Origin of the sequence: Brucella pseudogrignonensis (assembly GCF_031454375.1) — a bacterium.
GTDB lineage: Bacteria > Pseudomonadota > Alphaproteobacteria > Rhizobiales > Rhizobiaceae > Brucella > Brucella pseudogrignonensis_A.
Window position 1 is genome coordinate 1,370,374 of the sequence record NZ_JAVDQT010000001.1, and the last position, 57,671, is coordinate 1,428,044.

Here is a 57,671-nt window from a genome sequence, read left to right on the forward strand (position 1 = left end):
TGCCAAAGACGACGCCATGCGTATCAATGCAGTTCGGCAAATTGCAGCGGGTGTTGATCGCACCAGCCGTCTCGTCAATCAGTTGCTGGATCTTGCAGCCCTTGAAACGGGCGATGAAATGGAGCCACCGGCACCAGAACCCGCCTGTCAGCTGTTGGTTTCGATCTCAACCGACATGCGTATGCTTGCAGCGCATCGTGGCGTAAAAATCGAACTGCCAAACAATCTACCGCTTGTGACGATGCAATATCCGCATCTTTTCACGCTCGCCATGCGCAACCTGATCGAGAATGCGGTCAACCATTCACCTGAAGGCGGCTCGGTGCGATGCAGCCTCGAAAAGGCGGGCGATCAGGTCGTTTTCACAGTCGAAGATGACGGTCCCGGCATTCCGCCACAAGATATGGCACACGTAACCGAGCGCTTTTATCGCGGTGCCAACAGAAGTGAAAATGGCAGCGGTCTTGGCCTTGCAATCGTCAAAATGGCCGCAATCAGGATGGGTGGCGAAGTTCAGCTTCAGAATCGCCCGGAAGGTGGCTTGCGCGCCATGGTCATTATCTCCGCGCAGGCCGCGGAATAAGTAGCTGATCGCAGCACAGCAGCCTGTTGGTTTCCCCAAAACTCCCAATTCGTCGCAGGCCCGATTAGCGTTGTTTGATTTAGATCAATGACGCTCGCGCACAAAGAGCCGATAGAGACCCTATCGCTATAGTTGTCTTTTTTGGGACAGCTTCTGACTTTGCTGCGAGGGGATTAGATGAACTACGCCGCTGGAACAGTCCTGTCTGGTCTGGGAGCACTTTTTGCCGTGCTTCTGGCCGGATTTTCTCATGATGAGTTGTTCAGAATCCATATGTGGATTTTGTTCGCCGTACTCGCCATTTTCACCATTCTGCTGATGCGCAATGCAGATTACAGCCTGTCTCCCAAAAAGGTCGACACATCGACCTATATGGACGGGCCAATCCGCTATGGCGTCATTGCAACCGTGTTTTGGGGTGTCGTTGGCTTTCTGGTCGGCGTGTTGATCGCAGCACAGCTCGCCTTCCCTGATTTGAACTTTGAGCCATATCTCAACTTCGGTCGCCTGCGTCCCTTGCACACATCGGGCGTTGTGTTTGCATTTGGCGGAAACATCTTGCTGGCCTCGTCGTTTTACGTCGTGCAGCGCACCTGCCGCGCGCGTCTGTTTGGCGGCGATCTCGCATGGTTTGTGTTCTGGGGCTACAACCTCTTCATCGTGATGGCTGCAACCGGCTACTTGCTCGGCATTACGCAGAGCCGCGAATATGCTGAACCAGAATGGTATGTCGATATCTGGCTGACCATCGTCTGGGTCGCCTATCTTGCCGTGTTCCTTGGCACCGTCCTGCGGCGCAAGGAGCCACATATCTATGTGGCAAACTGGTTCTACCTGTCCTTCATCGTCACCATTGCGATGCTGCACATCATTAACAATCTGGCGATCCCGGTCTCGTTCCTGGGCGTGAAGAGCTATTCGGCTTTCGCAGGCGTTCAGGATGCGGTGACGCAGTGGTGGTATGGTCATAACGCGGTGGCGTTCTTCCTGACCGTGCCGTTCCTCGCCATGATGTACTACTTCGTACCGAAGCAGGCGAACCGTCCGGTTTACTCCTACCGTCTGTCGATCGTGCACTTCTGGTCGATCATCTTTCTCTATATCTGGGCTGGTCCGCACCACCTGCATTATACCGCTGTTCCCGATTGGGCGCAGACACTCGGCATGGTGTTCTCGATCATGCTGTGGATGCCTTCATGGGGTGGCATGATCAACGGTCTGATGACGCTTTCAGGTGCCTGGGACAAGGTTCGTACCGATCCGATCATCCGTCTGATGGTTGCTGCTATCGCCTTCTACGGCATGGCGACCTTTGAAGGTCCGATGCTGTCAATCAAAGCGGTTAACTCGCTGTCACATTACACCGACTGGACCATTGGTCACGTTCATGCGGGTGCGCTTGGCTGGAACGGCATGATCACCTTTGCTGCGGTCTATTACCTGACGCCAAAGCTGTGGAACCGTGAACGTCTCTATTCGATCCGCATGGTCAACTGGCACTTCTGGTTAGCTACACTCGGCATTGTGCTCTACGCCGCCGCTATGTGGGTTGCCGGTATCCAGCAGGGTCTGATGTGGCGCGAATACGACAGCCAGGGCTTCCTCGTTTACTCGTTCGTCGAAACCGTTGCTGCCATGTTCCCTTACTACGTCATTCGTACGCTGGGCGGCGTTCTCTACCTCGCCGGTGGACTGGTTATGGCCTGGAACGTCTATCAGACCATTCGCGGCAATCTGCGCAAGGAAGCCCCTATGGGCGGTGCGCAGCCTGTGGTTGGCGCAGCTGTTCAGCCAGCCGAATAAGGAGTGTGATTTATGTCTTTTCTGAAAAAACACTCCACACTGGAGAAAAACGCAACGCTGTTGCTGATCGCCTCGCTGGCTGTTGTAACCGTTGGCGGTATCGTGGAAATCGCCCCGCTATTCTATCTCGAAAACACCATCGAGAAGGTGGAAGGGATGCGTCCCTATTCACCGCTGGAACTCGCAGGCCGCGACATCTATGTGCGTGAAGGCTGCTACCTCTGCCACAGCCAGATGATCCGTCCGTTCCGCGATGAAGTGGAGCGTTACGGCCATTACTCTCTGGCAGCGGAATCCATGTATGACCATTCGTTCCAGTGGGGATCGAAGCGCACGGGGCCAGACCTCGCGCGCGTCGGTGGCCGCTATTCGAACGAATGGCATGTGCAGCATCTGGTACGCCCGCGTGACGTGGTGCCGGAATCGGTCATGCCGAATTACGGCTTCCTGCTCAACAACCCGCTGAAAATCAGTGATATTTCGGCCAATCTCAAAGCCAATGTTGCTGTTGGCGTGCCTTATAGCCAAGAGATGGTCGATAACGCGCTCGCTGATTTGAAAGCACAGGCCGAGCCAGACGCCGACACGACTGCTCTTCTCGAACGCTACCCCAAGGCGAAAGTTGGCGACTTTGACGGCAACCCGCAGGTCATTTCGGAGATGGATGCATTGATTGCCTATCTCCAGATGCTCGGCACGCTCGTCGACTTCTCGACCTACGACCAGTCCCCCAAAGCACGATAACGCGGAGAATTAGCCATGGATTACAACACCCTGCGCACTTTCGCCGATAGTTGGGGCCTGCTTGCGATGGCTCTGTTCTTTGTCTTCGTGGTGCTTTTTGCTTTCCGTCCTGGAAGCAAAAAGAAAGCCGATGAAGCGAAGGAAATACCGTTCAAGGACGACAAAAATGACTGACAAACAAGTTGATGACGTCAGTGGCGTACCCACAACCGGCCATGAATGGGACGGTATTCAGGAACTCGATAACCCAATGCCACGCTGGTGGCTGTGGACCTTCTATGCGACCATCGTTTGGGCCGCAGCCTATGTGATTGCCTATCCGGCATGGCCGCTGATCTCAAGCTCAACGGCTGGTCTTTATGAATGGTCGAGCCGTGGCGATTTCTGGAAAGAAAACGCACAGATCGCAGCCGATCGTCAGGGCATTATGGACCAGATCAATGCCAAGGATGTGCATGAGATCATCGCGGATGAAAACCTGCGCCAATATGCGATTGCTGGCGGTGCGGCTGCGTTCCGCGTGAACTGTGTGCAGTGCCATGGCACCGGCGCACAAGGCGCTCCGGGTTATCCAAACCTCAACGATGATGACTGGCTGTGGGGTGGTTCGGTTGACGACATTCTCACCACCATCCGTCATGGTGTGCGTTCGCCCGATGATGCGGATACCCGCGTTTCAGAAATGCCAGCCTTTGTCGATGTGCTTGAACCAGAACAGGTTCGCGATGTTGCGGCCTATGTGGTCAGCCTTTCCGGCACCCCGCATAACCCGGACATGATCCCAGCTGGCAAGCAGGTTTTCGCTGAAAACTGTGCTGTCTGCCACGGCCCGGATGCCAAGGGCTTGCGCGAATTCGGCGCTCCGAACCTCACAGATGCGATCTGGTTCTATGGTTCGGGTGAAGACGCAATCGCCAAGCAGGTTGCGCGTCCAAAACATGGCGTGATGCCTGCATGGGAAGCCCGCCTTGGCGATGCAACCGTCAAGCAGCTCGCAATCTTCGTCCACTCGCTCGGCGGTGGTGAATAATACCCAAGCTTCAGCTGGCCCCGGCGTGACGGCAATTCGGGGCCAGCCAAACGAGAAATGCATCAGAACGGACGGCGAATAATCACCCCGCTCTCAATCAAGACAAGTGCGAAACAACCGGCAAGCCAGCTTCTGTCTGTCCGGCGTCACACTTGAGGAGCAAGGCAAATGTCAGACGATGTCGAACGGATAGACGTTCAGGCAGTCAATTCCCCCAAGACCCGTCTCCCCAAAAGTGGGAAGTCGCTCTATGCGGCACGGGTAAAGATTTTTCCGAAGCGTGTGACGGGCAATTTCCGCCGCTTCAAATGGATCATCATGTTCATCACGTTGGGTATTTACTACCTAACACCATTTTTGCGCTGGGATCGCGGCCCCTATGCGCCCGATCAGGCCGTGCTGATCGACCTTGCCAATCGCCGCTTCTATTTCTTCTTTGTCGAAATCTGGCCGCAGGAATTTTATTACGTCGCGGGTCTGCTCATTATGGCGGGCCTTGGCTTGTTTCTGGTGACATCGGCGGCGGGCCGCGCATGGTGTGGCTATACCTGCCCGCAGACTGTATGGGTTGACCTTTATCTCGTTGTCGAGCGCGCCATTGAAGGCGACCGCAACGCCCGCATGAAGCTCGACAAAGCGCCATGGAGCTTCGACAAAGTCTGGAAGCGTGTCACAAAGCATTCAATCTGGTTGCTGATTGGTGTGCTGACGGGTGGCGCGTGGATTTTCTACTTTGCTGATGCGCCCACGCTGCTGGTCGATTTTGTCACCGGCCAAGCAGCCTCTGTCGCCTATATAACTGTCGCTATCCTCACAGCCACAACTTACGTTTTCGGCGGGCTGATGCGCGAGCAGGTCTGCACCTATATGTGCCCATGGCCGCGCATTCAGGCAGCGATGCTTGATGAAAACTCGCTGACTGTAACCTATAATGACTGGCGTGGCGAACCCCGTTCACGCCATTCCAAGAAGGCAATAGCCGCTGGTGAAACAGTCGGCGATTGCGTGGATTGCAATGCCTGCGTTGCCGCCTGCCCAATGGGAATTGATATTCGCGATGGTCAGCAGCTTGAATGCATCACCTGCGCGCTCTGCATCGATGCCTGCGACAATGTGATGGACAAGGTCGGCAAAGAGCGCGGTCTGATCTCCTATGCAACACTTGCCGACTACGACTGGAACATGGCGCTTGCCACCAACAATGGTACAGAACCAATCAACCCGGCGCGGGTTTATGAAGCACCGAACAAGCTATCTTCTACCGTTGAACATCTGTCGTGGAAGAAGATCCTGCGTCCGCGCATCCTGTTCTACTTCATCGTCTGGGCGCTGATTGGCCTCACGCTGGTGATTTCGCTGTCGATGCGTCAGCGCATTGGCATCAATGTGTTGCATGACCGCACACCGCAATATGTGCTGCTGTCGGATGGTTCGATCCGCAACGGCTACACGGTCAAGCTTCTCAACATGATCCCGGTTCCGCGCACTTTCCGTCTTTCGATTGAAGGGCTACCCGGTGCGAAACTGACTGTGCAGGATGAAAACCTCAACGCAGACGGCGATTATGATGTGCCGGTTGAACCGGACAGGCTGAAAACGCTGCGCGTTTTCGTCACCCTGCCGCATGATGCCATTACGGAGCCCCGCTCCGACTATGAAATCGAAGTGCGTGACGCGGACGGCGCGGAACATGCACGCTACAAAGCAACCTTCATGGCTCCAGAAACGATCGGGGAGAAGCGATAATGTCAGTGAAATCAAAGACCACCAATGGCTTCACCGGATGGCACATGCTGGGCATTATGTTCGCCTTCTTCGGTGTCATCATCGCGGTTAACATGACCATGGCTTATAAGGCTGTGAGCAGCTGGAGCGGACTGGTTGTCAAGAACACCTATGTCGCCAGTCAGGAATTCAACGACAAGGCCGAAACCGGCAAAGAGCAGGCAGCCCTTGGCTGGCAGTCGCAGCCAGCGCTCGAAGAAGGTGTCTTCTCATGGCGCCTGAATGATCGCGACGGCAAAGCCGTTGTGATGATTGGCGGCACAGTTGAATTTAAGCGCCCTGTCGGCGATGCACATGACACCAAAGTGGATCTCGCTGTTGCAGAAGACGGCTTGCTCAGCGCTCCGCTGACGCTTGATGAAGGCGCGTGGATCATGGAAGTCAACGCCGTCGCTAGCGACGATTACAAACTTGAAGACCCTTATCGCCACATCATCCGCGTTCTGGTGAAGGACGGGAGGATTTTATGAGTTGCTGCGTTGAAAATGCACAAATAGCCACTGTCATTCAGTCGGTGTCACCGGATGAAATGCAGGTTGCAAGCCGCGCACTCGGCGACGGCCTGCGCCAGCTTGATCTCTCGGTTCCCGGCGTTCATTGCGGGCTTTGCATCAAAACGATTGAAGATGCGCTCGGCAAGATCAGTGGCGTTACCTATGTGCGCGTTAATCTCACGGCACGCCGCGTTACCATTCGCTGGAAGGACGGTGAAACCCCGCCAGATGTCGTCGATCCGCTGCGCCGCCTTGGTTATGAAGCGCATATTTTCGATATGGTGCAGGACAAAGACCCGACCTTCACGCGGCTCTTGATTGCGCTGGGCGTTGCAGCCTTTGCATCGAGCAATGTGATGCTGTTGTCGGTTGCCGTCTGGTCGGGTGCGGATGCTGCCACCCGCGATATGTTTCACTGGATTTCCGGTCTGATCGCTTTACCGACATTGATTTATTCGGGCCGGATTTTCTATGTTTCCGCCTGGAATGCGCTGCGCACGCGCCGCGTCAACATGGATGTGCCGATTGCGCTCGCTATTTCGCTCGCCTTTGGCATGAGCGTTTATGAGACGATGAACCATGGCCAGCACGCCTATTTCGACGCTTCGGTTTCGCTGTTGTTCTTCCTGCTGATTGGCCGCACACTCGACTATTTAATGCGTGCGCGCGCACGTTCTGCGGTGCGCGGTCTCGCGCAACTAAGCCCGCGCGGTGCCGTGGTGATCGGCGAGAATGACGAGCGCAACTATCTGCCAGTCAATGAAATCCGCCCCGGAATGCGCATTATTCTTGCCGCCGGTGAACGCGTGCCGGTGGATGCCAAGGTCGAAGACGGTCGTTCAGAACTTGATTGCGCGATTGCATCGGGCGAAAGTGATGCGGTGCCCGTCGGTCCCGGCTCGGATATTCGCGCGGGAACCATGAACCTCTCCGCACCGCTTGTCATTCGTGCAACCGCTGAAGCAAAGGATTCGTTCCTTGCTGAAATGGTGCGCCTTATGGACGTGGCTGAGGGTGGCCGCGCGTTTTATCGCCGTCTCGCTGATCGCGCATCGGAGCTTTATGTACCGATGGTGCATACGATTGCCTTTGCGGCTTTTGTCGGCTGGATGATTTATACCGGCGGCGACTGGTACCGCTCGATCTATATTGCGATCTGCACACTCATTATCACCTGCCCTTGCGCGCTGGCGCTGGCGGTGCCGATTGTTCAGGTGGTTGCGGCGCGCCGCCTGTTTGAAAACGGTATCATGATCAAGGACGGCTCGGCCATGGAACGCATGGCGGAGGTCGATACTGCCGTCTTCGACAAGACCGGCACACTGACGCTCGGCCAGCCGCGCCTGATTGATCTCGATGCGATTAATCCAAGCCATCTTGAAATTGCATCCGAGCTTTCGCTTTATTCGCGCCATCCGTTGTCACGGGCGCTCGCGCTGTTTTCCGGTGCCAAGCCGATGACTGCCTTCACGCGCATTGAGGAAATTCCGGGCGCTGGTATTGAAGCCGAACTGAACGGCACGATCTATCGGCTTGGCAAGCGCGAATGGGCGGACAGCCATGCAAATGCTGGTCTTTCAGATGGGCCGGAAACCTGCCTGTCCATCGATGGTACGCTTGTTGAAACTTTCCGCTTTGAAGATCAGCCGCGTGAAGATGCAGCCGCCGCGATTGGTACGCTGAAGCGTAATGGTTTGAAGCTTGAGATTATCTCTGGCGATAAACTGCCTGCGGTGAAGAAGCTTGCTGGCTATCTTGGTGTTGACCAATATCGCGGCGAAGTTCTGCCTGCTGACAAATCACAGCTTGTGCAGGGACTGGCCGCTGATGGCCGCAAGGTGCTGATGGTCGGCGATGGGCTCAACGATGCACCAGCGCTTGTGGCGGCCCACGTTTCGATGGCTCCAGCAACGGCAGCCGATATTGGCCGCAACGCTGCCGATTTCGTGTTCCTGCGCGAAAGCCTGTCGGCCGTGCCGCTGGCATTTGCGGTGTCAAAAGAAGCGGGCCGGTTGATCAGCCAGAACTTTGCGCTTTCCATCGGCTATAATATCATTGCTGTGCCGATTGCAATTTTCGGCTATGTCACGCCGCTGGTGGCCGCACTTTCGATGTCGCTGTCATCGATTGTGGTTGTGAGCAACGCCATGCGGCTCAGAGCCGGAAAGCAAAAACAGCCGGTACAAAACACTGTCGCACCTGCTGTTGTTCTTAAGGAAGCGCACAAATGAGCGGACTGCTTTTCCTTATTCCTATTGCGCTTGGCCTGGGTGTTCTGGGCCTTGCGGGCTTTCTATGGTCGCTGAAAAATGGTCAGTATGAAGATCTGGATGGCGCCGCCAACCGCATCCTGATTGATGACGACCGCTTTCCCGCAAAGAAGGATGAATCGTTATAACAGAATCCCGATTGCGGATTCTGAGTCGTTATAACTTAACGCCGCTCCCCTTTGCTTGAGCGCTAAGCGACTATGAGAATAGCTCTGAGATCGTTGACATTGGTGCCGGTCGGCCCCGGCATGAAAAGATCATCGAGTGCATCAAATGCGCTCCATGCATCATTGGCGTTCAGCCGTGCAGCACCATCCTCACCCGCATCGCGCAAACGCGACGCGGTCGTGCCATCGGCAAAGGCACCGGCATTTTCTTCGGAGCCATCAATGCCATCCGTATCCGCAGCCAGCGCGTGAATATTGCTGTAGCCATCAATATCGAGCGCGAAAGCCAGCAGAAACTCGCTGTTGCGACCACCTTTGCCGCCTTTGGCGCGGATGGTGACGGTGGTTTCACCACCTGACAGCAGCACAATCGGTTTTTTGAACGGGCGGTCACGATCCCCAACTTCGCGCGCGATTGCCGCATGAACATGCGCCACTTCGCGTGCTTCACCTTCCATTGAATCGGACAGGATCACCGCCTCGACCCCATGACGCTCGGCTTCCTTTACGGCTGCTTCCAGCGACACGGCGGCTGATGCAATCACCCGCACTTCGTTGTCAGCAAAGACCTTGTCGTCAGGCTTCGGCGCATGAGATTTCTCGCTTTTGATATGCGCAAGCACGGCATCGGGCAGTTCAAGTCTGTATCGTTCAATGATTTTAAGCGCATCATCGCGAGATGTTGCATCAGGCACGGTTGGGCCGGACGCGACAAAGGCCGGGTTGTCGCCGGGAATATCGGAAACCACCAGCGAGAAGACTTTTGCCGGATGTGCGTGCGCTGCCAGCCTGCCGCCTTTAATGGTCGACAGGTGTTTTCGCACAGCATTCATGGCCGAGATCGGCGCACCGGAAGCCAGCAAAGCCTTGTTGACAGCGGTCTCGTCGGCAAGTGTCAGACCGTCTGGCGGCGAAGGCAGCAAAGCCGAGCCACCACCTGAAATAAGTGCAACGACCAGATCATCTTCGGTGAGATTGGACACGGCATCGAACAGCCGTTTTGAGGCCGTAAGCCCGGCATCATCGGGCACCGGATGTGATGCTTCGATGATCTCAATCGTGTTGCAAGGCGCGCCATAACCATAACGCGTGACGACAACACCTTCGATCGGTGCGTCCTCGCCCTCCTGCCGCTCGGCCCATGCACGCTCGAATGCGGCTGCCATCTGCGCCGAACCCTTGCCTGCACCGATCACAATCGTCCGGCCCTTGGGCTTGGCAGGCAGGTTGGCGCGGATAACCAGTTCAGGATCAGCAGCCGCAACCGCTGCATCAAACAGGCTGGTCAGAAACTTCTTCGGATCGGTGATGGCAGTCATGAGATTCCCGATATTGATTATTGTTTCACAACACTATTTCGTGCTGCGCTTATAAAAGCAATGGAGCCAGCCATCTCCCTCCAGATCGCCAGCTCCATCTTCTCCCCTCCAGAGAAATCAAATTCGAGGATTAAGCCACATCGTGATTGGCCATGCGTTCGAGCGCACGCACGAGCCCGGAATGATCGAGACCATCATCGCCGTGTGCAGCGCAGGAGTTGAACAATTCCTGTGCCATTGACGTGTTGGGCAGCGAAACGCCCAGCGCTTTTGCGCCCTGCAAAGCCAGATTCAAATCCTTCTGGTGCAACGCAATGCGGAAACCCGGATTGAATGTTCGCTTGATCATACGCTCGCCGTGCACTTCGAGAATACGCGAGGACGCAAAGCCGCCCATCAGCGCTTCACGCACCTTTGCCGGATCGGCTCCCGCTTTCGATGCGAAGACCAGCGCTTCGGCCACCGCTTCAATATTGAGTGCAACGATGATCTGGTTTGCAACCTTTGTGGTCTGGCCGTCGCCGCAATCGCCCACCAGCGTGATGTTTTTGCCCATCAGCTTTAACAGTGGCAGCGCCTTGTCAAAGGCATCCTGCACACCGCCTGCCATGATGGAAAGGCTGGCATTCTTCGCACCGACTTCGCCGCCCGACACCGGCGCGTCGATATATTCCGCACCCGTCGCGCGAACCTTTTTCGCAAATTCTTTCGTCTCAATCGGGGAAATCGAACTCATATCTATGAGCGTTTTGCCTTTGCCCAAACCTTCGGCAACGCCGCCTTCGCTGAACAGAACATCCGCAACCTGCGGCGTATCCGGCAGCATAAGAATGATGGTTTCGCATTCCGCTGCCACTGCCTTTGGGGTGTCGAGTACGCTCAGCCCAGCATCGAGCAAATCTTTATCGGGTGCTTTCGAGTGTTTAGAGGTAAAAAGCTTATAGCCCGCATTTTGCAAATGCTGCGCCATTGGCTTGCCCATAATGCCAAGCCCGATAAAACCAATATTTGTCATGACCGTTCCCCCTATGCGGTAAGCCGTTCGGCTTCATCCTGTTTGAACCATCCAAGCCCCTCTTCGGTGGTGGTCTTTGGCTTATATTCGCAACCGATCCAGCCCTTGTATCCAGCATTTTTCAGCGCTTCAAACACATATGGATAATTGATTTCGCCCGTTCCAGGCTCGTTACGGCCCGGATTATCGGCAAGCTGAATATGTGCAATCAGCGGCTTGTAGCGCTCATAAGTGGCGATCAGTTCGCCCCGCGTGCGCTGCTGGTGATAAAGATCATATTGGATGAACAGGTTGTTGCTGCCGACTTCATCGATAATCGACACCGCCTGCTCAACCGTGTTGAGATAAAAGCCCGGCATGTCGTAATGGTTGATTGGCTCGATCAGCAGGCGGATGCCATGCTTGCCAAATTCGCGCGCGGCAAGCCGCAAATTGCTGACAAATGTTGCGCGCAATGCGTCCGGGTCGACGCCCTGCGGCGCAAGTCCTGCAAGGCAATTGACCTGCGAACAATTGAGCGCAGTCGCGTAATCAATCGCGTCCGCAACACCACGGCGAAACTCGTCAATCCGACCCGGCAGAACCGCAATACCCCGCTCGCCGACAGCCCAATTGCCTGCGGGAAGATTGTGCAACACCTGTGCCAGATTATGACGGTCAAGTGCTGCCTTCAGCTCGTGACGGTTGAAGTCATATGGAAAGAGATATTCGACCCCTTTAAAACCCGCTTTCGCTGCCAGTGCAAAGCGCTCCATAAACGGCACTTCATTGAAAAGCATAGTCAGATTGGCTGCAAATCTTGGCATTTCCGCCTCCCTCTTAATCTAGTCTAACAATACGGCAATGGCAGTTGGCGCATCTTCGCCACGCTCGGCCAGTTCCTCAAACTCGACAACCTGATCGATGTCAGCTCCCATGGAGATATTGGTGACACGTTCGAGAATGAATTCAAGCACAACCGGCACCTGATGTTCTGCCATCAACGCCTTTGCGTGTTCAAAACTCTCGGCAAACTGGTTCGGGCTTCGCACCCGGATTGCCTTGCAGCCTAAGCCTTCGGCGACCGCGACATGATCGACGCCATAGCCCTTTTCCGCGTCACCCGATGCGTTGATGTTATCAAACGCTAAGCTGACCTCGAAATCCATGTTGAAGCCGCGCTGCGCCTGACGAATGAGGCCGAGATAAGAATTGTTCACGACCACATGAATATAAGGCAGCTTGTGCTGTGCGCCGACCGCCAGTTCCTCAATCATGAACTGGAAATCATAATCGCCGGACAGTGCAACAATCGGGCGATCAGGGTCGGCTGCGCGGACGCCAAGCGCTGCTGGCAATGTCCAGCCCAAGGGACCAGCCTGACCGCAATTAATCCAATTGCGCGGGCGATAGACATGCAGGAACTGCGCACCAGCAATCTGGCTCAGACCAATGGTCGTGACATAGCAAGTATCGCGGCCAAAGGCCCGGTTCATCTCTTCATAAACGCGCTGAGGTTTGAGCGGTGTCTGATCAAAATGGGTCTTGCGCAGCATGGTTTTCTTGCGCTCGGCGCATTCCAGCGCCCAGCTGGACCAGTCGCGCAGCTTACCAGCCGTCTTCCATTCGGTCGCAACATCCAGTAACAGTTTGAGCGCTTTGGCAGCATCTGAAACAATGCCGAAATCGGGTGCGAACACACGGCCAATTTGCGTGGGTTCAATATCGATATGGATGAACTTACGGTCTTTTTTATAGGTTTCGACATTGCCGGTATGACGGTTGGCCCAACGATTGCCGATGCCGATCACCATATCGGAGGCTAACAAAGTGGCATTGCCATAACGATGCGAGGTCTGCAAACCGCACATGCCCGCCATCAGGCGATGATCATCAGGAATAACGCCCCAGCCCATCAGGGTTGGGATAACCGGAATGCCGGTGATTTCAGCAAACTCGACCAGAAGATCAGACGCATCGGCGTTGATGATGCCACCGCCTGCAACGATCAGCGGATGTTCCGCATCGTTCAACATCGCAATTGCCTTTTCGGCCTGCGCGCGGGTGGCTGATGGCTTGTAAGCCTCCATCGGCTGATAAGTATCGATGTCAAACTCGATTTCGGCGAGCTGGACATCGATGGGCAAATCGATCAACACCGGGCCGGGGCGACCCGACTTCATGATGTGAAATGCCTTTTGGAAAACAAAAGGCACCAGTGCAGGCTCCATAACCGTGACCGCCCATTTGGTAACAGGGGCCGCGATCTTGGCGATATCGACTGCCTGAAAGTCCTCTTTGTCGAGACGCGCGCGGGGAGCTTGGCCTGTAACGCAGAGGATTGGAATTGAATCGGCGGATGCCGAATAAAGCCCGGTGATCATATCGGTGCCAGCAGGGCCGGACGTGCCGATGCACAAGCCAATATTGCCGTGCTTTGCGCGCGTATAACCTTCGGCCATATGCGAAGCGCCTTCAACATGACGCGCCAGAATATGACGGATCGAACCCCGTGCCCGCATGGCCGAATAAAACGGATTGATCGCAGCACCCGGCACACCAAAGGCGCAATCGATCCCTTCCTTCTCCAGCACAAGTATGGCTGCATCCACTGCACGCATTCTGGCCATGTTGATCTCCTCCAACGGAAAAATAATCCATATTCAAAAACTATTCTATAAAAATGGAAATGCATACCATTATGCGGAAATAAGGATTTTCAACGAAATGGAGATAATCAGCATGCACTTTCGGATGGAACGTTGATGCGGTAGTGATGAGTGAGCAGGGAATCGGAGGCGGCGTATGGAACAGACAAAAGCAAAGCGGGGTCGCAAGGCTGCGGAAAATGCAGCACCCTCATCTGTTCAGGTTCTGGATCGTAGCCTCAAGCTTCTGGCGCTCATTGCTGAAAATGATGGTTCGACGCTGACCGATCTTGCCGACGCAAGCCAGATGGCACCATCCACGGTGCATAGGCTTCTGACCTCGCTTGCCAATCACGGCATGGTTTCGCACGATCTGGAAAGCGGCGACTGGACCATCGGCGTCAAGGCATTTGAAATCGGCAATGCATTTCGGCGTTTCCGCAAGCTCGGCACACTGGCGCGGCCCTATCTCAAATCATTGATGGAGGCGAGCGGCGAGACCGCCAATATCGGCATCGAAGATGGTGGCGACGTGGTTTTCATCTCGCAGGTCGAAAGCCATGCACCGATGCGCGCTTTCTTTCGTCCGGGTCGTCGCGGACCTATTCACGCATCCGGCATTGGCAAGGCCGTGCTCTCCACATGGTCGGATACTGAGATTGCGCGCACGCTTTCGGGTAAAGTGCTGGAGCATTTTACTGAGCATACGCTCGATACATTGCCTCTACTGCTCAAAGATATTCAGGCAATCCGCACTCGCGGCTGGTCGATTGACGATGAAGAGCACACGCTTAGCATGCGCTGCATTGCAGCGCCTATTTTCAACGAGCATGGCGAAGCAATTGCAGGGATTTCCGTGTCCGGGCCTGCGGTGCGTCTGCCACGGCAAAAACTTGAACAGCTTGGGCCGCTCATTCGTTCAACGGCGGATGATCTGACCCATGCGATGGGCGGCAAACGACCGGAGGAAATGTAACAAAAAAGAAGACCCGCAGCAGATTTCTCCGCCGCAGGTCCTCCCTCTCCCTCCTCCAGAGATTTTTTAGGCCAACTCAGCCTTTAGCGGCTTGCCCGCCACATAGGTTTCGACAATCGCGCGATCATCGCCGAGCGTTTGCAGCAAGAACAATTCCTGCTCAAGATTGGCGCCAGCGGCCATACGCAGGCGCATGGCTGATGTGGCGGATGAATCCAGCACCACAATATCGGCCTCTGTGCCCTCTTCCAACGTGCCGATCTTGTCTTCCATCGACAGCGCACGGGCATTGCCGAGCGTCATCATATAAAATGACTGGAACGGATTGAGACGGTTGCCGCGCAATTGCAGAACCTTGTAACCCTCATCCAGCGTGCGCAGCATCGAGAAGCTGGTGCCGCCGCCGACATCGGTTGCGACTGCCATGCGCACGCCCGATGCTTTGAGGCGATCACGGTCGAACAGGCCGGAACCGAGAAACAGGTTCGAGGTCGGGCAGAAGACCGCGACCGAACCGGTCTCTGTCATTACTTTCACTTCGCGCTCTTCAAGATGAATGGAGTGCCCCAGCAAAGTCTTTTCGCCGAGAAGTCCATAATGCTCATAGATACCAAGATAGTCAGGCGCATTCGGATAGAGCGATTTCGTGAATTCGATCTCTTCGTGATTTTCCGACAGATGCGTCTGGATGAAACATTCAGGATGTTCGCGGGCAAGCGCCTGACTTGCTTCCAGCTGTCCTGGCGTTGACGTGATCGCAAAACGTGGCGTGATCACATAATCAAGGCGGTCCTTGCCGTTCCAGCGGGCAATCAACTGCTTGCTGTCATCATAACCCGATTGTGCCGTATCGCAGAGTGCTGGCGGCGCGTTACGGTCCATCATGACTTTACCGCCAAGCATACGCATGTTGCGATGCTGCGACGCACGGAAATAGGCATCGACGCTCTGTGGATGCACCGAGCAATAGGCGACAGCGGTGGTTGTGCCATGGCGGATTAACTCGTCCAGAAAGCGCTCAGCGATAAATTCCGCGTGCTGCTCATCGGCAAATTTCTGCTCTGCCACGAATGTATAGGTGTTGAGCCACTCAAGAAGATTAGCCGCATAGGACGCGATAACCTGCGTCTGCGGATAGTGAATATGTGTATCGATGAAACCCGGCAAAATAAGATGCGGGCGATGGTCTGCAACCGCAACATCATGCCCCACTTCGGCGCTCACATCTGCATAGTCGCCAAGGCGCGCGATGCGGCCATTTTCAACCAGCACGGCACCATCTTCGATATAGCGATAGGATTGCGCATCATCCAGAGCTTGCGGTTCTTCACGAAAACTCAGCACACGGCCACGGATGAGAAGTTTGGTCATTATTGCTTTGCTCCAGCAGTCGCAGATTCATACCAGGAAGCGAGAAGCTTGCGCTCCTCATTGCTCACGCCAGTCACATTGGCAGGCGGCATGGCATGGGAACGACCAGCCTGCAAATAGATTTCGCGGGCATGGGCCGCGATCTCCCGATCATTTTCAAGCACTACACCCTTGGGTGGCGCGATGATGCCTTCCCAGCCGGGTTCCTTAGCATGACACATTGCGCAACGTCCGAGAACGGTATCCCGCACTTTATCAAAGTGCGGGTCCGAAATGAAACTCTGTTGCAGCGATGAAATCTTCTGCTCTTCCGGTTCACCCGTCAGAATTTTAGGCACAGTGGACAGCCACATGATCACGATGAACAGCAGCACCGTCACAAGCCATGTCCAAGTCGGGTTGCCTTTGCGGGCATGGCGCGTGTTGAACCAGTGGCGGATTGTGACGCCCATCAGGAACACCAGCGAAGCGATGATCCAGTTGAACTCGGTGCCAAATGCCAGCGGGTAATGGTTCGAGAGCATCAGGAACAGAACCGGCAGCGTCAAATAGTTGTTATGCGTTGAGCGCTGTTTGGCGATCTTACCGTATTTCGGATCAGGCTTGCGACCGGCAATCAGATCAGCCACCACGATTTTCTGGTTCGGAATAATGACCATAAACACGTTGGCAGACATGATGGTCGCGGTGAAAGCACCCAAATGCAGGAACGCTGCACGACCCGTGAACAGATGCGTATAGCCCCAGGCCATGAACACCAGAATGACGTAGAGAATGATCATCAGCAGCGTATCGCTCTTGCCGAGCATCAGCTTACAGATGGTGTTATAGGCGATCCAGCCAAAGGCCAGCGACGCAATCGAGATGGCAATCGCAGTGGTTGCAGAGACATCGAGCACATTCGGATCGACCAGATAAAGATCAGCGCCCGCATAATAGACGATGCAGAGAAGCGTGAAGCCCGACAGCCATGTGGCGTAGGATTCCCATTTGAACCATGTCAGGTGTTCAGGCATCTCGGCAGGCGCGACCAGATATTTCTGGATGTGATAGAAGCCACCGCCATGGACCTGCCACTCCTCGCCATGCGCACCGACGGGCAAGCCGGGACGCTGGCGCAGACCGAGGTCGAGCGCGATAAAATAGAAAGACGAGCCGATCCACGCGATTGCAGTGACGACGTGTAGCCACCGCGCAGCGAAGCCCAGCCAGTCCCAGGCCACGGCAAGATCATACATGCGGCACTCCCATTCTTAGTTCCCATATTTTGTTAGTTTAGTATTTGCCAAAGCTTTGCGCCTGTGTGAACGTCGCATCAAGACCATCACTTTCAAAAAAAACTATACAATGGTGGAACGTACGCATGTCTTACCTTGATAATCTGCGTGTATTTGTGCGCGTCGTCGAATTGGGAAATCTATCGGCGGCGGGTCGCGACCAGCGCGCCTCCCCAGCCGTTGCAAGCAATCGAATCAAGGAGTTGGAGAAGCATTTGGGTGTGCGGCTCTTCAACAGAACGACACGCAAATTGACCCCAACCGAGCATGGCCGCATCTTTTATGACGGTGCGATAAAGATCCTTGAAGCGGTCGATGAAGCGGAAGCAGCGGTGGCAGAATTGGCCAAAAATCCGAAGGGATCGATTCGGATTACCGCCCCTCTTGGGCTGGGTCGAAGGCTGATTGCATCGGGGATTCCGGAGTTTCACGACAAATATCCGGATATAGAAGTGCGCCTGCGACTATCTGACCACGACATCGATATTATGAGCGAAAGCGTCGATGTGGCCTTCAAGCTGGGCGTTCTGGAAAACTCAAATCTGCGCATGCGCGGCATTTTAAACTGCGAACGCGTTATCTGCGCTGCCCCCGAATATCTTGCAAAACGCGGCACGCCGCAATCGCCCGATGAGCTTCTCAGCGAGCAACACGATTGCCTGCTTTTACGCTTTCCCGGCTCGAAAGAGTTCTACTGGTCGCTGCAAACAGCCGAGGGCCTGCGGAAGTTTGAGATCACCGGACCTTACGACTCCGATGACGGCGACGTATTGACGCAATGGGCGCTTGGCGGGCGCGGAATCATCAACAAACCGCTGTTTGAGGTGAAGGAATATATCCGAGACGGGCGGCTGGTTCCGATTCTTGAAAGCACACCGCCAGCGTCGATCCAGCTTGCCGCGATCTATCCGCACAAGCGTTTTCAGGACCCGAAAGTGCGTTTGATCATCGACTTTATGACGGAGCGCTGCCAGCGGCAGATCAAGGAATTGCTGGCTTAGACCAATTGCACGACTTTGCTCGACGTCAGCACAGTAGTCAGAACCTCTGCTGCAGCCAGTGCGGCAATAACTTCCGGGCGCTTGTCTTTGACGAGCGCACCGCCAACCGGACAGACGAGCTTTTCAAACAAATCAGCGTCGCCGAATTCGTTTTTCAACCAATTCTTGAAAGTGGCTTTTTTGGTTTTTGAGCCAATCATGCCGACATAGACGGCATCGCGGCGCTGCAAAGCCTCCGCCACGATCAGAAAATCAAGCGCATGGTCGTGGGTCAGCACGATAAATGCGCTTGCCGGTGGAGCGGAACGCACCACATGTTCGGGCATGGCTGCAAGGCAGGTTTCAACGCCCGGCGCATCGACGGCCATAAGCTCCACTTCGCGCGTATCGACCAGAATAACGCGCACAGGTGTAAGCGACAGCGCATAAGCCAAAGCATCGCCGACATGGCCTGCGCCAAAGACATAGACGTGTGGGCGAGTGGCGATTTCTGCATCAACTTTAATGACCAGTTCTTCTGCAAGGCCACGGTTTACGCGTTTGAAGCCCAAAGCCACGCGACCGCCGCAGCATTGGCCAATCTCGGGGCCAAGAGGAACATCCATCGGGGAATCTTTGCCGCCCGCTAAAATCTTCCGGGCATGATCGATTGCCATATATTCGAGCTGCCCGCCGCCAATGGTGCGAAAAATCATATCGCGGGCGACAAGCATCCACGCCCCCGCATCGCGCGGGGCAGAGCCTCGGACATCGGTGACTTCGATCAGAACACTATCGGGCCGCTTATTCAGAAACGCCCTTATGTCGTCCCGCCTGCCCAGCATCGCATCAGCCTTTCTGACTTCGCAGCCGCTCGATAGCCATCAGCACGCGCTCCGGCGTGGCAGGCGCATCAAGGCGCGGACTGATCTTGTAATCGGCAACACTCGCCACTGCATCCGACAGCGCATAAAGCACCGACATGCCGTGTGGCAGCGGCGGCTCACCCACAGCCTTGGAGCGATGGATCGTCGGCTCATAAGCCTCCGACCAGTCGGTCAGTGCTACATTGAAAATCTTGGGGCGGTCCGAGGCCAGAGGGATCTTATAGGTCGATGGTGCATGCGTGCGCAGCCTGCCCTTGTCGTCCCAGACAAGCTCTTCCGTGGTCAGCCAGCCCATGCCCTGCACGAAACCGCCTTCAATCTGGCCGAGATCAATGACGCGGTTGAGCGATCGCCCGGTATCATGAAGAATATCGGTGCGTTCCACCACATATTCGCCTGTCAGCGTATCAACAGAAACTTCCGAGCAGGCAGCACCATAGGCATAATAATAAAAAGCGTGGCCTTTGCCCTTGGCGCGATCCCAATGGATTTTCGGTGTCTTATAATGACCCGATGCGGAAAGCTGCACGCGTCCGATGTAGGCTTGTTTGACTAAATCGTTGAAGCTGACTTCCTGATTGCCGACGCGGATACGGTTTGGCAGGAAGACCACCTGATCTTCCGGCACCTGATATTGCTGCGCTGCAAAATGAATGAGGCGTTTCTTGATCTGACGCGCTGCATCCTGTGCCGCCATACCGTTCAGATCCGCCCCGGATGATGCGGCGGTCGGCGCGGTGTTCGGCACTTTTGCGGTGGTTGTTGCGGTGATTTTTACGCGATCAAGATCAATCTGAAACTCTTCGGCCACAACCTGCGCCACTTTGAGATGAAGCCCCTGCCCCATCTCGGTGCCGCCATGGTTCATATGCACAGAGCCGTCATTATAGACATGTACCAGCGCGCCTGCCTGATTGGATTCCGTCTTGGTGAAGGAGATGCCAAATTTGACCGGCGTCAGTGACATGCCGCGTTTGACATAACGGCTTTTCGCGTTGAATTCGCGGATTGCCTCACGGCGTTTCGCATAATCAGCGCTTTCCTCAAGCTCGGCCACAATGCGCTGAATGATGCAGTCTTCCACCTTCTGGTGATAAGGCGTGACATTGCGCGTGCCGTCTGTTCCCATCGCATCGTAGAAGTTGAGCTTGCGGATTTCGAGCGGATCTTTGCCGACAGCAAAAGCCACCTCCTCAATCACACGCTCAGCACCGACCATGCCCTGCGGACCGCCAAAACCACGAAATGCCGTGTTGGAAACGGTATTGGTGTAAAGCGGCGCGGATTGCGCATGAACGGCGGGAAAGAAATAGGCATTGTCGCAGTGAAACAGCGCGCGGTCGCCAACCGGACCGGACAGATCGGCAGAGAAACCGGCGTTCAGCGCAAAGAGATAATCGACGCCGAGGATATTGCCCTCGTCGTCAAAGCCCACTTCGTAATCGACCACAAAATCATGGCGCTTGCCGGTTGAGGTCATGTCCTCATCGCGGTCGAGCCGGACTTTCACGGCGCGCTTGTGCTTCTTGGCTGCGATTGCGGCCATCGCTGCCCATTGATTGGCCTGGGTTTCCTTGCCGCCAAAACCGCCACCCATGCGCCGCACTTCCACCGTCACCGAATGGCTCGGCACACCAAGAGCATGAGCAACCAGATGCTGTGTTTCGCTTGGCCCTTGTGTGGAGCAATAGATGGTTACGTCTTCATCTTCGCCGGGGATGGCTAGTGAAGCCTGCCCTTCGAGATAGAAATGATCCTGCCCGCCAATTGTCATGCGGGCTTTGACCTTGCGCGGGGCTTCATCAATGGCTTTGCGAGCATCACCACGATTGAGCGTCAGAGGCGTGAAAACCAGCTTATCCTTGTAACCATCGAGATTGGAAATCGAGAACAGGCCCGGCATTTCTTCATATTCGACCTTGGCAAGGCGGGCTGCGCGGCGCGCCTGATCACGAGTGCGGGCGACAACCGCGAAGATCGGCTGACCGTGAAACTGTACGCTATCGACCGCGAAAATCGGATCGTCATGCATGCCCGATGGCGACACATCGTTTTCGCCCGGCACATCCTTATAGGTCAGCACATCGACCACACCGGGGGCCACGCGCACGGCGGACAAATCAATGGCAGTGATTTTGGCATGGGCCACAGTCGAGAAGCCAACGCCGATATGCAGCGTGCCTTCGGATTCCGGAATATCGTCGATATAGACCGCTTCGCCCGTCACGTGCTTATGCGCTGAATCATGCCGCTGATCGGTAGCGACGCCACCTTTAATGCGTGCCGCTTTGATTTCATTTGCAGGATGCTTGTTCATGTCATCCTCCCTATGCAGCTACAACGCGCAACGGCTCGGCTTCGCCTTGGGTTTCAGCATAGAAACGGCGGAGCAAATTCTTCGCAACCAGCAAACGATAATCGGCTGTTGCGCGCATGTCGCTCAAAGGCTGGTAGTCGAGACCATAGGCTTCGAGTACTGCTTCGACAGTTGCTTCATTCCACGGCTTGCCAAGAAGGGCTGCTTCAACATTCAACGCGCGCTTTGGCGTTGCCGCCATACCGCCATAGGCGATGCGGATGGATGCGACATTGCCCTGAGCATCAAGCGTGAGATGGAATGCGCCAAGCGTTGCGGTAATATCTTCCTCGAAACGTTTGGAGATCTTGTGAATGGCGAACTGGCTGCGCTCATCAGGCACTGGCACATGGACGGCTTCCACAAACTCACCGCGCTGACGATCCTGCTTGCCATAGGCGATGAAGAACTCTTGCAGAGGAATGGTGCGACGCTCAGCACCTTTGCGCAGCGTCAGCTTTGCATCGAGCGCGATCAATGGCGGTGGCGTGTCGCCAATCGGCGAACCGTTGGCGATGTTACCGCCGATGGTGCCCATGTTGCGTACCTGCTCGCCGCCAATGCGATTGATCAAGCTTCCCAGCGCCGGAATGCGCTTTGCCAAAAATGAGAAGGCTTCGGTATAGGTGGCGCCCGCACCAATGCTGATAACACCATCTTTTTCGCTAATGGTGCGCAGTTCATTGAGATGGCCGATGAACACCACCGGCGAAATATCGCGCATCATCTTGGTGACCCACAGGCCAACATCAGTTGAACCGGCAACGATGGTCGCCTTGGCTTCGGCTGCATAGATAGTGGCAAAGTCATCAAGGTCGGCAGGTACAACAAGACGGTCTTTGCCGCTGCCGATTTCAACCCGTGCGCCATCGCGCAAGGCGTTAAGTTGGCTGATGACATAGGCGCGTTCGCTTGCGAGCGGATCATCGGTCAACGTGCCGTAATCGGAGATTGCGCGCGCCGCGCGCATGATCGCTTCATAGCCGGTGCAGCGGCAGAGATTGCCTTGCAGCGCCTTCTCAATCTGAGCATCGGCAGGCTTTGGATTGCGCATCCAGAGACCATAAAGCGACATAACGAATCCCGGCGTGCAGAAGCCGCATTGCGAACCGTGGAAGTCGATCATCGCCTTTTGCACCGGATGCAGACCGCCGTCTGATCCGCGCAGATGCTCGATGGTTACGACATGACAACTATCCAGCGAGCCCACGAAGCGGATGCAGGCATTCACGCTTTCATAGACGAGTTCGTCACCAACGATCTTGCCAACCAGTACGGTGCAGGCACCACAATCGCCCTCGCCGCAGCCTTCCTTACTACCGCGCAATTTGCAGGAAAGGCGCAGATAATCGAGCAGGGTTTCGGTTGGCGAAACGCGGTCGAGTTCAACCGTCTCGCCATTCAGCAGAAAGCGGAGTGTGTTTCTGACGGCCTGACCCATATCGCTTAACTCCCGCGATAGGTTGAATAGGAAAATGGCGAAACAAGCAGCGGCACATGATAATGCGCCTTTTCGTCGGAAATGCCAAAGCGCAATGGCACCACATCCAGAAACGGAATGGCGTCAGCGCTCTTGCCAAAATATTCGCCAACGTGAAAAAGCAGCTCGTAAGAACCCTGATGCAGCGCAGCGCCTGTAAGCAGCGGTGCATCACAGCGACCATCTGCATTGGTGCGAATTTCGCGCAAAGTTTCCGTTTGCTGATTCTCAATGCGGCGCAATTCGATGCGCAGATTTGCCGCTGGCTTGCCACTCACCGTATCGAGGACATGCGTCGTTAACCGGCCCTGACCGCTCGTTTCCTGACCCATTTGTACTCCTGCCGCTTGCACGATTCGATCTGCCCACCGTCGCAACCGTTACAAGCCATTGTTTTTATGTGGTTTATTTCGCGTAACATTCAAGCCTTTGCAAACCACACTTGTTCCCGATTGTGAGTATTCACCGAAGCTCTGTCTTGGGAAAGATGATAATCGTTGGATGTCTTTCAAAATTTTGAGGGGGAATAGTCTGCGTAAATCTTTATTATCATAAGAAAAAACCATGAATAATCGAGGGAAGACCATATGAGTTATCCGCGCAATCTGGTTGGCTATGGCCGCAACACACCAGATCCACAATGGCCGGGCGGCGCCAATATCGCCGTGCAGTTTGTCGTCAATTATGAAGAAGGCGGTGAAAGCTGCATTCTCGATGGCGATCCGGCATCTGAAAACCTGCTGTCCGAAATCGTCGGCGCTCAGGCATGGGACGGCCAGCGCAACCTCAATATGGAATCCATTTACGAATATGGTGCCCGCTCCGGCTTCTGGCGATTGTGGCGCGCTTTCACGCGACGCAATATGCCGGTCACCGTCTATGGCGTGACCCTTGCCATGGAGCGCAATCCTGAAGCCATCAGCGCTATGAAGGAAGCCGACTGGGAAATCGCCAGCCACGGCCTGCGCTGGTGGGAATATAAGGATGTGCCTGAGGAGGTCGAACGCGAACATATTCGCGAAGCGGTGCGCCTGCATACGGAAATTACCGGCTCGCGTCCGTTGGGCATCTATCAGGGCAAGCCGTCTGATAACACGCTGAAGCTCGTGATGGAGGAAGGCGGCTTTCTCTATTCCGCCGATTCCTATGCCGATGAACTGCCTTATTGGGTGAAGGGACCAAACGGCCCGCATCTGATCGTGCCTTATACGCTCGACACCAATGATATGCGCTTTGCCACACCGCAGGGCTTTAACTCTGGCGACCAGTTCTACAGCTATCTCAAAGACACATTCGACGTGCTTTATCGCGAGGGTGCAGAAGGCGCACCAAAGATGATGTCGATTGGCCTGCATTGCCGTCTGGTTGGGCGTCCAGGTCGTGTGGCAGCGCTTGAGCGATTCCTTGATTATGTGCAGAGCCATGACAGGGTCTGGGTTGCCAAGCGTGTCGATATTGCGCGGCACTGGCATGAACATCACAAGCCAAAGGCCGTCGATGTGCTGCCATCGCAAGCCAGCAAGGCGGATTTCGTAGCTAGATACGGCAGCATTTTTGAACACTCGCCATGGATTGCCGAACGCGCCTATGACATGGGCCTCACGGAACTGGCGGATTCTGCGTCTGGCCTTCACACGGTTCTGGTTCGCGCATTCCGCGCTGCATCAGACGATGAAAAGCTTGGCGTGCTGCGCGCCCATCCTGATCTTGCAGGAAAGCTTGCAGCTGCGAAGCGGCTGACGCCGGAATCCACATCTGAGCAGGCATCTGCCGGTCTCGATGCATTGACGGATAGCGAGCGCAAGACGTTCACGGAACTTAACAACGCATACACGCAGAAATTCGGCTTTCCCTTCATTATCGCGGTTAAGGGCCGTAACCGGCACGAGATTCTCGATGCGTTCAAACGGCGCGTTGAAAACAGCAAGCAAGCGGAGCTGGAAACCGCATCGGAACAGGTCGAGCGCATCGCGCTGCTGCGGCTGAAAGATATTCTTCCTGAGACACTTTACTAGGATAAGACCATGAGCCGTAATTATTACGCCCCAACCGGGGGCCTGCCGCCACAGACGCAAATTTTGACTGATCGCGCCATGTTCACCGAAGCCTATGCGGTTATTCCGAAGGGCACTTTCAGCGATATTGTCACGAGCTTTCTGCCCTTCTGGGACAAGACGCGGCTATGGATCATCGCCCGCCCGCTATCGGGTTTTGCCGAAACTTTCTCACAATATATCATGGAAGTGCAACCGGGTGGTGGCAGCGACCGCGCAGAACTTGATGATGGCGCGCAGGGCGTGTTGTTTGTGGTTGAAGGCGAAGTGACCGTTACGCTTGCGGGCAAAGATCATGTGCTGACCGAAGGCGGTTATGCCTATCTGCCACCAAAAAGCGGCTGGACGCTTCGCAACAATTCAAGCGCTGTCGCGCGTTTCCATTGGGTGCGCAAGGCTTACGAATATGTCGACGGGCTCGATGTGCCGGAGCCGCTTTTCCTGAATGAGAAGAACATTGCCCCCACACCGATGCCCGACACCAATGGCGCATGGGCGACGACACGTTTTGTCGATCCAAACGATCTGCGCCACGACATGCACGTGACCGTTGTGACGTTTGAACCGGGCGGCGTCATTCCCTTTGCCGAAACCCATGTGATGGAACATGGGCTTTATGTGCTCGAAGGCAAGGCGGTCTATCGGCTCAATCAGGATTGGGTAGAAGTGGAAGCAGGCGACTTCATGTGGCTGCGCGCCTTCTGTCCGCAAGCCTGCTATGCGGGTGGACCCGGACAGTTCCGCTATCTGCTTTATAAGGATGTTAATCGACACATGAAGTTATCGCGATAGAAAACCGGTAAGCCGAAAAGAATGACTGCGGTTCAGTCTTATGTATCCCAGATTGAACCGCAATTCAGCTATGAGTACAAGTTCAACATCAGACTGCTTACATCACTCGGATTAAGCGCCAACCCATAGAAATTAATACTTAAAATATTAGCTATTTATTTTTTTAGGCCACCTGAATTTGCTTAAATACCAATAATATATTGCCTGTTGAATAGCCTCTTATTTTGTGATCAATAGTTGTTTGAGATTTGTAAACTGATTGATCGGCATTACACATCACCAATTTAGATAGAGATTGCATTTATGACAAAATATCGCTCCATCGGCCTTGCAGTTGCATTCACAACCATTTCGGGTCTGTCAGCTTTTGCTGCCCCACTTCCGGGTGGAGCAAGCACATTGCAGGAAACTTATGAGGATTGGACCGTTTCTTGCCAATCACAGAAAGATAAAACTATCTGCGCAGTGCGTCAGGATCAGAATAGCTCGCAAACCGGCCAGCGCGTTCTGACCGCAGAACTGCGCAATGTGGATGGCGGAAAGGTAGAAGGCGTGCTTCTGATGCCATTCGGTCTTGATCTCGCAAAGGGTGCCGCACTCAAGATTGATGAAGCCGCGGGCCCGAATCTGACCTTCTCAACTTGTCTGCCACAGGGATGTCTGGCTCCAGTGAGCTTCGATGCGAAACAGGTTGCAGCCCTGAAGGCAGGCGCCAATCTCAATGTGACCACGACAGCGCTCAGCCCCAGCCAGCCGGTTGCATTCAAGGTTTCGTTGAAGGGCTTTGGCTCTGCACTTGACCGCATTGTTACACTGACAAAGTAAGAAATTTTCCGGTCGAAAATTAAGCCGCTCGCTTTTCAGCGGGCGGCTTTTGATTATACGGCTGCCGAAATATTGCTAATTCGCAAGAGCGACCGCCGCCAGCGCATCGTCATCAACACCGATACAATTGCAAGCCCTGCTGCAAGGCCAAGCCAGACACCAGCGCCACCGAGCTTAAATTGGAACGCTAGCAACGCGCCAAGCGGCAACCCGACGCCCCAATAACCAATCAGCGCCAGATACATGGGTATGCGCGTATCACGCAGGCCGCGCAACATGCCTGCCGCAACCGCTTGTGCGCCATCAACGATCTGAAACAGGGCTGCAAGCGCCAAGAATGTGACCGCAAGTTCGATAACGGCAAAGTTTTCTGGATCTTTGAGGTTGAGAAAAACGCCAATGAACAAGCGCGGGATCAGGATCATCAGCAAGCCCATGATCGCCATAAAGCCAACGCCAAGTGCATAGGCGCTCCAGCCTGCATAAGCCACGGCCTGTGGATCGCCGCGCCCGTAAGCGCGCCCCACGCGGACGGTTGCTACTTGTCCGAAGCCGAGCGGCACCATAAAGCTAAGAGACGCCACCTGAATGGCAACCGCGTGCGCTGCCATGGCAGTCGGCCCGATATAGCCCATCATAATAACGGCAGCGTAGAAGATCGACGTTTCAAATACGAAGGTCAGCGCCATCGGGAAACCGATGCGCCAAAGCTCGACCAGACGTGGCCAGTCAGCGCGCCAGAAGCGACCAAACAAGCGATAGCGGCGGAAACGGCGATGGCGCATCATGATAAATGCCATGCCGAGGAACATCATGATGCTCGACAGCGTGGTAGCGATACCAGCGCCATGCAGTTCCATGCGCGGAAAGCCGAAGTGACCGAAAATCAGTGTCCAACCCGCAAGCGCATTAAAGCCAATGGCAGCAGCAGCGATCAGCAGCGTCCACATTGGCTTTTCCATCGCCGCAAAAAACGAGCGCAGCACGATATAGAAAAGATAGGGCAACAGCGCCCATTGCAATGTGTGCATAAAATCGGTGGAGCGCGCCGCAATATCGGGCTGCTGACCGAGGAAAATGAATATTTCCTCGCAATGCCACAGCACGATCCAGATCGGGATTGAAATGATAATCGCCGACCACATTCCCTGACGCACCGTTCGGCGAACATCCCGCACCGAATGGCGATTTTTGCCGAGTGCTATGGCGATCATCGGCATAACAGCCGAGACCAGCCCCATCGAAAAGATCATCAGCGTATGGTAGAAACTCGTCGCCAGCAGTGCCGAAGCAAGCGTATCCTTGCCCAGACGCCCGATGAAGATCACATCGGTTGCAGTGAGTGCTGCCTGCGAAAGGTTGGTGAGGATCAGCGGCCAACCCAGTTTCAGAGCCACCAGCATTTCCCGCATCCAGCGCTGCACGCTGTTTAAATGTGGCTCGTGAAAGCCCGCATCAACTTTATTGGTCACAAGTCACTCCCCGAATCCTCCGGGGCCGTCAATCCGCCGGACAATCCATAGCTGAAACACGCGCCATGACGTCAGAGACCATGTCAATCTGAGGAATTTAGCATCGTGATACGAATATCGATCGCCCCATGCCGGCTAAGAGCGTTCATCGCTTCAAAAGCGACTTCGCCCCAACTTTTCGGGTTTTTCAATTTCTATTGGGAACGTTGTGTATGTTCCAGAAATTGATCCGGAGCCAGGCGGGCTGCGCATCGATTTGCACAAAATTGGAGCACAATGGATAGCAGACTTGCATAAAGAAGCAACACATCTTGGGAAGTAAATTCTCAGCTGCTGACACATGCGGCAATAAAATTTCATCAATATTGTAACACTAACTTTTCCCGCCACTGTATGCGTTGAATATGTGCATAAGCTACGCGAACAGGTCGGCTTGGATGGGACGGTGTTTCGTGGTCACCCTTTAAGCATTTTTCGTAAAATAACGTAGGTAGATATATGGAAGTCAGCAAACGTGATTGGGCAAGCAGAGACAAGTCTATACGTGACCTCATTAAAGAACTGAAGTCTTTTGAAGATCAGAGCTTGGTAGTCAAGATTTCGATCGATGGAGGCAAGACAGTGAAACCTATTAGCTTGGTCGGCAAGGTAAACGGCGAGTGCGTGTTATTAAGTCTCGAATAGTTGCCTCTACTGCAAATAAAAACCCCGCAAAAAGCGGGGTTTTCTCTAATCAGTACGTCTAGATTTACGCGAAGTCGAGTGCCCGGTCGCCGTCTTCGTCTTTAATGCGCGATGGCAGGCCGATCTGATTCAGGATGTGGAGGAAAGGCTTTGGATTAAGCTCTTCCACATTGACCATCTTCTTCACGTCCCATTCGCCCGAAGCGATCAGGATTGCGGCTGCAACCGGCGGAACGCCTGCGGTGTAGGAAATGCCCTGGCTACCCACTTCGTTATAGGCATCCTTGTGGTCGGCAACGTTATAGATGAAGACTTCCTTCTCTTTGCCGTCCTTAGTGCCTTTGACGAAATCGCCAATGCAGGTCTTGCCGGTGTAATCGGGAGCCAGCGACGATGGATCCGGCAGCACAGCCTTGACCACCTTTAGCGGCACGACTTCCAAACCTTCAGCGGTCTTGACTGGCTGCTCGGACAGAAGACCCAGATTGTTCAGCACGGTGAAGACGTTGATATAGTGATCGCCAAAGCCCATCCAGAAACGCACATCGGCGTTCGGATAGTTCTTTGAGAGCGAATGCACTTCATCATGGCCGGTCATATAGGCCTTGCTTGGGCCAACGACAGGTAGATCAAATGTGTGGCCAACTTCGAACATCTTGTTCGACTGCCACTGACCACCCTGCCACGAGTAAACCGTGCCGGTGAATTCGCGGAAGTTGATTTCAGGGTCGAAATTGGTCGAGAACCAACGGCCATGCGAACCGGCATTGATGTCAACGATGTCGATGGATTTAACCTCATCGAGATAGTCGTCCGCAGCCAAACGCGCATAGGCATTGACCACGCCCGGATCAAAGCCAATACCGAGAATAGCGGTGATGCCCTTCTCTTCGCATTCCTTCAGGTTCTTCCATTCGTAGTTGCCATACCACGGTGGGGTTTCGCAAATTTTCTTCGGGTCTTCATGGATCGCGGTGTCCATGTAAGCCACGCCCGTATCGATACAGGCGCGAAGGACCGACATATTGAGGAAGGCCGAGCCGACATTGATGACGATCTGAACGCCTGTCTTCTCAATCAAAGCCTTGGTGGCTTCAATATCCAGAGCATTCAGCGCATGCGCTTCCAGCTTCACCTCAGTCTTGAGGCTCTTCTTTTCATGCACGCTATCGATAATCTTGCGGCATTTCTCAACCGTGCGGGACGCAATATGGATATCGCCCAAAATGTCAGAGTTTTGCGCACATTTATGTGCAACAACCTGTGCCACGCCCCCGGCGCCGATGATGAGAACGTTCTTCTTCATTTTCTGTCGATGCTTCCTCTTCCAGCGGTTACCCGCCATCTATTTACTGTCCCCGGCTCTCCTGCCTTATGGAACGTGTTGAGTTCGTGCGATTTTTAAGCCGTCACAGGTCTCAGGAGAGAGACCCTTCAAAATCCGCATAATCAAATTCGCGGACAATCTTGACCGTGCCGTCGAGTTCACGCACGGCAATGGCTGGCATTTTCACGCCATTAAACCAGTTCTTTTTGACCATGGTATAACCAGCCGTATCTTCAAATGAGAGACGATCGCCAATAGCCAAAGGCTTGTCGAAATTGAATTCGCCAAAAATATCACCCGCAAGGCAGGATTTGCCGCAGATCATATAGCTGTGCTCGCCATTGTTTGGCGCCATCTTCGCCTTTTCGCGATAGATCAGCAGATCAAGCATATGTGCTTCAATCGAGCTATCGACGACGGCAAGGTTCTTGCCGTTATAAAGCGTATCGAGAACAGTCACTTCCAGCGTCGTGGTCTTGGTGATCGAGGCTTCGCCCGGTTCCAGATAGACCTGCACGCCGAACTTTTCCGAAAATGCCTTCAGGCGTGCGCAGAATTCATCGACCGGATAGTTGTCGCCGGTGAAGTGAATGCCGCCACCAAGGCTCACCCATTCAACGCGATGGAGAAGCGAGCCGAACTTTTCTTCAATATCGGTCAGCATCTTGTCGAAAAGACCAAAGTCAGAATTTTCGCAATTGTTATGGATCATGAAGCCGGTAACGCGGTCCATAACCTTTTCAACCTTCGCGACATCCCATTCGCCAAGGCGGCTGAACGGACGCGCCGGATCGGCGAGATCAAAGCTTGAAGACGAAATGCCCGGATTAAGACGCAGGCCGCGCTTGATATGCGCTGCTTTATCGGCAAAGCGCTCAAACTGGCTGATCGAATTGAAGATGATCTTGTCGGCATGGCTGACAACTTCGTCGATCTCATGATCAGCATAGGCGACGCTATAAGCGTGAGTTTCGCCACCAAAACGCTCATGGCCAAGACGCACTTCATTGAGCGAGGACGAGGTGGTGCCGTCCATATATTCGCTCATCAGATCAAACACCGACCATGTGGCAAAGCATTTTAGTGCCAGCAGAGCTTTTGCGCCGGATTTCTCACGCACATAGGCAACTTTTTCCATGTTGCTTTTAAGCTTGGTCTTGTCGATCAAATAATATGGCGTCTGGATCATAGTCGTTCCGGGTCGTCAGCTAGGGGATATGGCCTGTCCAGTTATCTGGCTGGCACGTTATGCAGCTATATAAGGCTACTAATTAAGAGGCTTATATGAAGCTTGTGACAGAAACACAAATCCGCCACAGACATTTTGAGAAAAATTTCTCAAGAGCAGCGGCGGACTGGATATTTCTGCGCTTGATATAGGGCTTTTCATTTAAAATTGAACCCCTTTTGATTTTTATTCATGCTGTTTTACTTCCTCCCCCATTTCGAAGATCAAAAATCCGATTTATAAGACCCGCACACGCGTGCGGACAACGGGCATCAACCCGTCTCTGAAATGCGGGATAGGACCAGGGAAAGAAATGCAGACCGATAATCCAGCCGCCACTGTAACAGCAGGGGCTACCGCAGGCTGGGGAGAATTGTTTGCGGGCGAAAACGCGATCCGTTCGCTGACGCTCGTGGGCGGCGTAGCACTCCACGCCATTAATGTTTTTATCGCCACAACCATATTGCCAACCGTAGTCGCCGATATTGGCGGCATGGATTATTATGCCTGGAACACAGCGCTGTTTGTGACCGCGTCTATTCTTGGCTCGGCGCTCGTGCCGAAACTTCTGTCGCAAGCTGCACCGCGCAATGCTTATCTGGTGGCAGCGATTATCTTTGCCATTGGCACGCTTGCATGCGGCTTTGCACCGTCCATGCCTGCAATGCTTGGCGGTCGCGTCGTGCAGGGACTTGGCGGCGGCATGTTGCTGGCGCTGTCATATGCGATGATCCGCATCGTCTTCACCGAACGACTGTGGCCGCGTGCCATTGCGCTCGTGTCAGGCATGTGGGGCGTGGCAACGCTGGTTGGCCCTGCCGTTGGCGGTATCTTCGCCGAACTGGGCCAATGGCGCGCCGCCTTCTGGTCGCTGGTGCCGGTAATTGCTATCTTCGCTGTGATGGCGATGATCGTTTTGCCAAAGCAGATCAGCAATGCTGAAAACAAAGACCGCCTGGCATGGCCGCAACTCATTTTGCTCACCATGGCAGTGCTGATTATTTCGGCTGCCAGTATTTCGCCAAGCGCGTTTTGGAATGTGGCAGGCGTTATCATCGCATCTGCCGTGCTGATGCTGCTCGTTTTCGTTGAACATCGATCCACAAAACGCATTCTGCCAAAGGGCACATTCAGCCTGAGCCGCCTTGGTGCGCTTTATCTCACCATGGGTTTTCTCGGTGGGTCGGTCACAAGTTCGGAAGTGTTCGTGCCACTATTCTTTCAGGTTCTGCATAACCAGTCGCCGCTGATTGCTGGCTATCTTGCAGCGCTGATGGGCGGAAGCTGGACGCTTGGCTCTATCGGCTCATCGGGCGTGACAGGAAAAAGCGTCAACCGGGTTATCCTTGCGGCTCCCGTCATGGGCGTTATCGGCATGATAACGCTTGCAATCCTCGTGCCTCCGGGCAGTGAAGGTAATTGGACCAGTCTGCTGCCGATCTGCCTTGCGATGATTGTCATTGGTTTTGGCGTTGGCATGACATGGCCGCATCTTCTGACCCGCATTTTCAAACGCGCTGATGCGGCGGATCAGAATCTGGCCTCGGCATCGCTGACAACAGTGCAACTGTTCACCACGGCCATGGGTGCAGCCCTTGCCGGAATGGTTGCCAATCTCGCAGGGTTGAGCAATCCCGGCGGGGTTGCAGGCACGGCCAATGCAGCGCTCTGGCTGTTCAGCGGTTTTGCCGTGATGTCGGGCGTCGCACTCTTTGCGGCTATCGCGCTGGTGCGCAGTTCACGCTGAAATAGGAAACCGGGCTTTTGGAGGATAACATGCTCCGAAAGTCACCCCGATTAGAATGCGGTTTCTTGAGACCGCGTTTGGATTCGATTTAATTGCGCAGCCAGTAAAACTTGATTAGCCCTTGAAGTACCGGCGCATAAGCATTATTCCGATTTCCGTAGTCGTCGGCCGGACTTGACGTGATTTTACTGATGGACCAGCCAGTCACGAACCGCGGAAGCCACCCTGAAGGCAGCCAGACGCGATCCCCCATGATTGCGATAAATGAAGTTCGCTTGTTTTGAGCGGACACCGTGAAAAGCGAAACAGAGACAGTTCCGACATGAGCAGCAATTTTTATCAGGAAACCGTTCTTGACGTTCACCACTGGACCGACAGGTTGTTTTCCTTCCGCACCACACGCGATCAGGGCCTGCGCTTCCAGAGCGGCCAGTTCATCATGATCGGTCTTGAAGTGAACGGCAAACCGCTGCTGCGCGCTTATTCAATTGCTTCCAGTGTTTATGACGAACAGCTCGAATTTTTCTCGATTAAAGTGCAGGACGGTCCGCTGACCTCGCGCTTGCAGCACCTGAAAGAAGGCGACAAGCTGATCGTTGGCAAAAAGCCAGTTGGCACGCTGCTTTATGACAATCTCATTCCGGGCGACAATTTGTGGCTGCTTTCGACCGGCACCGGCCTTGCGCCGTTCCTGTCAATCATCCGCGATCTTGAAGCCTATGAGCGCTACAAGAAAATTATTCTCGTGCATGGCGTGCGCGAAGTGAACGAGCTGGCTTATGCCGATCTCATCACCAAAGAACTGCCAGAAGACGAATTCCTCGGCGAGATGGTGCGCGAGAAGCTCATCTATTATCCGACTGTGACGCGTGAAGACTTCCGGAACAAGGGTCGCCTCACCGATCTCATCAGCTCCGGCAAGATTTTTGAAGATCTCGGCCTGCCGAAGTTTTCTGAACAAGACGACCGCATGATGCTGTGTGGTAGCCCGGAAATGCTTGCCGACATGCGCGTCATTCTTGAAGGTCTTGGCCTTGAAGAAGGCAGCCAAAGCGAAGCCGGTCACTTCGTGATCGAAAAGGCTTTCGTCGAAAAGTAAGCGCTGATCTATACGACTATGAAAGGGAGGCTCATGCCTCCCTTTGCTGCTTTTGCACCTTGCCTGCTTTGGGATCGCTTTGAAATGCTGTTGAGACTGTTCGCCCTGATCACTGCTCTTGTTTGCCTTGCGCCCATAGCGAGCGCAGAAAGCTTCACCAGCAGCGGCGTCAGGAGGCTGCAAGTGATCGACCCGGTTGATCATCAACCGATGGATGCTGTGGTTTTCTACCCAAGCACGGACAAGGCAACAGTCACAAAAATCGGCCCCTATCAGGTGGCAGCATCGCCCAATGCAGCGATGGCAGAAGGGCAGTTTCCGCTGATCCTGCTGTCGCATGGCACGATGGGCAGCATGTGGGGGCATCACGATCTCGGAGCATCACTTGCGCGCAATGGCTATATCGTTGTGAGCCTGACCCATGCGGGCGATAACTTTGCCGATACCAGCCGGTTGGGGGCTGTCAGTTCAACCTATGGCCGCCCGATGCAGATTTCAGCAGCCCTTTCCACAGCGCTGGACGATGCAGCCCTTGCTCCGCATATCGACAAGAACCGTATCGGCTTTGTCGGGTTTTCGGCGGGCGGGACGACCGGGTTGATCCTTGCAGGCGCAAAGCCGGAGCTGTCGCGCTTTGAGGATTACTGCGCAAAACGCATCGGCGATAACAGCGTCTGCGAGGCAGAGGGCAAGATCAGGCTCGACCGCTCGGACCTCGCACCACATGCCGATCCCCGCATCAGCGCTTATGTCCTGATGGCACCGCTAAGCTTTGTTTTTCCGCCTGAAACGCTCAAATCAGTTACAGCACCCACACTCATCTATGTGGGTGATCAGGACGGCGAATTATCGCCTGAGGAAAATGCCATGGCGCTTGCGCCTGAGCTTCCGAATGCAGAGTTGAGGGTCATCGAGAAGGCCGGGCATTTCACATTCCTCGCACCCTGCTCCGAAGACCTTACAAAACTCGTTGCCGGGTTCTGCATTGATAATCCGGGTATTGTGAGAACCACGCTTCACGAGCGGATCAATGCGGAAATTGCTGCGTTCTTTGGCGAAAAGCTGGAGCAACGGGATTAACACCCACTGCCTTGGCTTTCGTCGTCATGGGCGCTATGCTTGTGCCCATGATAAACTGTTCGAGTACCCCCTGCATCGCGCTCCCGTGATTTGAGCAGTCAATCACCTGGAGCATGAACGCAAGCAAACCGCTGGTTTCTTGCGGGGTTTTCGTTTGCATTTATGCAAGCGGGTCAATGCCAAGCCTTTCGTTTCAAGTGCACGTCATTCTGAAGACTGATTTTCACTTTTCGGGATGTGCATAAGATTGGCACTTATGCAGTGAGTCTTCTCATGAAAAATTACTTCGAAAGCCCATTCAAGGGCATCACTCTCGACAAACAGGTTACAAATCCGAACATCATCGTCGGGCGCTATAGCTATTATTCCGGCTATTATCACGGCCATAGCTTCGACGACTGCGCCCGGTTTCTTTTGCCCGATGAAAGTGCCGACAAGCTGATCATTGGCAGCTTCTGCTCAATCGGATCAGGTGCAGCCTTTATCATGGCAGGCAATCAGGGGCATCGGCACGACTGGATCAGCACCTTTCCGTTCTTCTTCATGTCAGAAGTGGACATATTTGAAGGCAGCGCGAATGGCTATGCCCCATCGGGCGATACGGTCATCGGCAATGATGTCTGGATTGGTTCCGAAGCCATTATCATGCCGGGCGTCAAAGTCGGTCATGGCGCGATTATAGGCACCCGTGCTCTGGTGACGCGTGATGTTGAACCCTATGCGATTGTTGGCGGCAATCCTGCCCGCACCATTCGCTGGCGTTTCGATGAACCGGTCGTCAATATGCTGCTGGAAATGCAATGGTGGGACTGGCCTGACGATCAACTGAAAGCCGCAATGTCCATACTGACAAGCGGCGATATAGAAACACTTTATCGCTACTGGCAAAGCGAAGTGCGCAGCGTTTAATCTGATGCTTAAAAAGTCTGCCCGCGTTGTGCGGGCAGATATTCTGTGGTGCCGCATGATGCGTTCACCACCCTTCGCAGATCACGCAAATTTCAGCAAAAAACATGATTGCTTTATTCATATATCCATGCAAATTATAACTGACTGACTATCAGTCAGTTATAATAAGTACCTGGGAGGCCAGCTAATGTGTGCGTGCTGGCCTTTCAGATTTTCGAGCGCATTGTGAAAAGCGTGAAGCGGTTTTCGGAAAAGATGCGCGTTACTGCAAAACTTAGAGTGCCGATCTCATGCAATCAGATCGAAACGCGCTCTAAGCCCCATAACCACGAGACATCGGTGCTTGCGACCGGGTTGAACTGGCTCAAAACATGCAAACGAGACAATTGTATGCTGGTTAGCCAACAATTTTGGCCGCAGCGAGAGCGAGAATTCATGTTTCACAATACCGAACAGTGGCCTTATGTCGTCACGCTCGCCAAAGGCCCTTCGACAATCGAAGAGCTGCGCGCATTCTGTGAAAGCTGGAATGCATGGCTTGATGATGGAAAGCCTTTCATAGCGATAAGGCGCTTTCTTGATGAAGATGCGCTTCAGCAGCCAGACGGCGGAGCGCGCGAAATCAAGCAATGGTTTCAGCAAAATGCCGAGCGTATCCGCAATCAGGTCATGGGCATGATTAGCATTGTGCCTGAATCCGTGTATGAAGAAGCAAGCCGCATGGATGCGGAAAAGCTGTTTCGCGTACCCGCAGGCACATTCTCGAACATCGACGCCGCGCTGCACTGGCTGGATGAACGGGTCGTTCGACCCAATCAGCTTGCTTTTGACAAGGCAGCAATCCGGGCAAAACTCGAAGCAGCCTGAAAACCGGAGTGAATGACTTGCCAACAGCTACCAAGACAAAGCCCCGCACAAAACCGGCGGAAATTCGCCGAAGCGAGCTTATGTCGGCGGCTGAAACAATCTTTCTTGAAAAAGGTTTTGTGGCCACAAGCGTCGATGAAATCGTGCGTAAAGCTGATGTTGCGAAGGGCACCTTTTATCTGCACTTCCGCAGCAAAGACGACATTCTTGTCGCCTTACGCGAGCGCTTCATTGCCTTTTATTGCGAACGGCTCGACAGCGAAATGAGCACCGTTCCAGCCGATGACTGGAACGGTCGCCTTACAGTCTGGGCAGGCACGGGCATTGCGACCTATCTCGACAATTATCGACTGCACGATCTGGTTTTTCATGATTTTCATCCGCCCATGCGCCATGTCATGCAGGAAAACCCAGCAATCGTGCGGCTTGATCAGCTGCTGAGCGAGGGTAACAATGCAAACGCCTGGTCAATAGAAAACACGCGGCTTCTCGCCACGCTTCTGTTTCATGCGCTGCATGGTGCGGTTGATGATTTCATAATCCGCTCCAACATCACAGAACGCGATGAAATGGTTCGCGGCGTGCAGGATCTGTTTCTAAAAGCTGTCAGGTCGTAAGTGCGCTACTTTTTTACGCCAAAAACGTGTTCCGGCCCTGGAAACGTGCGGGCGCGTACTTCATCCGCATAAGCTTCAGCTGCGTCGGAAATCTGCGGTGCAAGCTCTGTAAAGCGCTTGATGAAACGCGGCGTGAAATCCTGAAACAGGCCCAGCATATCGTCTGAAACCAGAATCTGTCCGTCACAAGCGGGTGACGCGCCAATGCCGATTGTTGGAATCGCCAGATTGTGCGTGATCTCGCGAGCAAGCGGCTCGACCGTGCCTTCAATCACCAGCGCAAACGCACCCGCATCGGCAATAGCCTGTGCATCGCGGCGGATGCGATTGGCTTCAGCATCATCGCGTCCGAGTGAGCGAAAGCCACCAACCGTATTGACCTGCTGCGGCATCAGCCCAACATGGCCAAACACCGGAATGCCGCGTTTGACGAGAAATTCGACCGTCTCGGCCATTTCCTCACCGCCCTCAAGCTTGACACCGTCGCAGCCAGTTTCCTGCATGATGCGGGCGGCGCTGCGGAAGGCCTGCTCTTTGGATTCCTGATAAGTGCCAAAAGGCAAATCGACAGTCACGCAGGCATGATCCACGCCACGCATGACTGCTTTTCCATGCGCAATCATCATGTCGAGCGTCACGCCAAGCGTCGAATCCATGCCATAAAGCACCATGCCAACGGAATCGCCCACCAGAAGCAAATCGCAATGCGGATCAAGCAATCGGGCAATCGGCGTAGTGTAAGCAGTGAGACTGACCACCGGGCGTTCGCCCTTCATCGCCTGAATTGCTTTCGGCGAAAGGCGTTTTTTGTTAACAGTCGCACTCATTTCAGGCGGCCTTTTCCTGCGCTACATGCGCAATCACACGATTATCGAGAAGGCGCGTTGAGCCAAATCGCACGAAAAGTGCAACCAGCACCGGCCTGCCCTGCACCGACGTCAAGCGCTCCAATGTTTCAGGATCGCGAAGTACTACCACTTCGGGGCTGGCAAGCGGCTCTGCTTCGATGAAGGCGCGGATGGCGGCTTCAAGCGCTTCCGGGTCGTCTATGCCAGAACGATAAAGCCGCTCTGCCTCATCAAGTGCCTTTGGCACGACGATGGCAGCAGCACGCTGCTCAGGCGTGAGATAAACATTGCGGGATGAACAGGCGAGATTGTCATCATCGCGCACAGTTTCAACACCCACCACGCGCACAGGGATCGCCATATCCTCCACCATGCGGCGAATGATGACGAGTTGCTGGAAGTCCTTCTCACCGAAATAAGCCGCGTCTGAACCGACGATATTGAAAAGCTTGCTCACAACCGTTGCAACGCCTGCAAAATGGCCGGGACGCGCCTCGCCTTCCATCTGATTGCCGAGCGCTGGCACATCGACAACGGTTTGCATCGGACGTGGATACATATCCGAGACGGCAGGGGCAAACAGGAAATCGACATTCGCGTTGCGCAAGAGATTTGCATCGCGCTCAAGATCGCGTGGATATTTGTCGAGGTCTTCGTTGGCACCAAATTGCAGCGGATTGACGAAGATCGAAACGACGGTGACATCGTTTTCCGCGCGCGAGCGGCGCACAAGCTCCAGATGCCCTTTGTGGAGATAACCCATGGTCGGCACGAGGCCGATTGATTTGCCGCTTTTGCGCGCTACGCCCAGTGCCTGACGCAAATCTTCAATCGTATGGACGATCTGCATGAGGGTCTCCCTGCCAACAACCAGATTTTGCCGTTAGATCATTATGTACGTCTTCAGTGCATGATGATCTGACAAAACAATCCGACCGCAGCCTTACAGCGCTCCCTCAAATATGACAACTGCACATTTGCTAATGCATAAGATGCGGCACGGTTTAGTTGCCGACCGTGCCGCTCACTGTGCTGCCCACTGTTCTGCCAAAGCGATCAATCTGCTCATTGTAGGTCCGGCGGGTATTGGGGTCGAACACAGCAATCGGTGCGCTGACGACCAGCGATGCGGCGGAACCAACGCCCTGAGCAGTACCGAGAGCCACAGCACCCAGACGCTCGCCAAGACCAATATCGGAATCAGTAATGGTCTGGCCTGTCACGAGGCGCTGGCCGATCAGCTGAACCACTTCGGGGCTCGATGCGAATTTACCATGATTGAGGCTATCACCCGCTTTAAGCTGCGTGAGATCGATAACGGTAATGCCAGCCTGCTCCAGCTGAGAACGATAAGGCTCAACTGATGGGTCAATCTGGCCAAGACGGTCAACATTGCCCGAAATAAAGCGCGAAGCACGAAGTGCACGATCATCACGGGAGGTGAACAGCGTGAAGCGCGGATGCTCTTTGCCCATGGCGCGGAACTGCTTGTTGAACACATCCACATCAAGATCAGGGGATGCAAGAATAACGTCTGTGATCTTGCGATCTACGCGCTTGTCACGGATTGCCATCTGGCGCAGTGCTTCCACCGTCAGCCAGCTACCCATGGAATGCGCCATGATCGTTACGTCTTTGACGCGCGGATCGTTGACGAGTTTACGCAGCACCGTTTCCAGCGCATCGCGCGAATAATTGGTGCTTTCCTTGTCGTAATTATAATCAAACACGCTGCCACGTGACGGCCACGTGAAGATTACAGGTGCAACTTCTGCGCCGGAATCATGCACGATCTGCGCAAAGCGGTAGACCGAATCTTCAAATGTGTTGTTGAAGCCATGCACGAAAACCATCACGCGACGTGATTTCGGCAGGCTATGATCAAGCCATTGCCGCGCGCCGGTTTCGGTATTAATCGCCTTCACTTCCACCGTTGCAAATTCTTTGAGCGGGTTCGGTGGCATTTTCTTAGGCCACTGCACTTCGCCAACTTTGCGATTTTTGTCAGGCGGAATGGAAACAACAATCTCAGTGAGATTGATGTCCTGATCACGTTCGCCGGAATAAAGCAGGCCTGGATTATCGGACGGCTTACGAGTCGTGGCGACCATCAGGTCAACCTTTGACGCGCCGGGAACGCTTTCTGTGATGGGGATGAGCACACCGTCAGGTCGACTGGCGCAACCTGCAAGAAGAGCAAGCATGACGAGCAATGCCGGGGCGGTATGACGAAAAATGCTCCGCAAAACTCAACTCTCCCAAAAGGACAAAACCCGAAACGCGCCCAATCGGGCAGATATGAAGGCACTATTCTTCAAGGGAGAGAATAAGCCAAGCGTTAAATATCGGGAGCTGTGGAAAGCCAGAACAATTGCGGCATCTCAGTTACACAAAAAGCACGAAAGGCCGCTATTTGCATAGCGGCCTTTTGGTTTTATCAGAGCTGTTCGGACAGCCAGTCGCGTGTGATCCGAAGATCATCCTTTACAAGCCCATGACCGACACCCGGCAAACGACGACTATCAAGGCTGGCCTTGCCTTCATCTAATGCTTGTTCCAGAGGCCCGGACAAGCCGCTATAGAGATCGTCAGCCCCACTCAACAGCAACACCGACGTATCCGACAAGTCAGCTTTGGGAGCCTGTTCGAGCACCTCAATGCCGCGCAGCAACACTGCCTTACGCACAATGTGCGGGTGAAGCCGCATGAAGGCAGCAATCAGATTGGCACCATTGGAATAGCCAAGGAATGCCATTCGATCCGGGTCAAGACCATAGGATTTCACCGCACCGTGAATGAAAGCTTCGAATGCTTCAGATTCAGAGCGAATGTCATCCTGATCGAACCGATCCATCGTGATACGGCGGAACCAGCGCTGCGTGCCTTCTTCCGTGCTGCGACCACGCACACCTAACAGTGTGGCGCGCGGTGCCACCTCATGAGCAAGTGGCATCAGATCATTTTCATTGCCGCCCGTACCATGCAAAAGCACCAGCGTCGTGCCATCCGGATTTTCCGGCACATGCACACGATGCACGAAAGGCAAATCACGATAGATCACCCGCTCCTCACCCGGCGCCGAGAATTGTGGCATGCGCATACGAATTGCAGCTTCCTGCTGCTCGTTACCCGGAGGCACAAACAGCGTCTTCCCAAGTTCATCAACCGGCTCGTCAATGGTAAAGCCAGGGCCGTCGGTTGCAAGCTCGAACAAAGTGCCGCCCGGTTCGCGAACATAGAGCGAAGCAAAATACTTGCGGTCATGGACATTGGTTTCGCTGGAATTGAGCGAAGCCAATTCCTTCTCCACCCGTTCCACTTCGGCCATATCTGCTGCGCGAAAAGCAACGTGATCAGCGATGCCCGTGCCGGGAATACCCGGCCAGAAGCCCGTTGCATCACGCACATCAATCGCATCGCCTGAATCGGACACCAGACGATCGATATTACCTTCCTTGGCGTGCGCACGGAAACCGAAATAACGCTCAACGAAGCTAACAGTCTGCTCAGGCTTCTCAGACAGGATCGTGGCCGAACGAATGCGGCGAACCGCATGTTCTGCTGGAACTTCGCCCGAAACCCATGCATCATTGGCGGCAAGATCGCTGCCAACAAGCTTGACGATCACGCCATCAGGATCACGCAGTCGCAGCACCGGCTCACCAAACTCCTGCACCGGACCTTCCGACTGTACATGATAGCGCAATGCGCGTTCCAGCCAGAAGCCAACAGAAGCGCGATCAATGGCCAATGCAATTTCGCTGACCTGACCGTGACCGATGCGTCCGCGCGCACCATCTTCCCAGACGAGGAAGGTGATCAGCGAACCGGGCGTACCGGAACGGTCGCCATAAAATAGATGCAACTGTTCAGCGTCTTCGAAGCCGCCTGTCTGCTTGACAATACGCAAGCCAAGAAAGCCCGCATAGAAATCGACATTGGCCTGAACCTTGCGCGTAATCATAGTCAGATGATGAATGCCGCTGGTCATAGTTCTAACTCCCGCATTTCTTGGCGACAATGTCCTGATGGATTGAATTGCCGCAAAACTGATGTTGCAGGAGAGATAGTTCACATTTCTGCTATTGCCTATACGGTGACGCGGCAACGCACTGTCAACAATTTCGGGATCTTTTTTGGGAGGTTTAAAAAAGAAAAAGGCCGCGCGGGAGGAGGATGCGCGGCCTGATCTTGAATACGGCTGGGAGGAGGAGTGCCGTATCCGTCATCGGGTTCTGGGAGGAGGAGTGAACCCGATGGCCAATGTTTACCCTGAGCCTCTTTATTCAACAACGGCCAATAACGCATAACAGTTATGCAAATACGCCGATGCTTAAGTTTGTTGCAAAATTACGAATGTAAAAAACCTGCTCACAGAATGAGCAGGTCGAGAAAATTATTCTGCAAAAACAGTGTTTCAGAGAAGATGCGCGATGAAGGGCGCAGCCAGAACATTGACCAGTCCGACCAGAACCATCACGAGACCGGCAATTGAACCTTCTTCTCTGCCGATCTGATGCGCCTTGGCGACGCCTGCACCATGCGCACCCATGCCAAACAGCGCGCCACGTGCAAGTGTTGAACGAAGGGGCAGCCAATTGAGCATAAGTTCACCCAGTGCTGCGCCAAACACGCCGGTAATAACCACGAAAATCGCAGTCAGATCAGGCGTGCCGCCAATATCGCCGGAAACTGTCATGGCAAAAGGCGTACTCATCGAGCGCGGCATCAGGCTGAGACTGATCGCTTCATTAAGACCAAGCAGATGCGCCAGCCCCCATGCAGAAAGCATGGCTGACGAACTACCCATCACCACACCAACCAGCAAAACCGGCCAATAACGGCGAATGGTTGCCCGCTGCTGATAGATCGGAATGGCGAAAGCCACCGTTGCAGGCCCAAGCAACGCCACAAGCCAGTGCGTTGCGCCAAAGTAACTGCGGTAGTTTTCATTCATGCCAATGAGAAGCGCCATCAGCAATAATGGCGTGACGGCGAGCGGCGTCAGCCACCACATCGGAAAACGACGATAAACGCGCTTTGCCGCCAGATAAAGCAGGATTGTGGCAGCTGACCAGAACAGCATCGCCACATAAGGATTACTTAGCGGCATAACGCACACTCAGGCGGTAGCACATATCAACTGTCAGCGCAGTCACAGTCATGACGGTCAGCGTGCCAACCAGAATAACGGCCATGATCTTCACGCCGAGCATTCCAAGCAGTTCCTGATGCTCAAGAACGGCGAGAACCGCAGGTACAAAGAACAGCAACATTTCTGCCAGAAACCATTCGGCACCACGCTTCATGCTGAACAGGCTGATGCGTCCGCTCAGAAGCAACGCCAGAACCAGCGCCATGCCGACGATACCGCCCGGCAGCGGTAGGCCGACCAGACGGACAAAAGCTTCACCTGCCAGCCAAAAGCCGAACAATGTCGCAATCTGCATCAGGCGGCTGTTATGCAGCGCATAGCGAAAACGGACTGTCAGATTATGGGTGCTCATGGTCATGTTCCAATGCAGGTGATATGAATCCACTATAGGCGCAGCATTGCCATTCCAGAAATGAATTGATTTCATTGCAGCTATTCCATAATAGAATAGCTTATGAACTTACGCGGCTTTCAGGCTTTCGTGGAAGTGGTGCGTCAGGGCGGCTTTTCGGCTGCTGCCCGCACCATCAATGCCACCCAATCCACCGTCAGCAAAACGGTGCGGCAGCTCGAAGAAGAACTCGGGCTGATCCTTCTTGACCGTGAAGTTACCCCTCCCCGGCTGACAAGTGCGGGCGAGATCGTCTATCGGCGCGCGCTCGCCATGCTGACCGAAAAAGACGACATGCTGAGCGAGCTTGGCGAATTGCGCGGCTTGAAGCGCGGCCTTCTGCGGCTGGGCCTTCCACCGATCGGTTCCAGCGTGTTGTTCGCCCCGGTCTTTGCAGCCTTTACCAAGCTTTATCCCGACATCGACATTCAGCTCGTCGAACACGGCAGCAAGCGTCTTGAAGAACTGCTGCTGGCTGGCGACGTCGAATTGGCCGCATCTCTGTTGCCGGTTGAGGAAAGCTTTGAGTGGCAGGCCGTTCGCTGCGAGCCGGTGGTCGCATTGCTTCCAGCCAATCACAGCTTCACCGACGATGGCGGCATTCCCCTGTCTGATATTGCCAGCCTGCCCTTCATTCTTTTTGAAAGCGGCTTCGCGCTCAATCATATCATTCTCGATGCATGTCATCAGCGTGGATTGTTTCCGCACATCGCTGTTCGTTCCAGCCAGATCGATTTTATTGTCGAGCTGGTGGCCGCTGGCATGGGCATTGGCTTCTTGCCGCAAATGATCGCCGAGCAACGCAAAAGCCCCGGCATCCGCATCCATCGTATCAGCGATGTAGAAATGAATTGGGACATGGCGCTGGTCTGGCGCAAGGGTGCGTTTCTCTCGCATGCTGCAAGAGCATGGCTTGCGCTTTGCAAAGGCGAAAACAACGGCGCTCAGACCTGACATCAAGACTTGAAAGCAAGCACCACACGCCTATCTCGATAGAATATACCGACGTCAATGAGCTTTGCTCAGCACGCACCATAAGGCTTTAAGAGGAGGCCATCATGGAAGGTCAGGTCATATTCTACAAAGACGACAGGATCATTTACCGGCATCACGTTGAAGTGCACGACGATGATTATTCAAAGGGCGTCAACGATGCCCTCATCGCATTTCAGCGCAACTATGCCGGTTTTGACCTTGCAGGCGATGACATTCACATCCGCTTCAAGAAGCCAGGTGAGGTTTAACGCCTAGAAACGATCAGGCGAAAGCGGCTTCGTGGGCAACACGGCGAATATCTGCGCGTGACAGACCGAGATCGGACAATTCGCGGTCGGTGCAACCGCTCAGCTCGCGCAGATTTTCGCGATACTGCATCCAACGGGAAAACTGAGTGCGAAGGTGGTTCATAATGGTATCCCCTTATGTTGAGCACCTTTTCAGTGCTGCATTTTTACCTTCCTCCCAAGATGAAGCTTCTTCCTTTTCAATCGGTTTGAGAAGTGCATAAACTGCATGGCTGCGTTGTCAGAACCTAGGCCCTAATGGTAAGCAATCTCACGAAAGCCGTATGAGGACGCGACAAAAGTGATCAGAAAAAATGACCTCAAATGCGTGAGACATAGCTTCAAACGCATAATCGACGTAATTTGATTAAATCTGATTGTCTAAATTAACAGAACAAGATTTCCTAACATATGAATAAGACACTTTTTATTGTCGGGAACGGCCCGGTTGGCCGAGATATGTCGGCAGAAATCGATTCCGCTGACCTTGTTATTCGCTTTAACGAACCACGCGTTTCTCTGGGAATGACAGGCACAAAAACCGACATGCTGATGCTTGCGACATCGAGCAAGCAAATGGAGGAATGGATCAAAAATCCAAACTTCATCAATTCGGAAATTGTTCGCAATACGCCGGAGGTTTTGTTCGCCTTTCACCCAAGCATCATCAAACGGTTTCATCATCACCCGAATTTCCTGTCGCGCCTCAAAGGTCGCCGTGCAGATTGGACGAATGAAGCCATCGATTATTTCGGCCGCGCGGGAAAAAAGATTCGCATCATGCCGTCACAGGACTACTTCTCTGTTTGCGACGAGTTGGGAATTGGCGCTGATCGGATGAAAGAAGTATTTCCGAGCACCGGCTTCTTTGGAATCTGGCTTGCCTTGCGCAAATATTCACTTCCCGACTGGGACATAAAGATCTGCGGCTTTAGCTGGGAAGGCTGGAAGCGCCACGATTGGGCCGCTGAACGCAAATGGATCGAAGAGAAGATCGCCTCGGGAGCCTTGATTAAAGCAGACTAATAAGAGCGACTTGCGCAAATTGAGCGCATAACAGATATAGAGGGCTATTCTAGCTCGCTTTACTTTATGCGCTCAGGTTCAACATGAATATCAAGGCCTTCATCATTCACTTGGCGCGCGCGAGCGATCGCAGGCCGCAAGTCGCAAAACTCGTCCAGGAACTGCCTGTTAAAACAGAAGTCATTGATGCCGTTGATAGCCGCACTTTGCCAGAAGCAGACATAAAGCGCGTTTATAAGCGCAGGCTGCATGCCCCGCGCTATCCGTTTGAACTCAGCAAAAATGAGATCGCCTGTTTCATATCGCATCGCAAAGCGTGGCAAGCGATTGTCGATCAAAAGCTCGATGCGGGCTTTGTGATTGAAGACGACATTGAATTGACAGATGTTTTCAGTGTGGCCTTTCAGGCCGTCACCGATCATTTCGAGCCGGGCAGTTTTGTGCGCTTCACGTTCCGCGACCGCGAACAGGGTCGTGAAGTTTTCCGAAATGATCAACTCCGCATAATTATCCCAAACCCGATTGGGCTTGGCATGGTGGCGCAACTTGTCAGCTTTGATGCCGCTAAGAAACTCTTGGCTGCGACAGAGCAATTTGACCGCCCTGTCGATACCACAGTGCAAATGCGCTGGGTGACCGGATTACAGCCGCTTGCTGTCATTCCGGGCGGCGTCAAAGAAATTTCCGCCGAGCTTGGCGGCACGACAATCCAGCACAAGAAATCCTTCAAAGACAAGCTTGCACGCGAAATACTGCGTCCGATTTACCGGATGCGTGTGCGCAACTTCTCTGCAAAATCGAAGTGAGAAACATGGCTGTTCCTGTTCTTCTTTATCATCAGATTGCGGCCCTCCCGCACAAGAAAATCCCGTTTCGCGGACTTTGGGTGCACCCGGATAAGTTCCGCAGCCAAATGGCATGGCTGAAAAGACTAGGATATCAAGGCCTCTCGCTGCGCGATGCCATGCCCTATATCAAAGGCGAGAAGACCGGCAAGGTTGCAGTTATCACCTTCGATGACGGATTCCTCAACAATTACGAGAATGCCCTGCCCGTGCTTTCGGAGTTCGGCTTTACCGCAACCAATTATTTTGTCGCCAATCAGCTTGGCGGCAGCAATGTCTGGGATAATGCAGTCGGCGTTCCGCTTTCGCCCTGCATGTCAGTTACACAGATGCGCGAATGGGCAGCCCTTGGCCATGAAGTGGGTGCGCATACGCTTGATCACGTCAATCTCGAAAAGACACCCAATGACGAAGCACGCCGTCAAATCGTGGAATGCAAGCTCAAGCTCGAGGACATGCTCGGCTCAGAAGTGAGCAATTTCGCCTATCCTTATGGCGGCAACCTGCCGATCCATCGCGAAATGTGCCGTGAAGCGGGATATGAAACTGCAACAACAACAGTTCATGCACGAGCACGCGCTACGGATGATCCATTTGGCATGCCGCGGGTCTATGTTCGCCGCCGCGATTCAGCGCCAAAATTCATTTATCGTCTGATGACCCGTTAGAGCGGGTCGCATTTTTTCGCACTCACCGCCGCGGCTCCAGTGCGTCTCTTGAAACGCATTTCATTATCAAAAATTAGCTCCCACTTTTTCGTAGTATTCTAAAAAACCCTGCTATTTGTTTGATTTAGATCAATGCAGCTTCACGGAAACGTGGCAAATTGCCCATCATTGCGGCATGGACGCAGAGACACAAAAGCGGTACTAGAGCGATAACAAGGAGCGTATAATGGACTATCGCCGGTTTTTTGAAGAAGCGATCGACCAGCTGCACGCCGAGAAGCGTTACCGCGTTTTTGCCAATCTTGAACGCATTGTTGGACGTTTCCCCCGCGCTACCTGGCGTAATAATGGCACCGCACGTGAGATCACCGTTTGGTGTTCAAACGACTACCTAGGCATGGGGCATCATCCCGATGTCATCAAGGCTATGTGCGACACTGCCAATTCTACAGGTTCTGGCGCAGGTGGCACGCGCAATATTTCGGGCAACAATCACCCGCTCGTTGAGCTTGAAGCCGAACTGGCCGATCTGCATGGCAAAGAAGCAGGTCTCGTCTTCACCTCTGGCTTTGTTTCCAACGAAGCTTCGATCTCGACCATTGCACGATTGCTTCCCAACTGTCTGATCCTTTCTGACGAGTTGAACCACGCTTCGATGATCGAAGGCGTGCGTCGTTCGGGTGCAGAGAAGAAGATTTTCCGTCACAATGACGTTGAGCATCTCGAACAGCTTCTGAAATCTGCGGATCGTTCCCGCGCCAAGCTGATCGTGTTTGAATCCGTCTATTCGATGGATGGCGATATCGCGCCAATCGAAAAGATTGCCGATCTGGCCGATAAGTATAACGCCATGACCTATATTGATGAGGTCCATGCGGTTGGCATGTATGGCGCACGCGGTGGTGGCATAACCGAACGCGACGGCCTTGCAGATCGCATCGACATCATCGAAGGCACACTCGCCAAGGCATTTGGCGCTCTGGGTGGTTACATCACCGGATCACGCGCGATTATCGATGCCGTGCGTTCTTATGCGCCAGGCTTCATCTTCACGACATCGCTGCCGCCAGCAGTTGCGGCTTCCGCGACCGCTGCGATCCGCCATCTGAAGGTTTCGCAGGTTGAGCGTGATGGTCAGCAGCGTCAAGCGCAGCGTGCTAAAGACGTTCTGTCCGGTGCTGGTTTCCCCGTCATGCCTTCGGAAACCCATATCGTGCCAATTCTGGTTGGTGATCCGGAGCTTTGTAAGAAAGCCAGCGACCGCCTACTCGACGTGCATGGCATCTATATTCAGCCGATCAACTATCCGACTGTGCCGCGCGGCACCGAGCGCCTTCGCATCACGCCGTCACCATTGCATGACGATGCGCTGATTGACGGCCTGAAAGACGCGCTGCTCGAAGTCTGGAATACGCTCGGCATTCCATTTGCAGAACCGGAAGCACCGAAGGCTGCCAATTCGGACCGCATCATACCGCTGATGGTTTCCAAAGCGGGCGGCTGATCAGTTCAGCAATGAAGCATTCAAAAAGGCCGGTTTTCACCGGCCTTTTTGCTTTTAAAGATCATTGATCCAGCGAACCAATCTTGCAGCGGCTTCATCGATTTGCTGCGGGTTGCGACAGAAGCAAAGGCGGAAATAACCCTCGCCGCCCACACCAAAGGCGCTGCCGGGTGCAAGGCCAACATTGGCATTATCAACCATATCGATTGCCGCTTTAACCGAATCCGTGACGCCATCGACGCCAAAGAACAGATAGAACGCGCCCTGTGGTGGCGTCAGGCGCACTTTGCCCGTTTCCTGCAAGGTCGCACACAAGCGATCCCGCGTTGAACGTGCGCGATCGACCTGCATGGCAATAAATTCATCACCATGATCAAGAGCCGCGACTGCACCACGCTGCATAAACTGCGCCACGCCGGAATTGGAATATTGGATCATATTCTCAATAGCCGGACCAATGGATGGATGCACATTCATCCAGCCCACGCGCCAGCCTGTCATCGCCCAATTTTTTGAGAACGAATTGACGAAGATAATGCGATCATCCGGCTCCATGATATCCATGAAGGAAGGCGCACGACCACCGCCGTAATAGAAGTGGGTGTAGATCTCGTCTGCAATAATCCAGATGCCCTTTTCGCGCGCGAGATTGAGAATATAGCGCAGGGTTTCAATATCGGCCGTCCAGCCAGTCGGATTGGATGGCGTATTGATGAAAAGAGCACGGGTGCGTGGCGTAATGGCTGCCGCGATCTTTTCAGGATCAAGCACCCAGCCATTCGCGCCAAATTCGAGTTCGACAGGCACTGGAACAGCGCCGGCCAATCCGGCAGCACCAACGAAATTCGGCCATGCTGGTGAGAGATAAATCGCTTCTTCGCCCGCACCTGTGGTCGCGGTCAGCGCCATTTCAATGGCGTGCATGCCTGAGCCGGTGACGTAGAAATTTTCCGTTTTGAACGGCTGCGGAAAATGACGCTCGTGATAGCGAACCAGTGCTTCACGCAGATCGGGGATACCAGCCTGCCACGTATAGAAAGTTTCGCCATCTGCAATGGCCTTCTGTGCAGCTTCACGGATGAAATCAGGCGTCGGCAGATCACCCTCACCAACCCAGAGAGGAATAATTCCCGGCTTGCCCCGGCCATGATTGGCGACAGCAACAATACCACTATCCGGTGCTTCAGCTGCTTCACGACGGAGATCAGTAAAAAGCGTCATTTGTTCCCACATAATTCAATTTTGATTGCTCCTGCTTAGCAAGGAGCAACCATGAAATCATGTGGTATTTTGTGATGATCCAATCATTCAAATTGATGGATCAAATAAAAACGGGGCCATAAAGACCCCGTTCTAAATTAGCTATGTGAAAGCGATTAAGCTTTGCTCTGCTTTGCCAGAAGATCGCGGATTTCTGCAAGCAGAACTTCTTCACGCGGCAACTCTGCAACTGCTTCCGGCTTTGCCTCTTCCTTCTTCTTAAGCTTGTTCATGCCCTTGACGACAAGGAACAGAACCCAGGCAATAATCATGAAGTTGATGAGCAGGGTAACGAAATTACCGTAAGCAATGGTTGCACCAGCTTCACGAGCCGCAGCAAGTGTCGGGCGTGGATCACCAGCAAGCTGGATATACATATTGGAGAAGTCGATACCGCCAGTAATCAAACCGATGACTGGCATGATGATGTCGTTGACAATCGAGTTAACAAGACCACCGAATGCGCCACCGATGATAACACCGATAGCAAGATCAACCATATTGCCCTTAAGAGCAAATTCTCTGAATTCTTTCAACATTAGTCTGTATCCCTCTCAACACGAACTCAAACCGGGCCGTCCTTGCAACGGATGAGATTCGCCAGATAAATTACTTCCCATGAACTTTTGCGATTTGGGAGAACCCCAATTGTTCACGGGCTAATCTGTAGGGGAAAACAAACAAAGAAAAGATGAACGGTGCAAAATGCACCGTTTAACTGGCAGTTTTTTCGTATTTTCTAATATTTGGGCAACTTCTGGCTTTAAAATTGCCGTTATATGCATCGCTTAAGTGGCGAATCGCTTGGTTGCTTCAATAAGCTCATGCGTGATTCCCGGCTCCGTGACGGAATGCCCGCTATCTTCAACAATCTTGAGATCAGCCTCGGGCCACATCTTTTTAAGCTGCCAAGCATTGATGAATGGCGTGCAAATATCGTAGCGGCCATGAACAATCACGCCCGGAATCTGGCGGATACGGTCAACATTACGCAGAAGCTGGTCGTCACTTTCAAGGAAACCGCGGTTTTGGAAATAGTGGCATTCAATACGCGCGAAAGCGACGGCATAGAGGTCTTCACCAAAAGCTTCGACACGCGCTGGATCGGGCTGGACTGACAGCACAGAACCTTCCCACCGCGCCCATAAACGCGCTGCGGCCAGTTGCACCTGCGGATCGCGGTCCGTCAGGCGCTTATAGTAAGCGGCAATCATATCGCCACGTTCTTCTTCCGGGATATGTTCCTGATAGGCCTCGAAATGATCCGGGAAAATGATGCTTGCGCCGTTGGAATACATCCAATCGACTTCAAAGCGGCGCACCATGAAGATGCCGCGCAGGATCATATCCGACACGCGATCCGGGTGCGTTTGGGAATAAGCGAGACCCAGTGTTGAACCCCAGGAGCCGCCAAAGACCTGCCATTTCTCAATGCCTAGATGGGTGCGGATGCGCTCCATATCTGCAACCAGATCCCAAGTGGTGTTCTCGCGCAATTCCGCATGGGGCGTTGAACGGCCACAGCCACGCTGATCGAATAAGATGATGCGATATTTTTCGGGATCGTGCAGACGACGCATAGCGGGCGTGATGCCGCCGCCCGGCCCGCCATGGATCATGATCACGGGTTTGCCATCAGGATTGCCGCATTGCTCAACATAGATGCGATGCAGAGCCGATACTTGCAGCATCTCTTCTTTGAAGGGCACGGTCTCCGGATAAAGCGTATTGCGTGTCATGTAAGGCCTTCTGATTATCACCAAGGTCGCTGTTTCAAACCCAAAATTAGCGTATAATGCGGCCATAAGGGGGCAATGCGACATAAGTTCCGGCTAATTAGTGCTATTTTTAGTTGCGAGAGACGAAAAACGGCATAAAACGAGACAGTTGCATGTCACCATGCATCGCTCGGGGAGGACTTTCAGAATGGCGTGCGAGGCTTATGCAGTTTATCATCGCTGACGATCATCCGCTTTTCAGGGGAGCACTCAGACAGGTTCTGTCGAGCTTGCCGGAAGACGCAACAATCATTGAAGTCGGCGATTTCGATGCTGCAAAAAAGCTGGTCGCTGATGGCGGCGATATTGATCTTTTGTTGCTTGATCTGACGATGCCCGGTGGCACCGGACTGTCTGGTCTGGTCACGCTGAAAGCACTTGAACCAGCACTGCCCATTATTATCGTCTCGGCAACAGATGATGCTGCCACCATTCGCCATGCTATTGAGCTCGGCGCATCGGGCTTCATCTCCAAATCTGCCAGCATGGAAACCATCGGCGAAGCCGTGCATGCTGTCCTTGGTGGCGACATCTGGACACCATCCGATATTGATATTGATGAAGCGCGCGACCCTGAAATTGAAACGCTGATTGCCAAGATTAGGACACTGACCCCGCAGCAAACCCGCGTGCTGACCATGCTTGCGGAAGGTTTGCTCAACAAGCAAATCGCCTATGAACTGAATGTCTCCGAAGCCACCGTCAAAGCGCATGTCTCGGCTGTTCTGCAAAAGCTTGGCGTTGATAGCCGCACGCAGGCAGTCATTCTGCTCTCGCGCATTGGCAGCGACGCTCTGACCATTGAGCCAAGCTAAGAACTTTATTCGGCAGCAGCGGAGCGCTGATGCAATGCGCTCGATAGAAGCGAGCGCAGAGCTGCCGGTCGCAACGGCTTATTGAGCACAGTGACATTCTCTTCTTCAGCACGCCTGCGCACTTCCTTTGAGCGATCAGCAGTCAGAAGAATTGCCGGAACCTCGCTGCCGAAATTCTCGCGTGCAAAGCCGATTAGATCCAGCCCATTTTCATGATCAAGATGATAGTCAGCCACGATAATATCCGGTGGAACCTCGCGCTCAACGCAATAAACCTTCAGGCCTGAGCCGTTACGAAGCGTTGTAAGGTTACAGCCCCAACCACCCAGCAATGTTTCCATGCCGGCCAGAATATTCGCGTCATTGTCAATACAAAGCACATCAAGGCCCGCTAGGCTCGATGCCCGCTTGATGCCCTTCCGGTTAGCTACTTCCTCAACCGGCACGGCTTCATGACTAATCGGAATACGGATAGAAAACACGCTGCCCTTCCCAGATGTAGACGTGAAGGTCAACGGTAGTTCAAGCATACGGGCAATACGATCAACGATGGACAAGCCAAGGCCCAGACCTTCGGCTTCGCGCATGCCTTCATCAAGACGTGTAAACTCGCGGAAAACCAATTTCAGTTTCTGCTGGGGGATGCCAATACCCGTATCCAGCACTTGCAATTCGATGAAATCACCTCTGCGGCGGACGCCGAACAGGATCCCGCCTTTGCGGCTATATTTGATCGCATTGGAAACCAGATTCTGAATGACGCGGCGCAGCATATTACGGTCGGTCTTGACCACGATGCTCGATGGCACGGCGCGAAGTTTAAGCCCTTTCTTGCGTGCCATCGGCGTGAAGTCAGTCGCAATCTGGCTCAAAAGCCGGTCAAGACGGAATACGGTTTCTTCTGGTTTCAGCGCGCCGGTATCGAGGCGCGAAATATCCAGCACCATGCCGAGAATGGCCTCGACCGATTCAAGAGAGCTGTCGATATTGCGTGCAAGCTGGCTTGTTTCGGCACGGCCAAGCTTTTCGGCCAGTGCTGTACTATAAAGCCGTGCCGCATTGAGCGGTTGCAAAATATCATGACCAGCGGCCGCCAGAAAGCGTGTTTTGCCAAGATTGGCTTCTTCAGCAACGCTCTGCGCCTTGGCGAGTTTCTGGTTGACCAGCGTTAGTTCTGCCGTTCGATCCACCACGCGCTGTTCAAGCACTTCTGCCTCGTGCTGGCGCATTTTGTCCGCCTCAACTTCGGCAGTAATGTCGGTATAGGTGGCCACAAGACCACCATCGGGCATGGGATTGGAGTTGATTTCCAGCACCTTGCCGGTTGATTTGAGTGTCAATCGCCATGGTTTGCGCAAGGTTGCCAGCGAACGGATAGCAGCATTTTCTGCACTGGCGCTCAAGTCACCACTGCGCACCAGATGCTCGCCAATTTCGGATACTGGAATACCGACCTGCATGACTTCATCGGGCAGTTCAAGCAGCTTTCTGAATTGACGGTTCCAGCATGTGAGCCGCAAATCTTTATCAAGAACCGTGATGCCCTGATCCATCTGATCGAGCGCAATCTGCAACAGGTCGCGGTTTTGTTGCAAGGCAACCGAAGCATCATCAAGCAATTGCCGGGCATCACGGGCGGATGCGTCATTGCGTTTAAACAGCAATGACAAGACCAGACGGGCCGACGAAGAGCCAACTGCTGTACCAAGCAGTTGCTCGGCATAACGGATCAGCGGCGTATCGACCATCATGCCGGGATCAAGCTTGCGCTGCTCACGCCCTTCAAAGCGGATGAAGGCGCGTTCGACGCGTTCAGCACCCAGATAACGCGACATGGTGGCTTTGAGTTCTGCGACCGTGACAGTTGTGCGCAAGCGTTTGAGGGTTGGTGCTGCAATCGAATAGCGTGGCAGGAAAATACTGGCCTGAATGCGCTCCAGTGGGGTTGAAGCACGCGACAGCGAGCCAAGAATATAGAACAGCGTGTTAGCGGCGAGGCTCCACATCACACCATGGGTCAGTGGCAGAGCATCGCTTCCAAACAGCGCTTCGGGGCGCAGGGCGGTCAGACCGAGGAAGCCCTCACGCAAGATAGCTGCATTTTCCGGCGCGACCGTCGGCAGCAGCAGCGTATATGCCCAGATTAAAAAGCCTGCCGAAAGGCCCAGCATCGCACCGCGTCCATTGGCATTGCGCCAGAACAGCCCGCCAATGAAAGACGGCACAAACTGCGCGATGGCTGCAAAGGATATGAGACCAATAGACGCCAGATGAATATTATTCGACGCCATGCGGTAATAGACAAAGGCCAGCGCCAGAATACCGATAATTGTCAGCCGCCGGGTGTTGAGAATGATCATGGTGAGATCACGCTGCTCGGTCGGGTGCCGCACAGCCAGCGTGCGAATAATCAATGGCAAGACCAGATGGTTGGAGATCATGATCGCCAATGCCACACAGGCAACAATCACCATCGCTGTTGCGGCCGACAGGCCTCCGAGAAACGCGACCAGCGCCAGCCAGTGTGCGCCAGCTGATAGCGGCAAAGCCAGCACATAAAGATCACCACTCACCGTATTTCCGAGCGTCATCACGCCGATCAGCGCAATCGGAAACACGAAGATGTTGATCAGGATCAGATAGATCGGAAACAACCACGATGCTGTGCGCAGTTCTTTTTCACTACGGCTTTCAACGACAGTGACATGGAACTGGCGCGGCAGCATGATGATGGCCGCTGCACTCAACATCGTATGGACAATCCAGGTGCCAATCGACGTTTCATAGTGGAATGCATCAAGGGCCGCTGGCGATTGTGAGATCTTGTCGATTAACTCACCGGGTGAGCCAAACAGGAAAAACGTACAGGCCAGACCAACCGTCAGAAACGCGCAGAGCTTGATGACTGATTCGAGCGCTACGGCCAGAATTAGCCCGTTCTGGTGTTCGGTCGCATCAGTGTGACGCGTGCCAAACAGGATCGCGAACACCGCAAGCACCGCTGCGACGGGCAGCGAAATATCGCCAAACACAAAAGAAGACGGGTCAAAAGCCGAGCCATAATGCTCCATGACCAAACCAACACTGCCCGAAACGGCTTTTAGCTGCAGTGCAATGTATGGAATGGAGCCGACGGCAGCAATTGCCGTGGCAAGGGATGCTACGCCGAAGCTTTTGCCATAGCGGGCCGCCAGAAAGTCGGCAATCGAGGTGATATGCTCGGCTTTAGCGAGCCGCACGATATGGCGCAGCAGGCGGTTTCCGAGCGTGAAAACCAGAATAGGCCCGATATAGATGCCTAGGAACTCAAGCCCGCGTTGCGCAGACAGACCTACGGAGCCAAAGAACGTCCACGAGGTGCAATAGACAGCAAGGCTCAGCGCATAAATATAGGGGCGCGGAGCAATGCTCCAGCGCGACGCACGCCTGTCGCCGATGCTTGCCACAGCAAACAGCATCAGCAGATACAGAAATGCGACGCCTATAATTCCCCAGCCCTGCATTGCCGGACTTTCCTCCCATACCGTTTAACCTCTATTGGAAAAACAGCAAAAGAAGGCAAGCATTTTCAGGCCGTTGGCGCAAGCACTACTAAATGACCATGCGCCTACTGTGGAAGGTTGCCCGCTGGCTTTTCCGGCTCACTGTCGAAGCTTTTGGCCACATCCATAAAACGGCGCATGAAACGTTCCATATAGCCAAGCGACTGTTCAAACTCGGCTTCTGATGGCAGTTTCGACGGCGAGGCCGATGCAGTTCCCGCATCAATCGTCGCAAACTTATCTTCAAGCTTCTTCACACGATCCTGCAAATCGGAAATGTCGTTCTCGTAAGCTTCGCGGTCTTCAGTCGCCATTTTGCAGATAAGCTGGCCCTGCTGCTCGTTACAAACAGAAAGCGCACCTGTTCGCGTATCGAGCCGGACATAGCCGGTTTCTGTGCCTTCAAGGCGATAGCGTCCATTCTCCTGAGCGTAAGCACTGCTTGCAACAAAGCTTAACCCAAGCATTGAAGCGACGGCGATTGCACGAATTCTGTCAGTCATAATCGACCTCCTTTAGAATGCTTTTTTAAGCGCATCTTGTCCGAAAACCGCTTCACACTTTTCGGGATGCGCTTGAGCTCTCCCCATCATATGGGAGCTATGCAAGAAAAACGAGCAAGCCATGCTTTGATTTTCTAATAAATTCGGGCTAGAGAGCCGCCATGACCAAAACGACCATATACAAGATC

General features: G+C 53.8%; 53 protein-coding genes (2 of these 53 only partly in view). 28 read left to right on the plus strand and 25 right to left on the minus strand.

Annotation, left to right across the window (positions count from 1 at the left end; translation table 11 throughout):
* The 9 genes from J2782_RS06955 to ccoS all read left to right on the plus strand — a co-directional run.
* Positions 1 to 583 carry the 3' portion of an ATP-binding protein gene (locus tag J2782_RS06955; RefSeq protein WP_310010871.1) on the plus strand. It extends 779 nt beyond the left edge of the window, so the window shows 583 of its 1,362 coding nt (coding positions 780-1,362); the start codon falls outside the window, past its left edge; it ends in the stop codon at positions 581 to 583.
* 177 nt (positions 584 to 760) lie between these two features.
* Positions 761 to 2,386, plus strand: a complete 1,626-nt coding sequence (gene ccoN, locus J2782_RS06960; RefSeq protein ID WP_310010872.1) for a cytochrome-c oxidase, cbb3-type subunit I — start codon at positions 761 to 763, stop codon at positions 2,384 to 2,386.
* 12 nt (positions 2,387 to 2,398) lie between these two features.
* Positions 2,399 to 3,130: a cytochrome-c oxidase, cbb3-type subunit II gene (ccoO, locus tag J2782_RS06965; protein ID WP_310010873.1), complete on the plus strand. Its 732-nt coding sequence runs from the start codon at positions 2,399 to 2,401 to the stop codon at positions 3,128 to 3,130.
* Between the two features lie 15 nt (positions 3,131 to 3,145).
* Positions 3,146 to 3,304, plus strand: coding sequence for a cbb3-type cytochrome c oxidase subunit 3 (locus tag J2782_RS06970; RefSeq protein ID WP_139973434.1), 159 nt, complete (start codon positions 3,146 to 3,148; stop codon positions 3,302 to 3,304).
* On the plus strand, positions 3,297 to 4,160 hold the full coding sequence (gene ccoP / locus J2782_RS06975) for a cytochrome-c oxidase, cbb3-type subunit III (RefSeq protein ID WP_310010874.1): 864 nt from the start codon (positions 3,297 to 3,299) through the stop codon (positions 4,158 to 4,160). The genes J2782_RS06970 and ccoP overlap by 8 nt, the downstream gene beginning before the upstream one ends.
* A gap of 168 nt (positions 4,161 to 4,328) precedes the next feature.
* Positions 4,329 to 5,906 carry a cytochrome c oxidase accessory protein CcoG gene (gene ccoG / locus J2782_RS06980; protein ID WP_310010875.1) on the plus strand — a complete coding sequence of 526 codons (1,578 nt, stop codon included), beginning with the start codon at positions 4,329 to 4,331 and terminating at the stop codon, positions 5,904 to 5,906.
* A complete protein-coding gene (locus tag J2782_RS06985; RefSeq protein WP_310010876.1) occupies positions 5,906 to 6,415 on the plus strand; it encodes a FixH family protein in 510 nt (169 codons plus the stop codon). Before ccoG ends, J2782_RS06985 begins: the two co-directional genes overlap by 1 nt.
* On the plus strand, positions 6,412 to 8,670 hold the full coding sequence (locus tag J2782_RS06990; RefSeq protein ID WP_310010878.1) for a cation-translocating P-type ATPase: 2,259 nt from the start codon (positions 6,412 to 6,414) through the stop codon (positions 8,668 to 8,670). Before J2782_RS06985 ends, J2782_RS06990 begins: the two co-directional genes overlap by 4 nt.
* Positions 8,667 to 8,837 (plus strand): cbb3-type cytochrome oxidase assembly protein CcoS, encoded by a 171-nt coding sequence (ccoS, locus tag J2782_RS06995; protein WP_079211522.1) that lies wholly within the window; start codon positions 8,667 to 8,669, stop codon positions 8,835 to 8,837. The genes J2782_RS06990 and ccoS overlap by 4 nt, the downstream gene beginning before the upstream one ends.
* Positions 8,838 to 8,899: 62 nt before the next feature.
* Here ccoS and J2782_RS07000 read toward each other — a convergent pair whose 3' ends face one another.
* The 4 genes from J2782_RS07000 to gcl form a co-directional block, all read right to left on the minus strand.
* Positions 8,900 to 10,195 (minus strand): glycerate kinase type-2 family protein, encoded by a 1,296-nt coding sequence (locus J2782_RS07000; protein WP_310010879.1) that lies wholly within the window; start codon positions 10,193 to 10,195, stop codon positions 8,900 to 8,902.
* A 130-nt stretch (positions 10,196 to 10,325) separates the two neighbouring features.
* Entirely contained in the window at positions 10,326 to 11,210 is an 885-nt protein-coding gene (locus J2782_RS07005; protein ID WP_310010880.1) for a 2-hydroxy-3-oxopropionate reductase, read from the minus strand.
* Positions 11,211 to 11,221: 11 nt separating this feature from the next.
* Entirely contained in the window at positions 11,222 to 12,016 is a 795-nt protein-coding gene (gene hyi, locus J2782_RS07010; protein ID WP_310010881.1) for a hydroxypyruvate isomerase, read from the minus strand.
* Positions 12,017 to 12,034: 18 nt separating this feature from the next.
* On the minus strand, positions 12,035 to 13,819 hold the full coding sequence (gene gcl / locus J2782_RS07015) for a glyoxylate carboligase (RefSeq protein WP_310010882.1): 1,785 nt from the start codon (positions 13,817 to 13,819) through the stop codon (positions 12,035 to 12,037).
* 175 nt (positions 13,820 to 13,994) lie between these two features.
* Here gcl and J2782_RS07020 point away from each other — a divergent pair, with 175 nt between their 5' ends.
* Positions 13,995 to 14,813: an IclR family transcriptional regulator gene (locus J2782_RS07020; RefSeq protein ID WP_310010883.1), complete on the plus strand. Its 819-nt coding sequence runs from the start codon at positions 13,995 to 13,997 to the stop codon at positions 14,811 to 14,813.
* A gap of 66 nt (positions 14,814 to 14,879) precedes the next feature.
* Here the strand turns inward: J2782_RS07020 and guaD are convergent, their stop codons facing one another.
* Complete coding sequence (gene guaD / locus J2782_RS07025) at positions 14,880 to 16,184, minus strand: guanine deaminase (RefSeq protein ID WP_310010884.1); 1,305 nt, start codon at positions 16,182 to 16,184, stop codon at positions 14,880 to 14,882.
* Positions 16,184 to 17,422 (minus strand): urate hydroxylase PuuD, encoded by a 1,239-nt coding sequence (locus tag J2782_RS07030; protein WP_250040120.1) that lies wholly within the window; start codon positions 17,420 to 17,422, stop codon positions 16,184 to 16,186. The genes guaD and J2782_RS07030 overlap by 1 nt, the downstream gene beginning before the upstream one ends.
* A gap of 125 nt (positions 17,423 to 17,547) precedes the next feature.
* Here J2782_RS07030 and J2782_RS07035 point away from each other — a divergent pair, with 125 nt between their 5' ends.
* Positions 17,548 to 18,462 carry a LysR family transcriptional regulator gene (locus tag J2782_RS07035; RefSeq protein ID WP_310010885.1) on the plus strand — a complete coding sequence of 305 codons (915 nt, stop codon included), beginning with the start codon at positions 17,548 to 17,550 and terminating at the stop codon, positions 18,460 to 18,462.
* Here J2782_RS07035 and xdhC read toward each other — a convergent pair.
* The 4 genes from xdhC to uraH are packed head-to-tail and all read right to left on the minus strand — an operon-like array spanning position 18,459 to position 23,496.
* Complete coding sequence (gene xdhC, locus J2782_RS07040; RefSeq protein WP_310010886.1) at positions 18,459 to 19,286, minus strand: xanthine dehydrogenase accessory protein XdhC; 828 nt, start codon at positions 19,284 to 19,286, stop codon at positions 18,459 to 18,461. The two genes, J2782_RS07035 and xdhC, sit on opposite strands and share 4 nt — an antisense overlap.
* A gap of 4 nt (positions 19,287 to 19,290) precedes the next feature.
* Positions 19,291 to 21,645, minus strand: coding sequence for a xanthine dehydrogenase molybdopterin binding subunit (gene xdhB, locus J2782_RS07045; protein ID WP_310010888.1), 2,355 nt, complete (start codon positions 21,643 to 21,645; stop codon positions 19,291 to 19,293).
* 10 nt (positions 21,646 to 21,655) lie between these two features.
* Positions 21,656 to 23,125, minus strand: a complete 1,470-nt coding sequence (xdhA, locus tag J2782_RS07050; RefSeq protein WP_310010889.1) for a xanthine dehydrogenase small subunit — start codon at positions 23,123 to 23,125, stop codon at positions 21,656 to 21,658.
* A 5-nt stretch (positions 23,126 to 23,130) separates the two neighbouring features.
* Positions 23,131 to 23,496, minus strand: coding sequence for a hydroxyisourate hydrolase (gene uraH, locus J2782_RS07055; RefSeq protein WP_310010890.1), 366 nt, complete (start codon positions 23,494 to 23,496; stop codon positions 23,131 to 23,133).
* Positions 23,497 to 23,751: 255 nt separating this feature from the next.
* On the opposite strand from uraH, the gene puuE reads away from it, so the two are divergent.
* From puuE to J2782_RS07070, 3 genes are all read left to right on the plus strand, one after another.
* The gene (gene puuE, locus J2782_RS07060; protein WP_310010891.1) at positions 23,752 to 25,179 is read left to right on the plus strand and encodes an allantoinase PuuE; all 1,428 of its coding nucleotides are present in this window, start codon (positions 23,752 to 23,754) and stop codon (positions 25,177 to 25,179) included.
* 9 nt (positions 25,180 to 25,188) lie between these two features.
* The gene (locus J2782_RS07065; protein ID WP_310010892.1) at positions 25,189 to 26,010 is read left to right on the plus strand and encodes a bifunctional allantoicase/(S)-ureidoglycine aminohydrolase; all 822 of its coding nucleotides are present in this window, start codon (positions 25,189 to 25,191) and stop codon (positions 26,008 to 26,010) included.
* Between the two features lie 303 nt (positions 26,011 to 26,313).
* Positions 26,314 to 26,835 (plus strand): invasion associated locus B family protein, encoded by a 522-nt coding sequence (locus tag J2782_RS07070; RefSeq protein WP_310010893.1) that lies wholly within the window; start codon positions 26,314 to 26,316, stop codon positions 26,833 to 26,835.
* A gap of 53 nt (positions 26,836 to 26,888) precedes the next feature.
* Here J2782_RS07070 and J2782_RS07075 read toward each other — a convergent pair whose 3' ends face one another.
* From J2782_RS07075 to nspC, 3 genes are all read right to left on the minus strand, one after another.
* Entirely contained in the window at positions 26,889 to 28,247 is a 1,359-nt protein-coding gene (locus J2782_RS07075; protein WP_310011123.1) for an MATE family efflux transporter, read from the minus strand.
* Between the two features lie 808 nt (positions 28,248 to 29,055).
* Positions 29,056 to 30,297 carry a saccharopine dehydrogenase family protein gene (locus tag J2782_RS07080; RefSeq protein ID WP_310010894.1) on the minus strand — a complete coding sequence of 414 codons (1,242 nt, stop codon included), beginning with the start codon at positions 30,295 to 30,297 and terminating at the stop codon, positions 29,056 to 29,058.
* A gap of 112 nt (positions 30,298 to 30,409) precedes the next feature.
* On the minus strand, positions 30,410 to 31,507 hold the full coding sequence (gene nspC / locus J2782_RS07085) for a carboxynorspermidine decarboxylase (RefSeq protein ID WP_310010895.1): 1,098 nt from the start codon (positions 31,505 to 31,507) through the stop codon (positions 30,410 to 30,412).
* 352 nt (positions 31,508 to 31,859) lie between these two features.
* Here nspC and J2782_RS07090 point away from each other — a divergent pair, with 352 nt between their 5' ends.
* The 6 genes from J2782_RS07090 to J2782_RS07115 all read left to right on the plus strand — a co-directional run bounded on the left by J2782_RS07090 (position 31,860) and on the right by J2782_RS07115 (position 37,865).
* Complete coding sequence (locus J2782_RS07090; protein WP_310010896.1) at positions 31,860 to 33,293, plus strand: MFS transporter; 1,434 nt, start codon at positions 31,860 to 31,862, stop codon at positions 33,291 to 33,293.
* 322 nt (positions 33,294 to 33,615) lie between these two features.
* Entirely contained in the window at positions 33,616 to 34,392 is a 777-nt protein-coding gene (locus J2782_RS07095) for a ferredoxin--NADP reductase (RefSeq protein ID WP_094506372.1), read from the plus strand.
* 33 nt (positions 34,393 to 34,425) lie between these two features.
* A complete protein-coding gene (locus J2782_RS07100) occupies positions 34,426 to 35,472 on the plus strand; it encodes an alpha/beta hydrolase family protein (protein WP_310010897.1) in 1,047 nt (348 codons plus the stop codon).
* 273 nt (positions 35,473 to 35,745) lie between these two features.
* A complete protein-coding gene (gene catB, locus J2782_RS07105) occupies positions 35,746 to 36,381 on the plus strand; it encodes a type B chloramphenicol O-acetyltransferase (RefSeq protein WP_310010898.1) in 636 nt (211 codons plus the stop codon).
* 435 nt (positions 36,382 to 36,816) lie between these two features.
* Complete coding sequence (locus J2782_RS07110; RefSeq protein ID WP_310010899.1) at positions 36,817 to 37,248, plus strand: hypothetical protein; 432 nt, start codon at positions 36,817 to 36,819, stop codon at positions 37,246 to 37,248.
* Positions 37,249 to 37,328: 80 nt separating this feature from the next.
* Positions 37,329 to 37,865: a TetR/AcrR family transcriptional regulator gene (locus tag J2782_RS07115; protein ID WP_310010900.1), complete on the plus strand. Its 537-nt coding sequence runs from the start codon at positions 37,329 to 37,331 to the stop codon at positions 37,863 to 37,865.
* Between the two features lie 5 nt (positions 37,866 to 37,870).
* Here the strand turns inward: J2782_RS07115 and panB are convergent, their stop codons facing one another.
* The 6 genes from panB to J2782_RS07145 all read right to left on the minus strand — a co-directional run bounded on the left by panB (position 37,871) and on the right by J2782_RS07145 (position 44,220).
* Positions 37,871 to 38,692 carry a 3-methyl-2-oxobutanoate hydroxymethyltransferase gene (gene panB / locus J2782_RS07120; protein ID WP_310010901.1) on the minus strand — a complete coding sequence of 274 codons (822 nt, stop codon included), beginning with the start codon at positions 38,690 to 38,692 and terminating at the stop codon, positions 37,871 to 37,873.
* A 1-nt stretch (position 38,693) separates the two neighbouring features.
* Positions 38,694 to 39,563: a pantoate--beta-alanine ligase gene (gene panC, locus J2782_RS07125; RefSeq protein ID WP_310010902.1), complete on the minus strand. Its 870-nt coding sequence runs from the start codon at positions 39,561 to 39,563 to the stop codon at positions 38,694 to 38,696.
* Positions 39,564 to 39,717: 154 nt separating this feature from the next.
* Positions 39,718 to 40,917: an alpha/beta hydrolase gene (locus J2782_RS07130; RefSeq protein ID WP_310011125.1), complete on the minus strand. Its 1,200-nt coding sequence runs from the start codon at positions 40,915 to 40,917 to the stop codon at positions 39,718 to 39,720.
* A 233-nt stretch (positions 40,918 to 41,150) separates the two neighbouring features.
* Positions 41,151 to 42,704, minus strand: a complete 1,554-nt coding sequence (locus tag J2782_RS07135; protein WP_310010903.1) for a VOC family protein — start codon at positions 42,702 to 42,704, stop codon at positions 41,151 to 41,153.
* A 426-nt stretch (positions 42,705 to 43,130) separates the two neighbouring features.
* Positions 43,131 to 43,826 (minus strand): LrgB family protein, encoded by a 696-nt coding sequence (locus tag J2782_RS07140; RefSeq protein WP_310010904.1) that lies wholly within the window; start codon positions 43,824 to 43,826, stop codon positions 43,131 to 43,133.
* Positions 43,813 to 44,220: a CidA/LrgA family protein gene (locus J2782_RS07145; protein ID WP_310011126.1), complete on the minus strand. Its 408-nt coding sequence runs from the start codon at positions 44,218 to 44,220 to the stop codon at positions 43,813 to 43,815. The genes J2782_RS07140 and J2782_RS07145 overlap by 14 nt, the downstream gene beginning before the upstream one ends.
* A gap of 102 nt (positions 44,221 to 44,322) precedes the next feature.
* Between J2782_RS07145 and J2782_RS07150 the strand changes: the two genes are divergently transcribed.
* Together J2782_RS07150 and J2782_RS07155 are read left to right on the plus strand one after the other, a co-directional pair.
* Positions 44,323 to 45,213: a LysR substrate-binding domain-containing protein gene (locus tag J2782_RS07150; protein ID WP_310010905.1), complete on the plus strand. Its 891-nt coding sequence runs from the start codon at positions 44,323 to 44,325 to the stop codon at positions 45,211 to 45,213.
* A gap of 104 nt (positions 45,214 to 45,317) precedes the next feature.
* A complete protein-coding gene (locus tag J2782_RS07155) occupies positions 45,318 to 45,503 on the plus strand; it encodes a hypothetical protein (RefSeq protein ID WP_007873529.1) in 186 nt (61 codons plus the stop codon).
* Positions 45,504 to 45,516: 13 nt separating this feature from the next.
* Here J2782_RS07155 and J2782_RS07160 read toward each other — a convergent pair whose 3' ends face one another.
* Positions 45,517 to 45,666, minus strand: coding sequence for a DUF1127 domain-containing protein (locus J2782_RS07160; protein ID WP_310010906.1), 150 nt, complete (start codon positions 45,664 to 45,666; stop codon positions 45,517 to 45,519).
* A gap of 287 nt (positions 45,667 to 45,953) precedes the next feature.
* On the opposite strand from J2782_RS07160, the gene J2782_RS07165 reads away from it, so the two are divergent.
* The 4 genes from J2782_RS07165 (at position 45,954) to hemA (ending at position 49,585) form a co-directional block, all read left to right on the plus strand.
* Positions 45,954 to 46,568, plus strand: a complete 615-nt coding sequence (locus J2782_RS07165; RefSeq protein WP_310010907.1) for a glycosyltransferase family 29 protein — start codon at positions 45,954 to 45,956, stop codon at positions 46,566 to 46,568.
* A gap of 83 nt (positions 46,569 to 46,651) precedes the next feature.
* On the plus strand, positions 46,652 to 47,374 hold the full coding sequence (locus J2782_RS07170; RefSeq protein ID WP_310010908.1) for a glycosyltransferase family 25 protein: 723 nt from the start codon (positions 46,652 to 46,654) through the stop codon (positions 47,372 to 47,374).
* A gap of 5 nt (positions 47,375 to 47,379) precedes the next feature.
* On the plus strand, positions 47,380 to 48,081 hold the full coding sequence (locus J2782_RS07175) for a polysaccharide deacetylase family protein (protein ID WP_310010909.1): 702 nt from the start codon (positions 47,380 to 47,382) through the stop codon (positions 48,079 to 48,081).
* Positions 48,082 to 48,307: 226 nt separating this feature from the next.
* Positions 48,308 to 49,585: a 5-aminolevulinate synthase gene (gene hemA, locus J2782_RS07180; RefSeq protein ID WP_310010910.1), complete on the plus strand. Its 1,278-nt coding sequence runs from the start codon at positions 48,308 to 48,310 to the stop codon at positions 49,583 to 49,585.
* Between the two features lie 54 nt (positions 49,586 to 49,639).
* On the opposite strand, the gene J2782_RS07185 is transcribed toward hemA, so the two are convergent.
* The 3 genes from J2782_RS07185 to pip form a co-directional block, all read right to left on the minus strand.
* On the minus strand, positions 49,640 to 50,806 hold the full coding sequence (locus J2782_RS07185) for a pyridoxal phosphate-dependent aminotransferase (RefSeq protein WP_310010911.1): 1,167 nt from the start codon (positions 50,804 to 50,806) through the stop codon (positions 49,640 to 49,642).
* Between the two features lie 155 nt (positions 50,807 to 50,961).
* Positions 50,962 to 51,384: a large conductance mechanosensitive channel protein MscL gene (gene mscL, locus J2782_RS07190; RefSeq protein WP_310010912.1), complete on the minus strand. Its 423-nt coding sequence runs from the start codon at positions 51,382 to 51,384 to the stop codon at positions 50,962 to 50,964.
* Positions 51,385 to 51,633: 249 nt separating this feature from the next.
* Entirely contained in the window at positions 51,634 to 52,584 is a 951-nt protein-coding gene (gene pip, locus J2782_RS07195) for a prolyl aminopeptidase (protein ID WP_310010913.1), read from the minus strand.
* 203 nt (positions 52,585 to 52,787) lie between these two features.
* On the opposite strand from pip, the gene J2782_RS07200 reads away from it, so the two are divergent.
* On the plus strand, positions 52,788 to 53,438 hold the full coding sequence (locus J2782_RS07200) for a response regulator (protein ID WP_310010914.1): 651 nt from the start codon (positions 52,788 to 52,790) through the stop codon (positions 53,436 to 53,438).
* A gap of 5 nt (positions 53,439 to 53,443) precedes the next feature.
* Here J2782_RS07200 and J2782_RS07205 read toward each other — a convergent pair whose 3' ends face one another.
* Both J2782_RS07205 and J2782_RS07210 read right to left on the minus strand, forming a co-directional pair.
* A complete protein-coding gene (locus J2782_RS07205; protein ID WP_310010915.1) occupies positions 53,444 to 56,941 on the minus strand; it encodes a PAS domain-containing hybrid sensor histidine kinase/response regulator in 3,498 nt (1,165 codons plus the stop codon).
* A gap of 104 nt (positions 56,942 to 57,045) precedes the next feature.
* Positions 57,046 to 57,483, minus strand: coding sequence for a hypothetical protein (locus J2782_RS07210; RefSeq protein WP_310010916.1), 438 nt, complete (start codon positions 57,481 to 57,483; stop codon positions 57,046 to 57,048).
* A gap of 161 nt (positions 57,484 to 57,644) precedes the next feature.
* Here J2782_RS07210 and J2782_RS07215 point away from each other — a divergent pair, with 161 nt between their 5' ends.
* Positions 57,645 to 57,671 carry the 5' end (the start) of a DUF952 domain-containing protein gene (locus J2782_RS07215; protein WP_310010917.1) on the plus strand. The gene runs 324 nt beyond the window's last position, so only the first 27 of its 351 coding nucleotides appear in the window; it begins with the start codon at positions 57,645 to 57,647; the stop codon falls past the right edge of the window.

Bases quoted from the DNA above. Each gene is read 5' to 3' on its own strand.
- J2782_RS07075 (WP_310011123.1), bottom strand. From the start codon at position 28,247: ATGCGGGAAATGCTGGTGGCTCTGAAACTGGGTTGGCCGCTGATCCTC.
- pip (WP_310010913.1), bottom strand. From the start codon at position 52,584: ATGACACGCAATACGCTTTATCCGGAGACCGTGCCCTTCAAAGAAGAG.
- ccoN (WP_310010872.1), top strand. From the start codon at position 761: ATGAACTACGCCGCTGGAACAGTCCTGTCTGGTCTGGGAGCACTTTTT.
- J2782_RS07035 (WP_310010885.1), top strand. From the start codon at position 17,548: ATGTCTTACCTTGATAATCTGCGTGTATTTGTGCGCGTCGTCGAATTG.
- J2782_RS07200 (WP_310010914.1), top strand. From the start codon at position 52,788: ATGCAGTTTATCATCGCTGACGATCATCCGCTTTTCAGGGGAGCACTC.
- J2782_RS07110 (WP_310010899.1), top strand. From the start codon at position 36,817: ATGTTTCACAATACCGAACAGTGGCCTTATGTCGTCACGCTCGCCAAA.
- hemA (WP_310010910.1), top strand. From the start codon at position 48,308: ATGGACTATCGCCGGTTTTTTGAAGAAGCGATCGACCAGCTGCACGCC.
- J2782_RS07005 (WP_310010880.1), bottom strand. From the start codon at position 11,210: ATGACAAATATTGGTTTTATCGGGCTTGGCATTATGGGCAAGCCAATG.
- J2782_RS07155 (WP_007873529.1), top strand. From the start codon at position 45,318: ATGGAAGGTCAGGTCATATTCTACAAAGACGACAGGATCATTTACCGG.
- xdhC (WP_310010886.1), bottom strand. From the start codon at position 19,286: ATGCTGGGCAGGCGGGACGACATAAGGGCGTTTCTGAATAAGCGGCCC.
- J2782_RS07095 (WP_094506372.1), top strand. From the start codon at position 33,616: ATGAGCAGCAATTTTTATCAGGAAACCGTTCTTGACGTTCACCACTGG.
- J2782_RS07205 (WP_310010915.1), bottom strand. From the start codon at position 56,941: ATGCAGGGCTGGGGAATTATAGGCGTCGCATTTCTGTATCTGCTGATG.
- nspC (WP_310010895.1), bottom strand. From the start codon at position 31,507: ATGATCCAGACGCCATATTATTTGATCGACAAGACCAAGCTTAAAAGC.
- J2782_RS07210 (WP_310010916.1), bottom strand. From the start codon at position 57,483: ATGACTGACAGAATTCGTGCAATCGCCGTCGCTTCAATGCTTGGGTTA.
- J2782_RS07175 (WP_310010909.1), top strand. From the start codon at position 47,380: ATGGCTGTTCCTGTTCTTCTTTATCATCAGATTGCGGCCCTCCCGCAC.
- panC (WP_310010902.1), bottom strand. From the start codon at position 39,563: ATGCAGATCGTCCATACGATTGAAGATTTGCGTCAGGCACTGGGCGTA.
- ccoP (WP_310010874.1), top strand. From the start codon at position 3,297: ATGACTGACAAACAAGTTGATGACGTCAGTGGCGTACCCACAACCGGC.
- J2782_RS07030 (WP_250040120.1), bottom strand. From the start codon at position 17,422: ATGTATGATCTTGCCGTGGCCTGGGACTGGCTGGGCTTCGCTGCGCGG.
- puuE (WP_310010891.1), top strand. From the start codon at position 23,752: ATGAGTTATCCGCGCAATCTGGTTGGCTATGGCCGCAACACACCAGAT.
- J2782_RS07065 (WP_310010892.1), top strand. From the start codon at position 25,189: ATGAGCCGTAATTATTACGCCCCAACCGGGGGCCTGCCGCCACAGACG.
- J2782_RS06990 (WP_310010878.1), top strand. From the start codon at position 6,412: ATGAGTTGCTGCGTTGAAAATGCACAAATAGCCACTGTCATTCAGTCG.
- J2782_RS07135 (WP_310010903.1), bottom strand. From the start codon at position 42,704: ATGACCAGCGGCATTCATCATCTGACTATGATTACGCGCAAGGTTCAG.
- J2782_RS06985 (WP_310010876.1), top strand. From the start codon at position 5,906: ATGTCAGTGAAATCAAAGACCACCAATGGCTTCACCGGATGGCACATG.
- J2782_RS07115 (WP_310010900.1), top strand. From the start codon at position 37,329: ATGTCGGCGGCTGAAACAATCTTTCTTGAAAAAGGTTTTGTGGCCACA.
- J2782_RS07100 (WP_310010897.1), top strand. From the start codon at position 34,426: ATGCCTCCCTTTGCTGCTTTTGCACCTTGCCTGCTTTGGGATCGCTTT.
- ccoO (WP_310010873.1), top strand. From the start codon at position 2,399: ATGTCTTTTCTGAAAAAACACTCCACACTGGAGAAAAACGCAACGCTG.
- J2782_RS07165 (WP_310010907.1), top strand. From the start codon at position 45,954: ATGAATAAGACACTTTTTATTGTCGGGAACGGCCCGGTTGGCCGAGAT.
- xdhA (WP_310010889.1), bottom strand. From the start codon at position 23,125: ATGGGTCAGGCCGTCAGAAACACACTCCGCTTTCTGCTGAATGGCGAG.
- xdhB (WP_310010888.1), bottom strand. From the start codon at position 21,645: ATGAACAAGCATCCTGCAAATGAAATCAAAGCGGCACGCATTAAAGGT.
- hyi (WP_310010881.1), bottom strand. From the start codon at position 12,016: ATGCCAAGATTTGCAGCCAATCTGACTATGCTTTTCAATGAAGTGCCG.
- ccoS (WP_079211522.1), top strand. From the start codon at position 8,667: ATGAGCGGACTGCTTTTCCTTATTCCTATTGCGCTTGGCCTGGGTGTT.
- mscL (WP_310010912.1), bottom strand. From the start codon at position 51,384: ATGTTGAAAGAATTCAGAGAATTTGCTCTTAAGGGCAATATGGTTGAT.
- J2782_RS07140 (WP_310010904.1), bottom strand. From the start codon at position 43,826: ATGCCGCTAAGTAATCCTTATGTGGCGATGCTGTTCTGGTCAGCTGCC.
- J2782_RS07185 (WP_310010911.1), bottom strand. From the start codon at position 50,806: ATGACGCTTTTTACTGATCTCCGTCGTGAAGCAGCTGAAGCACCGGAT.
- gcl (WP_310010882.1), bottom strand. From the start codon at position 13,819: ATGGCCAGAATGCGTGCAGTGGATGCAGCCATACTTGTGCTGGAGAAG.
- J2782_RS07070 (WP_310010893.1), top strand. From the start codon at position 26,314: ATGACAAAATATCGCTCCATCGGCCTTGCAGTTGCATTCACAACCATT.
- J2782_RS07020 (WP_310010883.1), top strand. From the start codon at position 13,995: ATGGAACAGACAAAAGCAAAGCGGGGTCGCAAGGCTGCGGAAAATGCA.
- J2782_RS06970 (WP_139973434.1), top strand. From the start codon at position 3,146: ATGGATTACAACACCCTGCGCACTTTCGCCGATAGTTGGGGCCTGCTT.
- J2782_RS07090 (WP_310010896.1), top strand. From the start codon at position 31,860: ATGCAGACCGATAATCCAGCCGCCACTGTAACAGCAGGGGCTACCGCA.
- J2782_RS07170 (WP_310010908.1), top strand. From the start codon at position 46,652: ATGAATATCAAGGCCTTCATCATTCACTTGGCGCGCGCGAGCGATCGC.
- J2782_RS07150 (WP_310010905.1), top strand. From the start codon at position 44,323: ATGAACTTACGCGGCTTTCAGGCTTTCGTGGAAGTGGTGCGTCAGGGC.
- J2782_RS07000 (WP_310010879.1), bottom strand. From the start codon at position 10,195: ATGACTGCCATCACCGATCCGAAGAAGTTTCTGACCAGCCTGTTTGAT.
- ccoG (WP_310010875.1), top strand. From the start codon at position 4,329: ATGTCAGACGATGTCGAACGGATAGACGTTCAGGCAGTCAATTCCCCC.
- catB (WP_310010898.1), top strand. From the start codon at position 35,746: ATGAAAAATTACTTCGAAAGCCCATTCAAGGGCATCACTCTCGACAAA.
- J2782_RS07130 (WP_310011125.1), bottom strand. From the start codon at position 40,917: ATGCTTGCTCTTCTTGCAGGTTGCGCCAGTCGACCTGACGGTGTGCTC.
- uraH (WP_310010890.1), bottom strand. From the start codon at position 23,496: ATGGGTCAGGAAACGAGCGGTCAGGGCCGGTTAACGACGCATGTCCTC.
- guaD (WP_310010884.1), bottom strand. From the start codon at position 16,184: ATGACCAAACTTCTCATCCGTGGCCGTGTGCTGAGTTTTCGTGAAGAA.
- J2782_RS07145 (WP_310011126.1), bottom strand. From the start codon at position 44,220: ATGAGCACCCATAATCTGACAGTCCGTTTTCGCTATGCGCTGCATAAC.
- J2782_RS07080 (WP_310010894.1), bottom strand. From the start codon at position 30,297: ATGAAGAAGAACGTTCTCATCATCGGCGCCGGGGGCGTGGCACAGGTT.
- J2782_RS07160 (WP_310010906.1), bottom strand. From the start codon at position 45,666: ATGAACCACCTTCGCACTCAGTTTTCCCGTTGGATGCAGTATCGCGAA.
- panB (WP_310010901.1), bottom strand. From the start codon at position 38,692: ATGAGTGCGACTGTTAACAAAAAACGCCTTTCGCCGAAAGCAATTCAG.